Source organism: Granulicatella sp. 20925_1_28, from assembly GCF_041433575.1.
GTDB lineage: Bacteria > Bacillota > Bacilli > Lactobacillales > Aerococcaceae > Granulicatella.
Genome location: NZ_JAPWBS010000016.1, coordinates 1 through 42851, shown reverse-complemented (window position 1 = coordinate 42851; position 42851 = coordinate 1). Strand labels below are relative to the sequence as shown.

General features: G+C 39.3%; 51 protein-coding genes and 1 pseudogene. 40 read left to right on the top strand and 12 right to left on the bottom strand.

Going from position 1 to position 42851, the window contains the following annotated elements; translation table 11 throughout:
- The first annotated feature begins 70 nt into the window (after positions 1–70).
- The 16 genes and pseudogenes from rlmD (at position 71) to O3793_RS07675 (ending at position 10585) form a co-directional block, all read left to right on the top strand.
- Entirely contained in the window at positions 71–1429 is a 1359-nt protein-coding gene (gene rlmD, locus O3793_RS07750) for a 23S rRNA (uracil(1939)-C(5))-methyltransferase RlmD (RefSeq protein WP_371446604.1), read from the top strand.
- A gap of 335 nt (positions 1430–1764) precedes the next feature.
- Positions 1765–2076 (top strand): annotated as a pseudogene (locus O3793_RS07745) (DNA polymerase III subunit epsilon); the annotation flags it as partial.
- A gap of 117 nt (positions 2077–2193) precedes the next feature.
- Complete coding sequence (locus O3793_RS07740) at positions 2194–3216, top strand: hypothetical protein (protein ID WP_371446602.1); 1023 nt, start codon at positions 2194–2196, stop codon at positions 3214–3216.
- Positions 3217–3254: 38 nt separating this feature from the next.
- Entirely contained in the window at positions 3255–3569 is a 315-nt protein-coding gene (locus O3793_RS07735; RefSeq protein ID WP_371446600.1) for a TfoX/Sxy family protein, read from the top strand.
- A 21-nt stretch (positions 3570–3590) separates the two neighbouring features.
- The gene (locus O3793_RS07730; RefSeq protein WP_371446598.1) at positions 3591–4079 is read left to right on the top strand and encodes a GNAT family N-acetyltransferase; all 489 of its coding nucleotides are present in this window, start codon (positions 3591–3593) and stop codon (positions 4077–4079) included.
- Positions 4080–4271: 192 nt separating this feature from the next.
- Positions 4272–4652, top strand: a complete 381-nt coding sequence (locus O3793_RS07725; protein WP_371446597.1) for a VOC family protein — start codon at positions 4272–4274, stop codon at positions 4650–4652.
- A gap of 154 nt (positions 4653–4806) precedes the next feature.
- Positions 4807–5331, top strand: a complete 525-nt coding sequence (locus tag O3793_RS07720; protein ID WP_371446595.1) for an RDD family protein — start codon at positions 4807–4809, stop codon at positions 5329–5331.
- A complete protein-coding gene (locus O3793_RS07715; RefSeq protein ID WP_371446593.1) occupies positions 5328–6110 on the top strand; it encodes a hypothetical protein in 783 nt (260 codons plus the stop codon). The genes O3793_RS07720 and O3793_RS07715 overlap by 4 nt, the downstream gene beginning before the upstream one ends.
- Before the next feature lie 25 nt (positions 6111–6135).
- The gene (locus O3793_RS07710; RefSeq protein WP_371446591.1) at positions 6136–6711 is read left to right on the top strand and encodes a hypothetical protein; all 576 of its coding nucleotides are present in this window, start codon (positions 6136–6138) and stop codon (positions 6709–6711) included.
- Positions 6712–6729: 18 nt separating this feature from the next.
- A complete protein-coding gene (locus O3793_RS07705; protein WP_371446590.1) occupies positions 6730–7170 on the top strand; it encodes a GNAT family N-acetyltransferase in 441 nt (146 codons plus the stop codon).
- 108 nt (positions 7171–7278) lie between these two features.
- Positions 7279–7803, top strand: coding sequence for a cysteine hydrolase family protein (locus O3793_RS07700; RefSeq protein ID WP_371446588.1), 525 nt, complete (start codon positions 7279–7281; stop codon positions 7801–7803).
- A gap of 263 nt (positions 7804–8066) precedes the next feature.
- Positions 8067–8513, top strand: a complete 447-nt coding sequence (locus tag O3793_RS07695; protein WP_371446586.1) for an NUDIX hydrolase — start codon at positions 8067–8069, stop codon at positions 8511–8513.
- Positions 8514–8656: 143 nt separating this feature from the next.
- On the top strand, positions 8657–8869 hold the full coding sequence (locus O3793_RS07690; protein WP_371446584.1) for a helix-turn-helix transcriptional regulator: 213 nt from the start codon (positions 8657–8659) through the stop codon (positions 8867–8869).
- The gene (locus O3793_RS07685; protein WP_371446583.1) at positions 8856–9248 is read left to right on the top strand and encodes a DUF2178 domain-containing protein; all 393 of its coding nucleotides are present in this window, start codon (positions 8856–8858) and stop codon (positions 9246–9248) included. Before O3793_RS07690 ends, O3793_RS07685 begins: the two co-directional genes overlap by 14 nt.
- 216 nt (positions 9249–9464) lie before the next feature.
- Positions 9465–10157, top strand: coding sequence for a hypothetical protein (locus tag O3793_RS07680; protein WP_371446610.1), 693 nt, complete (start codon positions 9465–9467; stop codon positions 10155–10157).
- Between the two features lie 29 nt (positions 10158–10186).
- The gene (locus O3793_RS07675) at positions 10187–10585 is read left to right on the top strand and encodes a hypothetical protein (RefSeq protein WP_371446582.1); all 399 of its coding nucleotides are present in this window, start codon (positions 10187–10189) and stop codon (positions 10583–10585) included.
- A 66-nt stretch (positions 10586–10651) separates the two neighbouring features.
- Here O3793_RS07675 and O3793_RS07670 read toward each other — a convergent pair whose 3' ends face one another.
- The 4 genes from O3793_RS07670 to O3793_RS07655 form a co-directional block, all read right to left on the bottom strand.
- Positions 10652–11044, bottom strand: coding sequence for a hypothetical protein (locus tag O3793_RS07670; protein ID WP_371446580.1), 393 nt, complete (start codon positions 11042–11044; stop codon positions 10652–10654).
- Positions 11025–11909, bottom strand: a complete 885-nt coding sequence (locus O3793_RS07665; RefSeq protein WP_371446608.1) for a phosphodiester glycosidase family protein — start codon at positions 11907–11909, stop codon at positions 11025–11027. The genes O3793_RS07670 and O3793_RS07665 overlap by 20 nt, the downstream gene beginning before the upstream one ends.
- A gap of 70 nt (positions 11910–11979) precedes the next feature.
- Positions 11980–12273: a GtrA family protein gene (locus O3793_RS07660; RefSeq protein ID WP_371446578.1), complete on the bottom strand. Its 294-nt coding sequence runs from the start codon at positions 12271–12273 to the stop codon at positions 11980–11982.
- A complete protein-coding gene (locus tag O3793_RS07655; protein ID WP_371446576.1) occupies positions 12270–13019 on the bottom strand; it encodes a glycosyltransferase family 2 protein in 750 nt (249 codons plus the stop codon). The genes O3793_RS07660 and O3793_RS07655 overlap by 4 nt, the downstream gene beginning before the upstream one ends.
- A 217-nt stretch (positions 13020–13236) precedes the next feature.
- Between O3793_RS07655 and O3793_RS07650 the strand changes: the two genes are divergently transcribed.
- The 10 genes from O3793_RS07650 (at position 13237) to O3793_RS07605 (ending at position 20575) form a co-directional block, all read left to right on the top strand.
- The gene (locus O3793_RS07650; protein ID WP_371446574.1) at positions 13237–13962 is read left to right on the top strand and encodes a MerR family transcriptional regulator; all 726 of its coding nucleotides are present in this window, start codon (positions 13237–13239) and stop codon (positions 13960–13962) included.
- Positions 13959–14777, top strand: coding sequence for a YhfC family intramembrane metalloprotease (locus O3793_RS07645; RefSeq protein WP_371446572.1), 819 nt, complete (start codon positions 13959–13961; stop codon positions 14775–14777). The genes O3793_RS07650 and O3793_RS07645 overlap by 4 nt, the downstream gene beginning before the upstream one ends.
- Before the next feature lie 29 nt (positions 14778–14806).
- The gene (locus O3793_RS07640) at positions 14807–15214 is read left to right on the top strand and encodes a hypothetical protein (RefSeq protein ID WP_371446570.1); all 408 of its coding nucleotides are present in this window, start codon (positions 14807–14809) and stop codon (positions 15212–15214) included.
- 148 nt (positions 15215–15362) lie between these two features.
- A complete protein-coding gene (locus tag O3793_RS07635) occupies positions 15363–16697 on the top strand; it encodes an Nramp family divalent metal transporter (protein ID WP_371446568.1) in 1335 nt (444 codons plus the stop codon).
- A 161-nt stretch (positions 16698–16858) separates the two neighbouring features.
- The gene (locus O3793_RS07630) at positions 16859–17128 is read left to right on the top strand and encodes a hypothetical protein (protein ID WP_371446566.1); all 270 of its coding nucleotides are present in this window, start codon (positions 16859–16861) and stop codon (positions 17126–17128) included.
- Positions 17129–17184: 56 nt separating this feature from the next.
- Positions 17185–18078, top strand: coding sequence for a DUF4300 family protein (locus O3793_RS07625; protein ID WP_371446564.1), 894 nt, complete (start codon positions 17185–17187; stop codon positions 18076–18078).
- A 180-nt stretch (positions 18079–18258) separates the two neighbouring features.
- Positions 18259–19296 (top strand): S66 peptidase family protein, encoded by a 1038-nt coding sequence (locus O3793_RS07620; protein ID WP_371446562.1) that lies wholly within the window; start codon positions 18259–18261, stop codon positions 19294–19296.
- A 33-nt stretch (positions 19297–19329) separates the two neighbouring features.
- Complete coding sequence (locus O3793_RS07615) at positions 19330–19641, top strand: hypothetical protein (RefSeq protein ID WP_371446560.1); 312 nt, start codon at positions 19330–19332, stop codon at positions 19639–19641.
- Between the two features lie 104 nt (positions 19642–19745).
- Positions 19746–20030: a rhodanese-like domain-containing protein gene (locus O3793_RS07610; RefSeq protein WP_371446559.1), complete on the top strand. Its 285-nt coding sequence runs from the start codon at positions 19746–19748 to the stop codon at positions 20028–20030.
- Positions 20018–20575 (top strand): GNAT family N-acetyltransferase, encoded by a 558-nt coding sequence (locus O3793_RS07605; protein WP_371446557.1) that lies wholly within the window; start codon positions 20018–20020, stop codon positions 20573–20575. The genes O3793_RS07610 and O3793_RS07605 overlap by 13 nt, the downstream gene beginning before the upstream one ends.
- A 55-nt stretch (positions 20576–20630) precedes the next feature.
- On the opposite strand, the gene O3793_RS07600 is transcribed toward O3793_RS07605, so the two are convergent.
- The 5 genes from O3793_RS07600 to O3793_RS07580 form a co-directional block, all read right to left on the bottom strand.
- The gene (locus tag O3793_RS07600) at positions 20631–21278 is read right to left on the bottom strand and encodes a hypothetical protein (RefSeq protein WP_371446556.1); all 648 of its coding nucleotides are present in this window, start codon (positions 21276–21278) and stop codon (positions 20631–20633) included.
- A gap of 41 nt (positions 21279–21319) precedes the next feature.
- Positions 21320–21994, bottom strand: coding sequence for a hypothetical protein (locus tag O3793_RS07595; protein ID WP_371446554.1), 675 nt, complete (start codon positions 21992–21994; stop codon positions 21320–21322).
- Positions 21995–22144: 150 nt separating this feature from the next.
- On the bottom strand, positions 22145–22798 hold the full coding sequence (locus O3793_RS07590) for a hypothetical protein (RefSeq protein ID WP_371446552.1): 654 nt from the start codon (positions 22796–22798) through the stop codon (positions 22145–22147).
- Positions 22799–22920: 122 nt separating this feature from the next.
- Positions 22921–23574: a hypothetical protein gene (locus O3793_RS07585; RefSeq protein ID WP_371446550.1), complete on the bottom strand. Its 654-nt coding sequence runs from the start codon at positions 23572–23574 to the stop codon at positions 22921–22923.
- Positions 23575–23689: 115 nt separating this feature from the next.
- On the bottom strand, positions 23690–24340 hold the full coding sequence (locus tag O3793_RS07580; protein ID WP_371446548.1) for a hypothetical protein: 651 nt from the start codon (positions 24338–24340) through the stop codon (positions 23690–23692).
- Positions 24341–24546: 206 nt separating this feature from the next.
- On the opposite strand from O3793_RS07580, the gene O3793_RS07575 reads away from it, so the two are divergent.
- From O3793_RS07575 to O3793_RS07555, 5 genes are all read left to right on the top strand, one after another.
- Positions 24547–26775: an McrB family protein gene (locus tag O3793_RS07575; protein ID WP_371446547.1), complete on the top strand. Its 2229-nt coding sequence runs from the start codon at positions 24547–24549 to the stop codon at positions 26773–26775.
- Positions 26776–26787: 12 nt separating this feature from the next.
- Positions 26788–28089 carry an McrC family protein gene (locus O3793_RS07570; protein WP_371446545.1) on the top strand — a complete coding sequence of 434 codons (1302 nt, stop codon included), beginning with the start codon at positions 26788–26790 and terminating at the stop codon, positions 28087–28089.
- Positions 28090–28115: 26 nt separating this feature from the next.
- A complete protein-coding gene (locus tag O3793_RS07565; protein WP_371446543.1) occupies positions 28116–28337 on the top strand; it encodes a DUF3784 domain-containing protein in 222 nt (73 codons plus the stop codon).
- A 28-nt stretch (positions 28338–28365) separates the two neighbouring features.
- A complete protein-coding gene (locus tag O3793_RS07560; RefSeq protein WP_371446541.1) occupies positions 28366–28890 on the top strand; it encodes an NUDIX domain-containing protein in 525 nt (174 codons plus the stop codon).
- A 233-nt stretch (positions 28891–29123) separates the two neighbouring features.
- Positions 29124–30134, top strand: coding sequence for a DNA/RNA non-specific endonuclease (locus O3793_RS07555; RefSeq protein ID WP_371446539.1), 1011 nt, complete (start codon positions 29124–29126; stop codon positions 30132–30134).
- A 38-nt stretch (positions 30135–30172) separates the two neighbouring features.
- On the opposite strand, the gene O3793_RS07550 is transcribed toward O3793_RS07555, so the two are convergent.
- Together O3793_RS07550 and O3793_RS07545 are read right to left on the bottom strand one after the other, a co-directional pair.
- Positions 30173–30691: a transcription repressor NadR gene (locus tag O3793_RS07550; protein WP_371446537.1), complete on the bottom strand. Its 519-nt coding sequence runs from the start codon at positions 30689–30691 to the stop codon at positions 30173–30175.
- Positions 30692–30703: 12 nt separating this feature from the next.
- Positions 30704–31225, bottom strand: a complete 522-nt coding sequence (locus O3793_RS07545) for a hypothetical protein (RefSeq protein ID WP_371446535.1) — start codon at positions 31223–31225, stop codon at positions 30704–30706.
- A gap of 163 nt (positions 31226–31388) precedes the next feature.
- On the opposite strand from O3793_RS07545, the gene O3793_RS07540 reads away from it, so the two are divergent.
- Entirely contained in the window at positions 31389–32384 is a 996-nt protein-coding gene (locus O3793_RS07540) for a Fic family protein (RefSeq protein WP_371446533.1), read from the top strand.
- A gap of 145 nt (positions 32385–32529) precedes the next feature.
- Here O3793_RS07540 and O3793_RS07535 read toward each other — a convergent pair whose 3' ends face one another.
- Positions 32530–33420 (bottom strand): LysR family transcriptional regulator, encoded by an 891-nt coding sequence (locus O3793_RS07535; protein ID WP_371446531.1) that lies wholly within the window; start codon positions 33418–33420, stop codon positions 32530–32532.
- Positions 33421–33635: 215 nt separating this feature from the next.
- Between O3793_RS07535 and O3793_RS07530 the strand changes: the two genes are divergently transcribed.
- The 8 genes from O3793_RS07530 to lysS all read left to right on the top strand — a co-directional run bounded on the left by O3793_RS07530 (position 33636) and on the right by lysS (position 42780).
- Positions 33636–35258 (top strand): malolactic enzyme, encoded by a 1623-nt coding sequence (locus O3793_RS07530; RefSeq protein ID WP_371446529.1) that lies wholly within the window; start codon positions 33636–33638, stop codon positions 35256–35258.
- A 9-nt stretch (positions 35259–35267) separates the two neighbouring features.
- Entirely contained in the window at positions 35268–36215 is a 948-nt protein-coding gene (locus O3793_RS07525; RefSeq protein WP_371446527.1) for an AEC family transporter, read from the top strand.
- Between the two features lie 134 nt (positions 36216–36349).
- Positions 36350–37729 carry a bifunctional UDP-N-acetylglucosamine diphosphorylase/glucosamine-1-phosphate N-acetyltransferase GlmU gene (gene glmU / locus O3793_RS07520; RefSeq protein ID WP_371446525.1) on the top strand — a complete coding sequence of 460 codons (1380 nt, stop codon included), beginning with the start codon at positions 36350–36352 and terminating at the stop codon, positions 37727–37729.
- Positions 37730–37817: 88 nt separating this feature from the next.
- Complete coding sequence (locus O3793_RS07515) at positions 37818–38798, top strand: ribose-phosphate diphosphokinase (protein ID WP_371446606.1); 981 nt, start codon at positions 37818–37820, stop codon at positions 38796–38798.
- An 82-nt stretch (positions 38799–38880) separates the two neighbouring features.
- Positions 38881–39351 carry a hypothetical protein gene (locus O3793_RS07510; protein ID WP_371446523.1) on the top strand — a complete coding sequence of 157 codons (471 nt, stop codon included), beginning with the start codon at positions 38881–38883 and terminating at the stop codon, positions 39349–39351.
- Between the two features lie 16 nt (positions 39352–39367).
- On the top strand, positions 39368–39646 hold the full coding sequence (locus O3793_RS07505) for a hypothetical protein (RefSeq protein WP_371446521.1): 279 nt from the start codon (positions 39368–39370) through the stop codon (positions 39644–39646).
- 517 nt (positions 39647–40163) lie between these two features.
- Entirely contained in the window at positions 40164–41180 is a 1017-nt protein-coding gene (dusB, locus tag O3793_RS07500) for a tRNA dihydrouridine synthase DusB (RefSeq protein ID WP_371446519.1), read from the top strand.
- A gap of 94 nt (positions 41181–41274) precedes the next feature.
- On the top strand, positions 41275–42780 hold the full coding sequence (lysS, locus tag O3793_RS07495) for a lysine--tRNA ligase (RefSeq protein ID WP_371446518.1): 1506 nt from the start codon (positions 41275–41277) through the stop codon (positions 42778–42780).
- Positions 42781–42851: the final 71 nt, after the last annotated feature.

The window sequence follows — 42851 nt, the reverse complement described above, 5'->3', positions numbered from 1 at the left end:
TGTTGGAGTAGCCTTTTTATTTCCGCTAAAAGACGGTATAATAAACGTGATAAACTCTGGAGGAACAGAAATGAAGAAAAACGAATTTTATACAGTAACAATTGAAGATTTAACGCATGAAGGACTTGGAGTCGGGAAGGTCGATGGCTTCCCGCTATTTATCGAAAATAGTATTCCTGGAGAAGTCGTTCGTGTGAAGACGATGAAAATTGGAAAAAGCTATGGCTACGCGCGTGTGGAGGAGTGGTTGGAAGTGAGCCCGAATCGCGTGGAGGTCAAAGACTCCCTTGGAACACGTGTGGGAACAATGCCGCTGCAACATATGACGTATGAGAGTCAGCTGGCCTTCAAGCAGCAACAAGTGAAAAATGTGATGACGAAAATCGCGAAGATGCCAGCATTAGAAGTGCGTAGGGCGCTTGGAATGGAGTGTGCGCTGGGCTACCGAAACAAGGCGCAAATCCCAGTACGTACGGTAGACGGGCAGTTGACGACAGGCTTCTTCAAGAAGAACTCGCATGACTTAATTCCTATTGAAGACTTCCATATTCAAGACCCTGAAATTGACCGCTTGATTGTGGCCGTACGTGATATTTTGAGAAAGTATCCAGTGGTGGCGTATGATGAAGCGAACCATACTGGCGACTTGAAGCATATTATCGTGCGACGCGGCTTGCGTACGAAGCAAGTGATGATTATTTTTGTGACGAGAACAAAGGTGTTGCCGCAAGCAGAAGCGATTGTCAGAGACATTACGGCAGCGCATCCGGAAGTGGTGTCTATCGTGCAAAACATCCAACCGAAGCCAACGAACGTCATCATGGGACGTGAGACGAAAGTGCTATTCGGGGAAGATGTGTACGAAGAGAAGTTGTTCGAATTCACGTTCAAGATTAGCGCGCGTTCGTTCTTCCAAGTCAATACCGTGCAAACCGAAGTGCTCTATCAACAAGCCATTGACGCTGCGGATTTGAAGGGCGGCGAGACCGTCGTGGATGCGTATTGCGGCATTGGGACGATGAGCTTAGCCTTTGCCCGCGATGCGAAGAAAGTCTACGCCATGGAAATCGTGGATGATGCGATTGTGATGGCCAAGGAAAATGCGAAACTGAACGGCGTGACGAATGTGCACTTTGAAACGGGGGCGGCTGAGAAAATTATGCCACGCTGGAAGGAAGAAGGCATCCAGCCAGATGTGATTGTGGTGGATCCACCACGTAAAGGGCTCGACCTTGCGTTTATCGAAGCGGCATGTGAAACTAGCCCAGAACGTATCGTGTATGTGAGCTGTAATCCAGCAACACTCGCGCGAGACCTTGTCCACTTCAAGGAACGCAGATACGAGGCGCAATACGTGCAACCAGTGGATATGTTCCCGATGACCGCGCATGTTGAGACGGTAGTATTAATGTCAAGGGTTGATAAATAAGAGTGTAATAAGATAAGTAAATAAAGGCTTTCCGTGATTTGAGGTCTGGTTTTAAGCCGGAAGGATAATCACGGTTTTTTGTTTTGAGGGAAGATATCCGAAATTGGAGAATTTGAAAAGTAATCAGCCAATACGGTTATTGATTTGGTGAGTTGATAAGATGGTTGACTAAATAATGGTGAGTTGATAAGATGATTGGCAAAGTTTCTTCGTAACATTGAACTGCTTACTATTCTAAATATTTATCAAATCGGGATTTTTAATACTTGAAAAAACAATGCCTTTATTGTATAACATAAACACCTGATGGAGGTGTAATTATGCACGTAGGATATAGAGAGGGATCTCGCAGGAAAAATGGCAAAGTAGATGAAGCTATTGCACTTTTTGATAAAGCTCGATATAACGGCTATGATGCTCCTGCGCTATATGATTCTTATGCTAAAGCTTATCGAAAAATTAAGGATTACGATAATGAAATTCTCATTCTTGATGAAGGAATTATGCGTAAAACACGGCACGATGTTGGTACTTTAGCGGCTCGTAGGGATAAGGCAATTAAGCTATTATTTGCTAAACAAGAGGCAGAGCGGATAGCTAAGGAAAAATCTGAATTTCTAAAAGCGAACAAAAAAGAGGATATTTAGAGGTTCAAAACGAAGTTAATAAGTTAATATAAAAATATACTAAGACTACGGAGTAAAATCTGTAGTCTTATTTTTTATGGTATAATAAATATAAATTAGAATTTATAGGATAAAAACATGGTAAAAGTAAAAAATAACAAGATAAAAACATACATTCTATCAGCAATAACATTAATATGGCTAGCAGTTTCCATGATACTTTTATATATAAAAAGTAGGACTGGTTATAGAATATTAATTGATTTCTTTGGGTTACAATTAAGGCAAGAAGATGTCCTATTTATTCTTTTACTGATGATTGTAGCTTGGCTTATCTTTTTTCTAAAGCTATTTTGGAAGAAATATTCTAGTACCATTGCTAGAGTTATTCTGGTAACAGGCTGGATTTTATTAATTGCAGGATTCTTATTTGGGTCTTTAATTTTTTTAGGTGGTCATCTTGTAAGTACCTACTATACTTTTATTTCCCCTGATAAAAAACATACGCTAGTAGTTGATGAGGCTTCGTTCTTGCTTTTGTCAAATGTAAGTTTATTTGAAAGGATAAATCCTTTATTTATTGAAGATTTAGGCGCAAAAACCTCCCTCGATGATGGATTTTCACCAATTTCAGCAGGTAAGTACTGGATAAAGTGGGATGGAAATAGGGTTAGCCTTGCGATGTTGGATGAACTTGGGACTAGGACATGGCATGTAGTAAAAGTTTCCTTAGGAGATAGTGATAGGAATGTTCAACATGATAATTTAGACTCTGAGGGCAAGCCTATTGTCTATGAGGAAAATTATTCTCCTACGCTTCCTGCGAAAGATACCATTCATAAACCACTAACTAAACAAGAAATATTAGATAGTTTATCTCTTGAAAATGCTATCATAATACCAAATTCTAACTATGGACTTATAGAGGTTGATAGGGCTATGGCTAGAAGTCTATGGTATTTTGTAAGAATTGAGGAAAATAGGATGATTTATATTTCTGATGCTCCGGATACATCTCTTAAAGTTGAGGGAGAAATTGATTCTGAAGGAAAAATACATTTAAGATTTACGGATATTAATAATAATCAAACCAATTATGAATCTTTAAACCAGGGAAAGACTTGGAAAAATGCTCATAAGTTTTCGGGTAACATGGATTAAATCGGTGTAGACAAATGCAAATTTTGGAGGTATATATTATGGCTTCAAGTAAAGAGTATTTAGATTTCATTTTAGAACAACTATCCGAGTTGGAAGAAATAACATATAGGTCAATGATGGGCGAATATATTATTTATTATCGAGGAAAAATTGTTGGTGGAATTTATGATGATAGGTTTTTAGTGAAGCCTGTTAAATCCGCAATAGCATATATGCCAAATGCAAAATATGAGTTACCGTATGATGGAGCAAAGGAAATGCTATTGGTAGATAATGTTGACAACAAAGAATTTTTAACTGGCTTATTCAATTCAATGTATGATGAGTTGCCTGCACCAAAACCGAAGAAATAATCGAATTTGAGGAGACTTAAAATGCTTGAGATAAAAGAAACAATGATTGAGAATATCAAATGTGTTCAGCAGCTCTGGGCTGATGGGGATGTCATGAAGTTCGTCGGTTTTCCAGACGGCTTACATCAAACAGATGAAGGAATGCAAAATTGGTTTCAGTGGATTAAATCGAACAGACCGACTTTAAACCACTATTCAATTTTTGAAGACGGGAAATACTGCGGAGAATCGTTCTATGAAATCAACGCAGAGCATCGAAGCGCCGCTCTGGACATAAAATTGTTTGGATTTGCACGGGGATGTGGAATTGCAACGGCTGGACTCTCCCATGCAATCAAAGAAGCGTTCCTAAACGGTGCAGAGATTGTATGGGTCGATCCGAATCCGGAAAACGTGAAAGCAATCGCGTTGTATGAGAGGCTTGGCTTTCAGCAGAAAGACTTTCCGGAGTACCTGATTTCTGAGGGTGAGGAGAAAACCTCAATCTATATGGAGCTTCGCAAAAACTGATTCCATACGCAAATTCCAGTTTGTAGAGGTAAACCTTTTTAACGATAACCTTATGTTATTGTTAAAAAGTATGTGGATATGTTTTTCATGACCGCGCATGTTGAGGCGGTATCACTGCTTGTGCGAGCTGAGGCATCAGCAAAGTAAAAATTGAATATATTGATATTTCCGGCACCAGATGGAGGGAAAACAATGCATCATATTGAGATTTATGTAAGTAATTTAGATAAAACCAAGGAATTCTATTCGTGGATACTTAGCTTTTTAGGTTTTGAGTTATTTCAAGAATGGAAAGACGGATTTTCCTATAAAAAGGACGAATTTTATATTGTTTTTGTACAGACAAAAGAAAAGTATCTTAATAACGGATACAATAGATGTAATATCGGCTTGAATCATCTTGCTTTTCGTTGTCAAACTAAGGATAAAATCGATCAAATTAGGAAGAATCTTATTCAGAGGAATATAGTTTTGCTTTATGATGATCAATATCCATATGCCGGAGGTACTGAACATTATGCAGTCTATTTCGAAGATCCGGATAGGATTAAAATAGAAATTTGCTTGGAGTAACTTAAAAATTTTCAGTAATGATGAGAAATGGTAAATTTCAGTTTGTAGCTATGTGTCCAGATACAGAAAGATTCACTTGGCATACTTAAAGTGCACTTATTTCATGTTGAGAGGATATCACTACTTGTACGTTCTTAGACAGGAGGATAAAATAATGGAGATTTTGGAAATTAATCCTATTTCGGTAAAAAAAAGAATGACCGAACTACTATTTGATTATCTTATAATCATAACTTACTTGGGTATTCTGTTTCTTTGCGCTATGACTTATTACTACATTGTTTTTAATGGTGTGCCAATGCAAACAGAATTTCAGGCGCAGACTCTTACATTTTTTACCAGTGTTCTGCCAATCATGCTTTATTTCACATTTTTGGATTATGCAAAAAATGGAAGTTTTGGGAAATCAAAAGCAGGGCTTCGTCTGGTCTATCAGAAAAAAACAATTCAAGCCAGCTTTATTAGAAATCTCATCAAATTTTTACCTTGGCAATTAGGACATATGGGAACTATTCATGGAGTCTATAGTGATTTTGATTTAATATCTATTATCCTCTCGTCTTTAGCAACTTTACTTGCACTGTTGTTACTGGCAATGGCAATTTTTAGGAAAGATAAAAGGCATCTAGGAGATTTGCTAGCTCATACACAGGTTCAGATAGAGGGTGACAATAAGTGATTTATCTTAATCGTTTAAAAAAAGTGAATGAAAGTACTGTAATAGACTACCCTAACCAATTCAAAAATTTTTTTGAAAATCTAGATACCAAAGAAGGTACTTTGATCTGTTGCCATCAATCTCAGGGAAATAACTTAACTTGGTTTGTTTATCGAAAAAATGACCATAAAATTCGGATTGAAGTGAGAGACGAAAAGAATGTTCAATATTCTTATTTAGATTTGGAAGATTGCTTTGTTGGTTCTGAAGTAACTTTTAAGGGCTTCTCTGATAATAGAATCATCGTTTCATTGACAGCAGGACAGGATGGCTCACAGGATTTTTGCCTTGAATTTTTGAATCATGAGCTAAGTGTGAGACATCAATTTCCACGGGATTTGGCGTATGTTTTTACGATTGACGAGGAAAGTTCGCTGCTGGTAAATTTTTACACGACAGAATTTTATAAAATATCGAATCATGATTTCCAAATAAAATCTAGTCAACGATTTCCTGTATTTGCACAGGACGGGCTATCAAACGTATGGAAGATTAACAATTCTTATGGTGTACTCTCTACAACGGAAGAAAGATGGTTTGTGTTTCATTTGAAAACATTGGAACTCGTTGATGAAATGATGCTAGATAAGTGCCGAGGAGAATACTCTGGGGTAGACACACTGTTTCAGACAAGCAATCAATTGATTTTTAGATGCTATCAATACAATGAAGGAACAAAAGAAGTTGAATACATGAGTGTGGAAAAGAATGATTTAGCGAACATAATTGAACAATCATGATAAGGACAGTTTAGGAGGGTTATCGATGGTTATATTGGAATTGTATCAAGGTGATTATCAAAAGGATTTAGTCGCGTTTGATTCTTTAGAAGAAGGGAAAGCCTTTGTCGCTCAAATTCCAGGGTATACTCTAGAAAACGAAGATGGGTTTGAAGTGGAGTATGTGAATCCTAAACACTTGCCGGATTATATGGAAATTGTCTTCAATGGAAATATTGTCCCTTTATCTAGATTTTCGTTTGAACCTGAAGAAAATGTCGAGATTATTTGGAAAGAAATTTCGAATCTATCCGTTAAAAACGATAAAGTGGTCGAAGGAGCTACAAAGGTCGATGCTTATGTCGTGAATAACGATGAAGTTAAAGCCTATATCGAAGCCAGAGAGATAAACTTCCGCAAGGCAAAAGCTTTCTTAGAAAGTAAAGGGTATGAAGTCGATAGAAGCTATTTTGGAAGTGAAGACGGCGAAGCGATTCTCTACAGAAAACGCGGCACCGAAGATTGGCACTTCTTATGTCACTTAGACCCGCTGTTTGTAGAGATTGAAGATGTTGAAGGGTTTGTGGAGAATATTGAAGAATCGGAAGAAGCGTCTAAATAGAAAGAAGGAAAAATAAAGTTGAATAGAATAGTAGACGATCAGATAACGCTTATTCCTTATTATAGAAATGATGACATCTCCCTTCTTTGGTATCAAGATAGTGAGGTATGCAAACAAGTAGATAATACTGATCAGATTTACGATCTAACAAAACTTCATAAAATGTATGATTACCTAACTTCACATGGTTCTTGCTATTATATCCAATATGAAGGAGTGTTAGTTGGAGATGTGACACTCCAAGATAGTTCGGAACTTTCTATAGTTATCAGCAAAGAGTATCAGAATTTACAGATTGGAAGACGATGTATTTCTGAAATGATACAGCTGGCGAAAGAACAAAAAATGGTAAAGGTCTCTGCACAAATATATCCTTTTAATACTCAAAGTCAAAGAATGTTTTTGGCTTTGGGATTTCAGAAGGTAGATGAAGAGTGGTATGAATATAAGTTGATTTAGGGTAGTTGTAGATCATTTTATATATTTAAATACTGGTCCGTATTTTGTATATCAAAGAACATCAAATTGAAAATTAACTCATTAAAAACATATAAAGGAGTACGATTAGTGAAAGCATTAATTGTTTTAGATTGTCAAAAAGGAATGTTAGCTAGAGGGGATTTTGACCTGCTTAGAGAGAATATTTTGAAGTTACAAGAGATGTTTAAAGCGAGCGGGGACCTCATTATTCATACGCGTCATATTGATGAGAATGAGGAGAGTATTATTTACAATGGCGACGAGCGAGGAGCGCTTGATGAAGAGCTTTCTGCGGATGCGGATTTTATCGTGGAGAAAGACTCGCCAAATATTTTCCAGAGTGAAGAGTTAAAGGCGATTCTTGCGAACCATCCAGTAGATGAAGTGGTGATTACGGGATTGAACGCGGAATATTGCTGCTTATTTTCTGCTATTATCGCTTCAGACAGAGGCTATAAGGTGACTTATATTGAAGATGCAACGGGGAGCGTCAATGACGGCGACACTTATGAAATGCCAGGGCTAGACCTTGTGGACTTCGTTGGCTGTGTCTTGGATTGGTCTGGACAAGTCGAGGTTCTATACTTCGATGAGTTCAAAGAGAGAGCGTAACAGTTGAATTTGATGGAAGCAGGCAAAGTAAAATTTGCCTGTTTTTTTGTGTAATTAAGCAAATTATCCCTTACATTTTGATTTATCCCTTAAAAATGGATGTGATTTAAGGGAAAACAACCAGAAAAAGTGTGCTGTTTCGAATAGTATATGGAACAATTTTAAGAACTGTTGAGAGACTTCATTTTTTAACAAGGAAGACAAAAGCAAAAAGAACTGTGATATAATGGTTGTATTCATTTTTTCAGAAAGAAGTGATTACCGTGGATTTTCGAGTAAAAGGAGATACGTATAGATATGGCGTTAGAGTAACGGCGATTGTAGTGAGGGATGGCAAGTTGCTTACTTATAAAGTAGAAGACCAAAATCACTTAGTTGGCGGGGCGATATTGGTAGGCGAAGCAAGCCGTAAAGCTGTAGCCAGAGAAGTGAAAGAGGAACTAGGTGTAGACTGTGAAGTTGAAGAGTTGATGTTCGTTGTTGAAAATCGATTTGATTATAAAGGCGAACTCCATCATATGATTGAATTTCATTATAAAGTGACTCTTCTAGGGGAGGTTCCGTCTCATACGTTGGATGAAGGAAAATATGAATGTGAATGGGTAGACCTTCAAAAATTAAGTGAGTATGATATACGACCTCAATATTTAATAAAAGAATTACCCCTTTGGAAATCTGGAATAAAACAGATTGAAATAGGGTTAGAATAGATTATTTTCCAAACTAACTAAGCCGGAGCCCGTCGAAGGGCTCCGGTATTTTTGGGTCTAGATGGAAAGTAAGCTTGACATTTTATTGAAAAATAATTATATTGTATGTAAAGTAAACTTTCCATCTTGAGAGGTGATACGATGTGAAAAATAGGCTTGAGGAAATTCGGAAGGCAAAAGGAATCACACAAGAAGAACTTGCGAATGCGCTGGAAGTATCTAGGCAGACGGTGGGATCTTTAGAGAACGGAAGATACAATCCGTCCATTATATTGGCATTTAAAATAGCAAGGTTCTTTGAGGTATCCATTGAAGAAGTATTTATTTATGAGGAGGGTCAACATGAAGACGAATAAATTGTGGTGTCTAGGATATTTAGTAGGGATTTGCAGTTTGCTGGCAGTATTTACACTTAACTTGAATGAAGTGGTTAGAGTATTATTGATTTTTGTTTTTTCCATCAGTGTATCTGTTTCATATGTAGAGATGACGCACCACAAACTGCTGAAAACGGATCGCGATTACAAAATTAGTATGAATGATGAACGAAATGAAAAAATCAGAGATAAAGTCAATGCAACGATGTCTCCAATTCTAATGCTTCTGATGGGAATTATTGCAGTTATCTGTATTTCAGTAGGGGCATATTTGCCGGCAACTCTTTTAACAGTTTCACTTGCATGTTCTCCCGTTATCATGCTTTTTATCAGCAAGTATTACGAGCGAAAATATTAAATCTTTGTCGAAAAAGACCCGAAGAATATGCAGTTTGCCATTGAAGCTGAATAGAGAACATGAGATAATGGGCTAAGACAGTCATTTTTGATTAAAGATATAAACAATTTTGTAACCGCAATCATACACAGATTGCGATTTTGGAGGAACGATATGGATTATCAAGCAGTACGAAAAAAATATACGCTTTATACAAGAGTTGCGGGAATTTTGACAATGTTCCTCATTCTTTGCGTCACGTTCGCAGTCAGTGACATTACGATGAGAACAGGGGGCGTTCTTGTGATTGTCGCCGGGTTAGCCATTGCCATCTATTTGATTAATAAATGGTATTTAACCACTGTGGCGAAATTGCTGCATGTGGATTTGGATTTTGCATCGTGGGAACAATATATCGAGACGAATAAAGAGGCCAAAAGAGCGGTCCTTCGATTAGACGCGGCAACGTCGGAAGTGTCCTTGGCGTACATGACAGGGGACTTCGAGACGGCGATTCGAAAGGCCAAAGAAATCTTGAGTCGGGACGGACTTCAAGTGCAATATCGAAACGTCTTGCAAAGCTATCTAATCCGTTCAGTCGTGTTGAGTCAGCCGGAGTTGAGCCGAGAAGAGCTGGATGCGATGATTAGCGGACTGACGATAACAGACCCTACGCTGGCCGAAAAGACGCAAAAGATGAGTGTGGCTCTCTATGACCTAACGATCGCACACGAGAGCAACGACTACTTCGAAACGTTAACGAACGAATACAAGTACCCACAGCTAGAAATCATCTACTACAAGGCGTTGAACGCTGCTATTAAAGGAGAAACAGAGCGAGCAACTGAGCTACTTAGCCAGCTTGTCGGTGAAGATGAGAGGTTGTATGTTGTTAGGATGGGGAAAGAACTTATAGAAAGAACTGTATAAATGATTACCAATAGTTAAAGGAGAAACATATGAATGAGTTTAAAATAGTCTTAGATGATAATTTCGGGACATATGTAACTATTCCAGAAGCAAGCAGAAAAGTATGGTTAGAGGTATCAGATGGTTTAGAAATATCTGAATTCGCAACGAATCTTCCAAACAGTTATCAAACAAAAATACATCAACTGTTAGAGAAATCAGGAGTGTGGTTTTATAAAGCAGAAGAGAAAGTTTTTAACGAATTTGGCGAAAAAATACCTTTAGAATTATTTGGAATACATTTGTTATCAGAAGATGACGAACCAGATTTTATTTTTGGGCTAGTATTTGGTTCTCCTAGAGAATCGGAGCATGGAATTGGCTTGAAAATGTCATTAAATACAATGGATATTATTGATTATGGAGATGCAGAAATTGCTTATTTTTAGTTTTGCGTAGTCACTATCTATTAACAACAACAAACCGGAGCCCCATAAAGGGCTCCGGCCTTCTTTTTATTTAGCAACTGCCTTCTTGTAGTACATCTCTAACCCCAGTGCTGCAACTAGCAGCAATACACCGACTGGTAAGTAGAGGGTTGGGTAGACGGAACTGGTTCCGTAGATGTCGAAGACTCCTTTGAGGAAGCTGCCGAAGATGAAGGTGAGGACACCCATCTTATAGGCTGCTTGTGCGTCTTCTGATTCCAAGAAAGTTTTCCCGGTCATTTTTGCGATGAGATTTGGCACCACTCCAAGCACGAGTGGAATCATAAACAGCAAGTACATGAATGGGGAGTAGACTTGGTGGCTGAAGAATTCATACACCGTTCCAACGACCAGTGTCACCACCGTTGCGACTGTGTAGAATGTCAGTCCTGATTTCTTTTTATAAGTAGACAATGTCACTCACCTCTCTTTCTTCGATATTTCGACCGTTTGTTGTCGGTTTGTTAATGATTTGTCCGTTAAAGTACATCGATGATGATCCGCCACCGTCTAAGTTATAGGCGGTAGTGACGTTCAATTCTTTCATAAATTCAGCTAATTGTTTCAACGATAGTCCTTGGCTTTCGCTGGTTCGTCCGTCTGATACCACGAATACATAAGTGCTGTCGTCGACGATTCCGATGGCTGTACGCGGATTGCTCGCCATGGCTTTCCCAACATCGTCAGAGCTGTCTACAGAAATTTCGCCGTTTTCAATCAACGCTGGGCCAAATGACAAGACTTGCATCGCGCCGTTATCGACTAACTGTTGCGCTGTGATGTCACCTTCTTTGATGATGCCGAAGCTTCCGTCTTTGTAGATGACTAAATCCTCTTGGCTAGCATTCTGACTCTCACTTCGTAACAGTTGTCCATTACGAACCACATATCCAGCATCTCTAGCGCCGTAGTAGTCACCGTTAATCGCAAGAACAGCATTCACGCTTTTAGCGGTTGTCGAAGTCTTCGCGACTACGTTTCTGCCGTAGGTTTCATTGGCCAAGGCTGTCTTAATCGAGGCGTTCCCTTTAATTTTCACCGTTGCGACGTGGATTTGCGTTTTATTTCGCTCGTACGTGTCAATCGTGATGGACTTTGTATCGTCCTCGTAGGCAGTCGCCGTGCTCACGGTTGGCGTTGTAGAAGTGCCAGTGCTACTAGAGCTACTTGAGTTCCCTGATGTTCCCGTGCCGCTTGCGCTAGTTCCTGTGTTCGTTGCCGCGGCCGTGTCATTACTGAACTTTGCGAGGCTCTTTGAGATGAAGAGCGTATCGGCCACGACCATTCCCGAAGCCCCGATGAGGACTGCCGTATAAGCGGTCGTTAAGATTTTTCTGAGTGATTTTCCTTTTTTGTTATTTGACATAATGCACACCTTTCTCTTGTCCGAAAATGACTTTCTTCTGTACAAACCAGTTAAAGAAGAACACCCCGATTTCGGTGATGATTTTACCAATGAGTGGTCCGATGCCGAATCCGTAGCTGAGGCCCATCAAAATCAATGTATTCAGCGTTAATGAGAAGCTGGCGAGTAAAATATAGCCGCCGAGTTCTTTTAGAAACGGTTTGTCGCTGGCAAAGACGAACTTCTTATTCACGAAGAAGTTGAATCCTGCGCTGATCACCCTTGCGACGACGTTAGCGGTCACGAGTGGTACTCCGATAAAAATCTGGAAGGGTAGACGGTGTAGTCTAGAAAAAACGAGAGAATTGATGATAGGGCGAATTGGAAAATCTCTTTGTAGATTCTGAATGAATCGCGAAGAGGATTAAAGTGTGAGCCCTCATTTTTGTTCTCGTAAATCGTTTGAATTTCTAGTTCGCAGAATGGGCGTTTTTCTTTTGCCCAAACCATCAACACATTCATTTCGTATTCAAAACGTGATCCTGAAATCTCAAGCATTTTTTCTAAATGGGCGCTTGAGAATCCACGCAGACCAGTTTGTGTATCGCTAATTTTCGTGCCACTTGTGAGTTCGAAAATTTTCAAGGTGATTTTGTTTCCGACACGACTCCTGAGTGGGACGTGGGTTCCGTCGAAGTTTCGAACGCCGAGTACGAGGCTGTCTTTATCAAGGGATGCCCTGGTGGCGATGCACACGATGTCTTCTGGACTGTGTTGTCCGTCAGAGTCCGCTGTGACGATAGCCACTTCCTCGTTTGCGTATGTTTCTTTAATGTATCGATAAGCTGTTTTTAGGCCTTCGCCTTTCCCTTTATTTTCAGGATGCGTTAAAACGGTCGACCCTGTGAGTTGGTTGAAGATAGGAAGATATTTCTCCCCACTGCCGTCATCGACAACGACTACTTCTAAGTCTTTGGCGATTAGTTGTTGCGTTAAAGGAATTAATTTTTCCTCTGGTTCATATGAAGGGATAATTACGATTGTTTTCATTGTTTGTCACCGCTCGCCTGGTTGGGGAGCTTCTCCTTTCCGTTTGGTTAACTATAATTTGCAACATGAACCTAAAACGTACTTAAAAGAGGTGGAAAAAAATAAAATGAACATTTAATATAGTATTTAATAGAAAAATAAAAAATCCCCTAGCGTCAGGTATTGCTTGTAACGCTACGTCATGTAGTAATATGCAGGCAATAAGGAGGTGAAAGCTATGTCAAAATACACGACAGGTGAGCTTGCGAAACTTTGCAATGTGACTGTTCGAACCGTTCAGTATTATGACAAAAGAGGTATCTTGATTCCGACAGAACTTTCTGAAGGAGGTAGAAGATTATATACTGAAAGTGATCTTCAACGTCTAAAAGTGATTTGTTTTCTTCGAGAGGTGGATGTACCCATCGATGCCATTTCTCAATTGTTAGAAGAAGAACATCCTGAAAAAGTCATTTCGATTTTAATAGAACAACAGGAAAGTTTATTGATGGAAGAAATTCAAGAGAAACAAGAGCAATTGGAAAAATTGCGTGAATTACAGTCGACAGTCCAAAACAAAGAATCCTTCTCAATTGAATCTATCGCGGACATAGCAGTAGTGATGAAAGGTAAGAAACAACTCAAAAAACTTTACAGGATTATCCTTTCAACAGGATTGGTGGTCGGAGTACTTCAGTGGGTGTCGATTGCATTCTGGATTTTCAAAGGAATGTGGTGGGGATTTGCGCTATGGGCTCTTTTGGCAACGGTATGGCTTATTTGGGTATGTAACTATTACTATAAACACGTTAAATATATTTGCCCTGAGTGCCATCAAGAATTTAAACCAGGAAAGAAAGAAGCTTTCTTTGCAAAGCATACGCCAACAACTCGGAATTTAACTTGCTCAGAGTGTGGCCATAAAGGATTCTGTATTGAAATTTGGGACGGTGATCAAGCATGAGTGGATTTAATCAAATCGTTCTTGGACCAACGGCGATACCTTCATTAATCGTGACGATTGTTTTGCTTCTTTTAATAGGAATTTTACCGACCGTTTATTGGATGAAAAGTCATAAAGGTCAAGTGAAAATCAGTTATTTCATTGCTGGGGCATTAGGCTTTATTGTTTCTGCCCGTATTCTTGAATCGGTCTTCCATTATTTCTTTTTACTGGCAGATAATCCTATTTCTCAGTTTTTAAATGGAAATACTGTAGCATTCGTGTTATATGGAATGTTGATGGCAGGGATTTTTGAGGAATGTGGTCGCTATATTGTATTAAAATACATTATGAAAAAACACCGCACCCGTGAAAATGCAGTTTTGTATGGAATTGGGCATGGAGCTATCGAAGTTCTAACAGTTGTTCTTCCATCAATTCTGCTTTACTTAGTGATTGCGACATCGATTCAGAATGGAAGTGTCGATTCTACGCTAACTGCATTACATGTTACTGAGAAGAATGCAGCCTTCGCCATGCAAAGTTTTCAAGCGGCGGCACAATTTAATGTTGAAACAGCTGTGATGACCGTTCTCGAAAGAATCAGTTCAATGGGGATTCATATTGGCTGTACCATCATCGTGTATTACAGTGTCATCGCAGAAAATAAGAAGTATTTATGCGGGGCCGTTTTACTACATATGATGGCGGATTGCTTTGCAGCGCTCTATCAACGAAATGTCGTGGGAGCTGGAATCGCTGAAACTGGAATTTTAGTTATGGCAATCGTCATTGTATGGATTGCGACAAAAATATATAAAAACAAATTGGCATAATGAATCGTTGATGCAAAGGAGGAACGACAATGGCAACAATAGAAAGTGGAGCGAGATTTGGGATTCCGCTGGTATTCCTAGTGAGTTATGTGTTTATTGCGACATGTGTGCTTGTCATTTTCGTTCGCCGATGGACAGCCGCAAAACAAAGCGGAGGTCCGTTCATGGCAGCTTTTCATATCGCGAATGGAACATTTTACATTCATGTGGCATTCTGTTTCAAAAAGCGTCGTATTCCTCTATCATCTATTCGCCGGATTTCGATTGATTTCATGCGCGGTCGAAAAGGTGGAGGCGCCCGTTATGTCGTCATCATTGAACAAAAGGATGGAACCACGACCATGTTCTTCATGGGAAAAAGCAAAACCAATGATGCGTTGCTAGAGCAGTTGCCTCAAGCTGTGAAGCGGTATCCGATTAAGGTTTCCCTAAAATAATTTGAAAAAGCAGTACCTATAGTAACATCTCACATTGCACGATGAGTGCGTGAGTGCTATAATAGGTACTGCTTTTTATTGGACACGACTTGTTTTCAGATTATTTACACAAATTGAAAATTATTTACAACAGAAAGGAGAGAAAATGATGTCTACTCATAAAAAAGTATCACTTTCAGAAGTAAACCAATCGATTGAGACGCCAAAGAATAATAATTTCTGGCAAAACCTAAAAGCCTTCTTAGGACCAGGAGCGCTTGTAGCAGTAGGGTACATGGACCCAGGTAACTGGATTACTAGCGTGGTCGGAGGGGCTTCGTACAAATATACATTGCTCTTCGTAATCCTTATTTCGTCATTAATCGCAATGCAGTTGCAACAAATGGCAGGAAAACTTGGGATTGTAACGCGTATGGACTTAGCGCAAGCCACAGCGCATCACGCACCAAAATGGCTTCGTCACATTTTATGGGTGATCGTCGAATTAGCACTGATGGCGACAGACTTAGCGGAAGTACTTGGATCAGCCATTGCCTTGAACCTCTTGTTTGGAATTCCAATTATGGTGGCCATCTTTATTACGGTTCTGGACGTATTCTTGCTTCTTGGAATTATGAAGCTTGGATTTAAGAAAATCGAAGCAATTGTATCAACGTTGATTTTAACAATCCTTTTAATTTTCGTGTATTTAGTAGCGTTAGCAGAACCAAGTATTTCAGGAATTTTCACAGGATTCCTACCAACGGCGCAGTTATTCGAACCAACAACTCCTGGACACGATAGCATTTTAACATTGTCACTAGGGATTATCGGGGCAACCGTAATGCCGCATAACTTATACTTGCATTCATCACTATCACAAACGAGAAAAGTGGACTACACGGATCCAGACAACGTGCGTAAAGCGGTTCGTTTCATGACATGGGACTCAAACATTCAGTTGAGCTTAGCATTCGTCGTGAACTCACTCTTATTAATCTTAGGGGCAGCGTTATTCTTCGGACACGCATCTGAAATCTCTGCCTTCTCGCAAATGTACAATGCGTTGCAAGATTCGAAGATTGCCGGTGCGGTCGCAAGTTCGACATTATCGACACTCTTTGCCGTGGCGCTTTTAGCAAGTGGTCAAAACTCAACCATCACAGGAACATTGACAGGACAAATCGTGATGGAAGGTTTCTTACATATGAAACTTCCACAATGGATTATCCGTCTTGTGACTCGTTTATTCGCCTTACTACCGGTAATCGTCGTAGCGATGTTGTTCGGTTCGCAAGAAAAAACATTGGACCAACTCTTGGTGTACTCACAAGTATTCTTATCAGTGGCGTTACCATTCTCAATTTTCCCATTGATTTACTTCACTTCGAAGAAATCACTCATGGGCGAGTTTACCAACGCCAAATGGAATACCTTCCTCGGATACACGGTAGCCGTTATCCTAACCATCTTAAACTTCAAGTTAATTTTTGATTTATTCTAAAACGAAACGGGCATCTTCGGGTGCTCGTTTTTTTTATATGGTTTTCCTAAATTTCACAGAGGTTTTATTGTATTTTTCTAGAGAATAGGATAGATTATAAGTGAGAGAGTTGAAACCGCATTCAATGGTTGCTCAATACAAGTAGGATTAGGAGGATGGTTATGAGTTTTCCATTTCGTGAAGATTCAAATACGGCAACGATACTGTGCAAGCATATTGCAAGAGGAGAACAACCGATTCTATATGTAAGTCACGACGAGGACGATGGCATGTGGCAGTTTCTATGCAACGAGGAGCATACCATTGAGGACTTGATGTTAGTGACCTTGAAACAAGCCTACGAGCTCGATCCGTCTATCGGGGAAATCAAAGACTTACCTCTAGGAAAAGAAGTATGGAGGGAATATCCACAAATGCCGTGGAGAACTTAAAGTTGAGGATGAATCGCTTGGTAATCGTAGAAAACGACAGTGAGAGGGAGAAAAGAATGAAGAGTATTTCGAAAACAGTAAAATTAGGACTTTGTGCAGCCGTTCTGATTGGCTTAGCAGGATGCGCTAAGACGCAAAAAGAAACGACGACACAGGTAGCTCCAGAGACGACAACCGTAGCGGCACAATCGCAGGAAGCACCGCAATGGGTTGCGACCTATACCAATATCAGCAATCCTTCAAGCGTTGAAGAAGTGAAGGCGTTGTTGTCCGCATATTTAGATAAAGAAAGTGTGGAGAAGTTCTTCGAGTTCGTGAATGACTATAATGAGATTGTCGGCGAGACAGGTTTGCAAGGGGACTTTGCGTCGTTTACAAAAACGGAATATGACGTCGAAAAAATCAGCGCGCTCTGGACTGCAAAACACGGCGAATTTGTTGGAACGAACTGCCGTATCAATACGTATGCGTTGTTGAAGAATAAGATTACGATTCCGAAGATTGCTGCGGATAGCGAGCTCTTATTTATCGATAATGATGCGATTGACAAGGGACATCTCTTTAGTGCGGATGAAAAAGAAGACTTGAATCGTTTGTTCTCGCGTGTGGAAACGGAAGCGACAACAGACGTGAAGACGCATGCTAAGAAGATGGAACAGTTCTTGTCGCAATTTACTTTTGACGAGAATGCGCGTATGCTCTCAGTCGTGATTCACGATAATTTGGACGGAGAATCGCTCTTTATCGGCCACGTGGGAGTCTTAGTACCAACGGGAGACGGGTTCCTCTTTGTTGAAAAACTCACCTTCGAGGAACCATACCAAACGATTAAATTTAAGACGAAAGAAGATGTCTACAAGTATCTTGAAACGAAATATCAAGACTATACCGGAGAAGGCCTAGCGAAGCCGTTTATTATGGATAATGCAAAATATGTGGAGAGGTCGTAGGAATCCTTTAGGGAACGTAAAAATAGGATAAGATGTGGGATTGAATCCTAACAGCACCTATGGTAGTATTAATAGCAAACTTAAAGAGACAGGGTTTGGAATCACTGCGGTACCATTAACGTAGTGAGCCGAATCCTGTTTCTATAGAGAGTACTAATCCGCACTTAAGGAGGATTACACATGAAAGTAAAGAAGATTGGTATCGTTAGTTTGTCTAGCGGAATAATGGGAGAGAACTTCATTCAGCATGAACTCAATCTTGGAAAGAAACGTTTAGAAGAGTACGGTGTAGCAGTTGAATTTTTACCCCATGCTTTAAAAGGGCTTGAATTTATTAAGCAGCATCCAGAATGTAGAGCGCAAGACTTGCTAGCTGCATTTCAAGATGACTCGATTGATATGATTTTAACTGCGATTGGCGGGGATGATACGTATCGCCTACTCCCTTACTTATTTGAACAGGACGCGCTTAAAAAGGTTGCTAAACAGAAGATTTTTTTAGGCTTTTCAGATACAACAATGAATCATTTAATGTTACATAAAGTTGGCATTCAAAGCTTTTATGGACAGGCTTTCTTACCAGATGTATGTGAACTTTCAACGGAAATGCTCCCATATACGAAATCGTATTTTGAGGAATTACTGACAACGGGAAGAATTAAAGAAATTCGTCCAAGTGACATTTGGTATCAAGAAAGAGAAGATTTTAGTGAAAAGGGATTAGGCGTTTCGACGCCAAGTTTTCCAAATCAAGGGTTCGAATTATTAAAAGGAAATGCTGAGTTTAGCGGGCCAATTCTAGGAGGATGCTTGGAATCAATGTATGATTGTTTCGATTCTTCATTATATGCAGATTCTGTACAGCTTACTCAGAAATATAAGCTATTTCCAACGCTTGAAGACTGGAGTGGGAAAATTCTGTTGCTGGAAACAAGCGGGGAACTACCAAGTGTTGAGTTGTATCGAAAGATGATCCAAGCTTTAAAACAGTATGGAATCTTTGATGTAGTTTCTGGTGTGTTGGTGGGTAAACCTCAAAATGAAATTCATTATGAAGAATACAAAGCAATCCTGCTAGAGGAGCTAGAGGACAAAGAGGTCTCTATTGTTTACAATATGAATGTTGGACATGCTACACCACGCTGTATTGTTCCTTTTGGAGTACATGCTCAAGTTGATGTGGATGCACAAGTAATCCGATTTGATTATAATAAATAGAGTAGAGATTAGAGTTAGAAAAGGGGATAAAAGATGGATTTAAAAGATTTTACAGAAAAAGAGCAAGAACAAATTAAAAAAGGGTTGAGCACAGCGGTGTTGACGGATAAAGAAGCGGCTAAGAAAATTCTAGCGTTAGTGCCAGAAGAATGGATTAAGAAAATTCCGTTCTTAGTCAGAGGTCATGCGACAACCAAAACTGTTCAACGCATCGCGAAAGAAAATCCTGAACTTTACGCAGTCGCAAAACAAGAAGGAGAACTTCCTGAAAAAGAACGCGAAGAATTGCGTGAAATCATCACTGGAATTTTCCAACAAAAGATGAACAAACATAACATTAAATAATGACAGTGCCGTGCATGGATTCGTGCATGGCGCTTTGTATTTTCGCTGGAATACGATACAGTAGGAAGTGAGAGAAAATGAAGCAGGAGAAAGGGAGTAAGAAAATGGAAAGAATTGAACCAGTAGCATTTCAAGCGTTGCATCAAAAAGAGGATATCACGATTTTAGATGTTCGTGAAGTGGATGAATTCCAAGCAGGGCATATCGAGGGTGCATTGAATGCGCCGCTAAGCACGTTGGATAAAGAATATGAGCAACTGGATTCATCGAAACGCTATTATGTGATTTGCCAAGGTGGCATGCGTTCTGAACGGGCCTGCCAGTTCTTGGAGACAAAAGGGTTTGATGTGGTAAACGTTGAAGGAGGAATGAATCAGTGGAAAGCTTAAAGCAAACGACCGAGGTGCAACTAGTTCCTTTTAACAAAAGCTTCCTTGAAACGATTTGGAAGAGTGGTTTTTCAACAGACCATCCAGCGTGGACGAAGTTTAACGCGCCGTATTTTAATGACTATCGCAAGTTTGATGATGCGGAAAGTTTTGAAGCAAGCCCGATTGCGGACTTTTTAATGAGCGAAGATTGCAGATGTATTGTAGTTGACGGTCAGCCTGTTGGGATGGTTTCAAAATCATGGGTGGACGAAGCAACACGATGGCTAGAAATCGGGATTGTGATTTATGACGACCAGTTATGGAGCCGAGGGGTTGCGACTACTGCGCTAACGAAGTGGGTGGATGCCATTTTCCACGAAACTGATGCGCTTGAACATATTGGCATGACGACTTGGAGTGGAAATGGTGCGATGATGGCCGTTGCTGAGAAATTAGGATTCCTAAAAGAAGGGCAAATTCGTAAAGTCCGTTACTATCAAGGGCAGTATTATGATAGTGTGAAGTATGGAGTTTTACGAGAAGAGTGGGCTACAAGAGCATAAGGATAAAGAAAGAGACTAATCAATGTGTGATTAGTCTCTTTTAGTATGTTAGTCATTATTTTCCTGGAGTGTTTGGATCTAAGCCAAATGATTGTTCAAAGAAAGGTCTTAAAGTATTGATTGTATCTGCTGTGCCTTCAAGGGCAACTGCATATACTTTTTCACCTTTTTGGAAAACCCATTCGTACATGTATTTTCCGTCCGTAAATACTACTTTTACTAAGAAAGCTTGCTCTCCAGCAAATTTAGCTTTTACTCCCTGTAGTTGTTTCACTTGTTTGTTATTTTCCCAGTTATTATACAAACGGTTGGCAAGTAATTCTGCACCGAATTTCTCATCATCTTTTAGTTTAACGGAATCTTTAGTGTACGCGTTCATTGATAAAATATTGTATTTATCTGGTGAAGAAAACTGGAATTGAGAACCAGTGTGTTTATCTTGGTATGTGGCCCAGTCCTTAGGAACGTTAATATAACCAGATTCTTCACGTCCAACACGTTGAGTATCTTCAAATGATACTTTTTTTTCTGTAGAAGAAGCGCTGGCAGTTGTAGTTGGAGCGGTTGTCGTTGGTGCAACTGTCGTTACTTCAGTAGTTGGTGCAGCAGCAGTTTCCGCTGTTTTCTTTTCTCCGTTTCCGCAAGCCGCTACCATTAATGCAGATAGAAGCGTTACAGAGGTTAATAAAATTTTGTTTTTCAAATTGTTTTTCTCCTTGATTAGGTTAATACCTGGTTTTTATATTATTGTCCAGGAGTTTTTGCATTTAAGCCCCAAGATTGTTCAAAAACTGGTCTTAACGATTTAACCATGTCTTCTGTACCTTCGATTGAGACTACATAAACGATATCCCCTTTTTGGAGAATCCATTCGAACATAGTTTTACCATCGGAGAATGTTGCTTTTATTAAGTAAGCTTTTTCTCCCGCAAAATCAGCTTTCACGCCTTGAACACTAGTTTGTTCTTTATCATTTTTAACGCCATTGAGCAAACGATTGGCAATTAACTCTGCGCCAAACGTTTCACCATCATTAAGTTTAACTTTATCTTTAGAATAAGACTCTAGATACATAATATTATATTGATCTGGTGACGAATAATAGAAGTTATCAGGGTTGTTTGAGGCTTTGAATACTACCCAGTCTTTAGGGACGTTGACATAGCCAATATTATCTTTCCCAACACGTTGAGTGTCTTCAAGTGATACTTTTTTTGTCTCTGAAGAAGTCCCAGGAGTTGTTGTTTTAGCAGTAGTCGTTGGAGCAGTAGTTGTTGGTGCAGCTGTAGTTTCTTTAGCGACTTCAGTCGTTGGTGCAGCAGCAGGTTCCGCTGTTTTCTTTTCTCCGTTTCCGCAAGCCGCTACCATTAATGCAGATAGAAGCGTTACAGAACCTAATAAAATTTTATTTTTCATCATGATTGTTCTCCTTAACGAATTTATTATACTTGTATTATATCACGTGCGAATAAAAAATCAACTAGGAAAATTTTTGGCTAAAAAGAGGGACAATAGAGCATAAGAAAAGAGACTAATCGCATGGATTAGTCTCAGGTATTTAACGATTGATTATTTACCAGGAGTGTTTGGATCTAAGCCCCATGATTGTTCAATCAAGTCAATCATTTTTTGAAGAGTGCTTTTGTCTCCGTCAAAGGCTACTGTATATACTTTATCACCTTTTGGGAAGATCCAGGTAAAGAAATATTTTCCATCTTTTGTGAGAGATTGGATGACAAAAGCATCAATTCCAATCACTTTGGATTTCGTACCTTGAATTTTAGCGATTTCAGAATTGTTTTCGTATGTAGTATATAAACGGTTCGCAACCAATTCTGCACCCCAGGTATCATTTTTCCCAAGTTTTACTTGGTCCTTAGAGTAGCCAGTTAATGTCACAACATTGTATCCATCTGCTGTGTATTGATACTGTTGTGGGTTGTTTCCTTCGATTTCTTTGAACTCTATCCAGCCTTTAGGAACATTGACATAACCAGTATCTTCACGTCCGATACGTTTAGTATCTGCAAGTGAAACTTCTTTTGTTTCAGAAGAAGCGCCCGCAGTAGTTGTCGGTGCTGTTGTAGTTGGTGTAGCAGTAGTTTCTTCTGTTGTTGGAGCTGCAGTTGTTTCCGTTGCTTTCTTTTCTCCGTTTCCGCATGCCGCTATCATTAACGCAGATAGAAGCGTCACAGAACCTAATAAAATTTTGTTTTTCATCATGATTGTTCTCCTTAACAGTTGTTATAGGTCTATTTTACCATTAATGTGATGGAATTTAAATAATAGCAAAAAGAGTATAAAATAAGAGACTAATCACTATGATTAGTCTCAGTAACGATTGATTATTTTCCAGGAGTTTTTGGATCTAATCCCCATGTTTGTTCAATTAAGTCAAACATTTTTAAAAGTGTTTCTTTATTTCCTTCAAAGCTTGTTGAATACACTTTGTCGTCTTTTTGGAAGACCCAGGTGAAGAAATATTTACCATCTTTTGTAAGAATTTGAACTAGAAAAGCATCCATTCCGACCACTTTTCTTTTGGCACCTTGGATTTTTTCGATGCTAGGATTTTTTTGGTATGTACCATATAATCGGTTTGCAATCATTTCTGCGCCCCACGTTTCACCTTCGACAGGTTGGTATTTGTCCTTAGTGAAGACGTTTAATGTCACAATATTATATCCATCTAATGCAGCATATTGATACTGATCGCCACCATTGGCAGCTTTGAATTCTACCCAGTCTTTAGGAACATTGACATAACCAGTATCTTCACGTCCGATACGTTTAGTATCTTCAAGTGAAACTTCAGCCGTCTCAGAAGAAGCGCCAGCAGTAGTTGTCGGTGCTGTTGTAGTTGGTGCAGCTGTAGTTGTAGTTGCTTCTGTTGTTGGAGCTGCCGTTGTTTCCGTTGCTTTCTTTTCTCCGTTTCCGCAAGCCGCTACCATTAAAGCAGACAGGAGCGTCACAGAGCCTAATAAAATTTTATTTTTCATTATGATTGTTCTCCTTAAAAGTTGTTGTCACAAGGTTATTTTACCATTCTTTAGATTGAATTTAAATAGAGAGCCAATTTTTCTCGAACTGTGAAAATGTGCGAATCAGTCTCTTTTAGTATTGTCTAGGAAATTTTGGGTCTAAGCTCCAAGATTGTTCAAGAATAGGTTTTAATGTTGCGACTGTATTCTCTGTTCCTTCCAGTAAAACGTCGTATACTTTTTCGCCTCTTTGGAAAACCCATTGGAACATGTATTTGTCCTCTTTCAATTGAATTTTAATAAGGAAAGCATCCTCGCCAGCAAATTTTGTCTTTTCCTTTTGCGTTTTTTCGACTTTAGGATTGTGTTGCCAGCCTTCATACAAACGATTAGCTAGTAACTCAGCCCCGAAAGTTTCCCCAGCATTGACGGTTAATTGGTCTTTGCCATATCCATTGATTGTAATCATATTGTATGGATCTTTTGTAGCGTATTGGAATTGAGGGCCACCGTTTGGGTCTTTGTATTCTACCCAGTCTTTAGGAACGTTGAAATAACCGACATCCCCGCGGCCTACACGTTGAGTGTCTGCAAGTGAAACTTCTTTTGTTTCAGAAGTTCCAGCCGTTGTTGTAGGAGTGGTTGTAGTTGTTACAGTTGTAGTTACTTCTGTTGTTGGAGCCGCAGTTGTTTCGGGCGCATTCTTTTTGTCGTTCCCGCAAGCCGCTACTAATAAAGCAGATAGAAGCGTTACAGAACCTAATAAAATTTTGTTTTTCATCATGTTCGTTCTCCTTAAAGTGGTTCGTACATCTGTATTTTACCAATTTAATTTCTTGTTTTAAAGACACTTTCAATTTAATAAATGAAAAGCGCAGAAAAATATACACGGAACTCATATTTTTTCCTATTCACATAAGTGATAAGATGGATTATAATTGAAAAGAAACCGTTATCATCAACTTTTAGATATTCGTGGGGGGATTAAGAATGAAAAAGGCATATTTATTAACTTGGAATCCAGATAATTGGAACTGGCCTGATTATAAGGAAAAGGTGCAAGCTGCAAAAGAAGGTAAGGCAGTCATTGAATCGTGGACGAGTAGTAGTAAACAACCCAATGTAGGAGACCAAGTATTCTTATTAAAAAGCCAAGTGGGAATCATTGGTCACGGACATGTTGAAAGAGCTTCATATGAAGCACCTCATTATGATTCTAAGAAGGCCCAAGAAGGACTGACAACGAATCATATTGATGTTAAATTTGATTGGCTGAAGGATGAAACTGAAAATAATTATATTTCGCTTGATTTACTAGAAATTGTGTTTCCGAAGCAAACATGGAGACCACAAGCTTCAGGTATCGAAATCAAAGGAGAATATATAAATAATTTAGAGAAAGTTTATCAACAAGTAAAATCAATTCCAAACTCTCGCATTGATTTTGGAACTGTATATACTTTTTTGAAAAATTATTGTAGAAGAATTTACAGTGATCCTGAAAAAGCTGGTGACCAAAAAGCTGAAATGGAAGAAATAAAAAAAGTTGGGCAAACAGCTTATCGAGAATTTAACAAATATGGGAAATATATCGAGAAGTTACTTCCTGGTTATACAGCAGGGAAATCAACAGGTTGGCAAAATTCGGGAAATCTTATGAAGTACTTTTGGATAGAATTTAAGAAAGCCGGATACGATGATTTAGCGCATAGTATTTCTATTTCAATGAATGCATATCCAGAATATAACAAGCAAAAGGGAGTAACTCTATCTGTCAGAGTGGAAGCAAAAGATTCTCAGTGTAAAAAGGATTCCATTTTTTCTGACAAAGAAGTTTATAAAATTCATAATAGTATTCTAGATATACCTATCGAAAAAACTGACAACTTGTATTATCAAGCAAGTGTGAAAGCTAGACAAACGGATACATTCAAAAAATTTGGTATTGATACTCAGGAAGTACGTAAGGAACTTGACCAATTAGAAAAAGTTCAGATTGTTAAGGAAATAACTGGACCGTTTATAGACCGAAATACCTCAGACATTTTAATGCAAACTGTTCAAGCAATTGCTGAACTAATGCCTTACTATGAACATATTTTAGAAGTTAGAGAAAACAGAATTAAAGAAAAAGAGGGTAGTTTAATGATTAATGAAGAACCAGTAACGACATATGATTTGAATCAATCAGGAAATGCTTTCGCGAAAAACTCTATATTATATGGCCCTCCAGGAACAGGGAAAACGTACTATACTGCCTATTATTCAGTTGCAATCTGTGATGGGCTTTCAATTGAAAAATTGAAAGAAAAATCTTATGCAGAAGTGCTCGATAGATTCAATACATTAAAAACTGAAGGGAGAATTGCTTTTACAACCTTTCATCAATCGTATGGTTATGAGGAGTTCATTGAAGGGATTAGACCTGTAATGGCAGGAGAGGAAGAAAAGAAATCAATAGAATATGAAATTGTCCCTGGAGTATTTAAGAAATTCTGTGACGAGGCCTCTCTCGTTGATGATAAACCTTATGTTTTTATTATTGATGAAATTAATCGAGGGAACATTTCTAAAATTTTTGGGGAGTTAATTACTTTAATTGAGGGAACAAAGAGAAAAGGTGAAACAGAGGGGTTGAGTGCTTTCTTACCATATTCTCAGGAAGAGTTTGGAGTTCCGAATAATGTTTATATTCTAGGAACAATGAATACTGCTGATAGATCAATTGCGTTGATGGATACAGCATTACGTAGAAGATTCAACTTCATAGAAATGATGCCAGATTGCAGAACCGTTGAAGATGTTGTAATCCGTCAAAACGGGAAAGAAGTTAATGTCGGAGATGTCTTAGATATTATTAACCGAAGAATTGAGTTTCTTTTTGATAGAGAGCATACTATTGGACATGCCTTTTTCACTTCTCTGAAAAATGGAGATTCAAACTCAATTGAACGACTAGCAGATATCTTTAAAAACTCAATCATTCCTCTCTTACAAGAGTATTTCTACGATGATTACGAAAAAATTCGCCTTGTGCTGGGTGATAATCATAAAAAAGATGACCAATTCCAATTTATTAAGAAAATAAATATTACGCCAAAAGAATTGTTTGGGGAGTCTATTAGATTAGAAAGTACAGCTGTGTACTCATTGAACGAGGATGCTTTAGGTAAGATTGAAAGTTATCAAGGGATTCTTTTGCCTCAACAAGAGGACTAGTCGGGTGATTGTATGAATGATAAATTATTATCCATTAAAGAGTTTGATGTTATCACATCGAACGAAAGTTATGCCGAAACAGAAGATAATGTTCGTTACTTAAAAGAAAGATATTTTAATGAACTAGACGATTTTATTAGAAATCAAGAGAGTACAGATGATGAAGGGAACCCTCTAGATTTCCTAAGAGCTAGAACTATCAAAGGAATAGGGAATGTCATTCAAGCAAAGAACTTTGTAGGTCTCATACAGCTAGAAAGCGGGTATCAGATTCAGATTCTTCCAAAAGTAGATTTTGGTACGAACGATACAGGGAAAAATACCGAAGAAGTATTTATAGATATGTTAAGGTCTATGAAAGATTTCCCAGGAAAAGTGTTTAGTTCTGCAAATTTAAGAACAGAGAGTATTAATCTATATGAGATTTTTATTAACATGTATCTGTATCAATTATCGTTACTTACCCGCAAAGGATTGAAATCTGCATATATTTCTCGAGAAGATACGTTGAATGTTTTTAAAGGGAAATTATTGATTAATCGACACCTTAAAGAAAATATTGGGCATGCAGAAAGATTTAGTCTTGCTTACGATGAGTTTAATTTAAATCGACCTGAGAATCGATTGATAAAATCGACTCTATTAAAATTACAGAAAATCAGTACAAGTTCTAACAACTTAAAATCCATTCGACAACAATTAATCTATTTTGAGTTGGTTGATCCCTCTTGGAATTATGCAAGTGATTTTGACAAAGTTCAGATTGACCGAACTACAAAGGATTATGAAGAAATTCTGGCTTGGAGCAAAGTGTTCTTGATGAATAAGAGTTTCTCGACCTTTTCTGGAGATACTAAGGCACGTGCTTTATTATTCCCGATGGAAAAAGTATACGAATCATTTGTATCGATTCATATAGTGGATGTTTTCGAAGGAGATGGATATTCAGTATCTACTCAAGATACTGGTAGATATTTATTGAAAGAAGATAATCGCAATATATTTTCGCTAAGACCGGATATAGTTATTGAGGATAACAATGGAAATACCATTATTATGGATACCAAGTGGAAAAGGTTATATGATTCTTCGCAAGAAAACTATGGTATATCTCAGCAGGATATGTATCAAATGTATGCATATTCGAAAAAATATAATGCGAACGAGGTTTGGGTGTTATATCCAAGAGTGAATGAGTTAGAGAATAGAATCATTGAATTTAGAGATGAGGATACAAAAATCCATATCTTCTTTGTCGATGTTTCAGAGATTGAAAAGAGTATCAAAGAACTGTTGAGGAAAATCAAAGCTTAAATCATACTAGTTTTGAGGTGATAAACATGCTAATTCTAAAATTAATCCTATTCGCATTAGGGATTACATTTTCAGCTTTTGGATATCTTATAGTATTCAAAAAGAAGTTTGGGCTTATCAATGATTTTGAAGCTCGTAAGAAGGTAGGGAGTCAAACGGATGCAGATGCGATTCGTGTTGGCAAGATTGCGTTAACCTTAGGTGTTGGATTACTTGTACTATTTGTGTTATTAATGATATTTACGTAGAGAAATACTGTAGAAAGAGAGTTTGGCAGTGAAGGAATTAGCATTAACATTAGAAGATACGCAGTGGGAGAAGACAGAGATTACGCATGATCGGCATGTTGCTCGGGCCATCGTTGTGGACGAGGAAGGATTTTTCTACTTTGTCCGTGTCGTTAGAGACGATATATTCGGTAACGGAGCTTTTATCGAAACAGCTGGCGGTGGCGTCGAAGTTGGCGAGACCCCCGAAGAGGCGATTCATCGGGAGATGAAGGAAGAGCTTGGCGCTAGCGTGGAGGTGCTGTGCAAGATTGGCACGGTGAGCGATTACTACAATCAGATTCACCGTCATAATGTGAACCACTATTTCCTCTGCCTCGTGACAAGTTTTGGGAAAACCGAGATGACGTCCAAAGAATTAGAGGAATTCGAGCTGTCGACCTTAAAACTCACTTATGAAGAAGCTTTCGAAGAGTACAAACGATGCGCGGCGAAACCGTGGGGCGTACTCTTAGCAAACCGGGAATTGCCGGTGCTAGAATGGGCAAATCAGTGGTATTCAATCAAGGAATAAACTGTACAGAGAGGCGTGTTTTTACTCAATAAATCTGTGCGATTAAAATATAACGCAGTTTTATAGACCTGGCAGAAATGTCAGGTCTTTTTCTGTTCGTAAAATATCATATACGGTTTTTTCACCCGAAAGGACGAAAATTAAATAAAAACTCTATTGTATTCAGGGTGTAGGAGTACTATACTAAATCTAGTTAGTGCGTTTTTTAACAAAGTGTATTAGGGGGAATTAGGGTGAAGATTCAATCGAAATGGAAATTGGGTTTGTTAGTAGTCGCTTGCGTTTCTTTGGCTGCATGTGGGGGACATAAGAAAGAGTCGAAAGCGACAACAGAGACAGTAGCGAAGGTTACAACGGTTGAAACGACGACAGTGGCACCTGCGAAGTTGCCAGATTCGTTACTTCCGTTTAAGAAGGAAAAGCAATTGGTTTTGGGAGACCTTGATAAATTAGAGCGTTCGACATCGGCTCATATTCAACTGAATATCAAAGATAAACCGAAAGCGAAAAGAGAGCCGAAAATCAGTGTAGATCCAGTTGGTTGGCATAACTATAAGATGCCGATTGATGACTCCGGAAGTGGTAAAGAAGCGTGGTTGATGAATCGCGGGCATTTAGTAGGATATCAATTCAGTGGACTCGATAACGAGTTACGGAATTTAACACCAATGACAGCCCTGTTAAATACAGGTAGTTTGTCCGATAAGGATTCGGCAAACCAAACCGCGATGCTTTTCTACGAGAATAATCTTGCAGATTGGATTAATGCTCATCCAAATGATTGGTTGGATTATAAAGTAACGCCAATTTACGAAGGGGATGAACTCATTCCTCGAAAAATTGAGTTGCAGTATGCTGGAATTAAAAGTGATGGAACTCTGATGAAGATTTCATTTGGAACAAAACAAGAGAACATTGATAAAGATGGCGTGACTCACGTAATGCTTGATAACACTTCGCCAAATGCGAAAATAGACTATGCGACTGGAAATGCGGAACCGTTATTTGCGAAGAAAAAAGTAGAAACTACTGTTGCCCAGACTGAGGCTGTAACTGAAGCTGTAACCGAAACAACCGTAAATCAAGAAGAGTATAGAACGGTATATGTAGCTAAAAAAGGAAAGTCAGATGTGTATTGGTACAATAAAGGGAACATGCCGCACAATACAAATTGGGGGAATGTTGTAGAAATGACAGAAGCGCAGGCGAAAAGGTTAGGAAAACGGCATAGTTCTAAAGAATGAAATAGGAGCACCACACCATCGTGTGGTGCTCCTTTCATTTACTCTTCTTTCACTAAATACCCTAATTTGTCGAGGGCGTCTTCGATATAGTCGAGGTCTTGTTGGTTTTCGGCCTCAACCAGATGATAATGCACACCTTCTGTTAAAGACGACAGTGGGCGGAAGTCCACTTGATGGATTTGCTCCAAGAAGTGCTGAACGTCACGGCGACAGGTCAGCTTCACGAGCGTTTGGATTTCACCGTAGACTGGATGGTCGATTTGAATATTTTGGACACGACCTCCATTATCGACAATGGCTAGAAGTTCACTTTCGATAGCCTTGGTATCATGTTTGACCTTGAAGAGGCGATGAACGTATGGCGAACTCTCTTGCTCTTTGTAGACATATCCGCGGTTGGTCGATAGAATCGTGGCTCCGTCAGCGCGAAGAAGCGCGATATCTTGCACGATAATTTGTCGTGTTACGTGGAAATGTTCCGCCAGGCTTTGACCGTTGAGTGGCTTTGGCGCGTTTTTCAGTAGTTTTAGTAGTTCAGCTTTTCGTTCTTTTGGCATAGTGTCCCTCTTTTAACGTCTTTTTTGTAAAACTTTATACACCGCTAGTGCTATTTCATAGTCTACCATACTGTGAATCACTGTACCAAATCCGACTAGGACGAAGAGGACGTAAAACATGCTTTGTAGATCCGTGCCTGAAACGGAGTAGAAGAGCACGCAGGCTAATACTTCGCCGACTGCGTGAATAAGTGCCAATACGAAGTTGAAAATCCATGACGCTTTGCGGTTTTCAAGAGTCTTTGGATATTTTTGTAGGAAAAAGGCTCCGAGTGTCGCAAAGAGAATATGCGAAAGTGCGCGGAAAACAATGACAAGCGGGTATGCCCCGGAAATAAAGAACCCGTATGAGGATCCAAGAACGACGAAGATGGCCATCCACGGATTGATAAACATCGCGATAAAGATTGCAACGTGGCTTCCAAGTGTGTACGAAGCTGGTGGAATCACCAATTTTAATGGCATCGCGATAGGAATGAAGATGGCAATCGCGGTTAATAGAGCGGTTAGTGTCATAAAACGAACATTTTTCATCAGAATAAAACTCTCCCTTTTGTTTACTGTATATACAGTAGTATAGTTCTGTGTATACAATAAATCAATAGGGAAACTCAACTTTTCCGCTCACTTTCCGCTCATAATTCGCTTGATTTAATAAAAAAGTACCAGTACAATAAAGAAAAGAGAGGTGAGACGGATGCAAGTGAATTTTCAAATTACAGAAAAGATGTTAGGGCTGGTGCACAATATTGCGGGACTCCTAACGAAATATTCCATTGAGAAACGTCCGCTATTACTGCGCAAGGAAAATCGAATTCGCTCGATTCAATCCTCCCTTGCGATTGAAAATAATAGCCTGACGCTGGAACAGGTGACAGATATTATCGAGGGAAGACGTGTGCTTGGACCACCAAAGGATATTCATGAGGTGCAAAATGCATATGAGGCGTATGAACGTGTCTTTTCGATGGACCCGTATAGCGTGGAGGATTTCTTGGAGGCACACCACTTGTTAACGCACGACCTTGTGAAGCATCCTGGTCAGTTTCGTTTGAGTGACGTCGGAGTTTATGATGCGAGTGGGCGATTGGTTCATGTGGGCGCACGTCCGCAGTTTGTTCCGGGTCTTGTGGAAGAGTTATTCTCCTGGGCTAAGAACAGTGATTTGCTCGATTTAGTGAAATCGTGTCTTGTCCATTTTGAGTTGGAAATCATTCATCCGTTTGAAGACGGGAATGGTCGTATGGGCCGCTTATGGCAAAGTCTCATCCTTAGCCGGTGGAATCCGCTATTCGAATGGCTTCCGATTGAGTCTGTGATTCATGCGCATCAGCAAGGGTACTACGATGCACTCGCCACTAGCAACAAGGAAAATGACGCAACGGTCTTTGTCGAGTTTATGCTTGAAGTGATTTTAGAAACGCTGGAAGAGGTGAAAGTGCAAGACCGTATTGAAGAAGAAAATACGGAGTATATCGTTTTGCCATCCTTAAAACCAAAAGAGAGAGAAGTCTTTGAACAAGTAAAGGCCTATCTTGAACAGTATGGGAATATCGGTAATCAGCAAGCACAAGAACTCACAGGGCTCAGTGCCGCAACTGTCCGACGCTACTTATCGTTGTTTGTCAAAGTTGGGTTGCTGACTTCTAGCGGAAGTACGAAAGGAAAGTTATATTCATTAGGTTCTATTTAGATTCAAACGGTCTCCTCATAAGTTCATTTCATAATAAAAACACCCCAAAAGTTAGATTTTCTGTCTAACTTTTGGGGTGCGCTTCATAAAAGAGGTTCCTTTTCGCATCTATTGTCTTTTAAAGTGAATAAGTAGCATATTAGAATTAATTTTTTAAAGCGTACATTTGATTTTTAATATACAACTCCATCTCATTAAATGCCTCATCTGTAACTTTTCCATTTTTTTGTTTGGCTAAATATAAATAAAATTGGACAGGTTCTGGCTCGTCCAGGTCAATCAGTTGAATACCGTCCAGTTTTAAAAAATCGACGAGAAGGCCGATAGTGTTTTTCTGTTGGATAAAGTTTTCGAAGCCTTGAATATCGCTAACTTCGGCCAATATATTTGGGATGATTCCGTATGAATTCATAAATTTCCAAAACACTTCATTATGAATGAAGTGTTCATTAAAGAGGATAAATTTTTCATGCTCTAATTGCGAGAGATGAACATGAGACTCTTTTGATAGTGGATGTTTTTTCGGAACGGCTAATTTAAACGGGAAAGTTGCGATTTTTTTCAAATCAAGTTGGCTACTAACAACTTCTTTACTCGTTCCGAATAAAGCAATATCTAATTTGTTTGAAATAATTTTCTTTGTGATTTCTTTAGAGCCATCTTCTAATAAGCCGATTTCAGTTCCGAAAATCTCTTCTAGCGATGAAATATGTTTTGTTAAATCGAAGAAACGCGAAAGGGCGGCGGTAAGACCGATTTTAATACGTCCATCATGAGCGTTCTTTACTGCCGTTATTCCCATGTCCAGTTGTTGAAGAGCATTGAGCGAATATTTTTTAAAAAGTTCGCCTTCTTTAGTAAGAGACACATCTGTATGAGATTGGCTCCGTAGGAAAAGCTGCACACCGAGATCTTCTTCTAATGATTTAATGGCGTAGCTGACAGTAGGTTGACTGACTTTGAAAGTTGAAGCTACTTTTGAAAAAGATTTTAAACGGCATAGAGCATTAAAGTATTTTAGTTGTTGAAGTTTCATAAGTAAGGCTCCTCATATTTAAAAAAATTATAACACGTCCTCTATTTGACTATGCTAAAAGGGAATCGTTAAAATGTCAATAGGGAGCACAGGATGGGGAGGTAGAGTTTATTGGTGATAAGCTTTTCTGTCTCCGTTTTTTTATGCTCTTAAACAAAGCATCAATGGCATTGAAACACCATTTTGCAGATGACTATTTTATAGGAGGAATCACCATGCGTGGACACCAAATTTTAAATGATCCTTTTAAAAATAAAGGGACAGCATTTACACAAGAAGAACGTCAAGAATTAGGATTGGTAGGATTATTACCACCTTACGTTCAAACGTTAGAAGAACAAGCAGCGCAAACATATGCGCATATGCACCAAAAAGGTAGTGACCTTGAAAAACGTCTTTTCTTGATGGAAATCTTCAATACAAATCGTACGTTATTTTATTACTTATTCTCACAACATTTAGAAGAATTCAACCCAATCGTGTATGATCCAACGATTGCGGATACGATCGAAAACTACAGCGAACTTTTTGTGGATCCTCAATATGCGGCTTACTTAGATATCAATCACCCAGAAAACATTGAAACAACATTAAAAAACGCTGCAGGAGACCGTGAGATTCGTTTAATCGTCGTAACCGATGCGGAAGGAATTCTTGGAATTGGTGACTGGGGTACAAACGGTGTAGATATTTCTGTAGGGAAATTAATGGTGTACACAGGAGCGGCTGGAATCGATCCAGCAAGTGTTCTGCCTTTAGTGATTGATGCTGGTACAAACCGTCAAAGTCTATTAGATGATCCTAACTATTTAGGAAACCGTCATGAACGTGTTCGTGGGGACCGTTACTATGCATTTATCGACCAATTTGTTGAAACGGCAGAACGTCTTTTCCCTAAATTATACTTACACTGGGAAGACTTCGGACGTGGCAACGCGGCCAATATTTTAAACAAATACAAAACTCAAATTCCAACCTTCAATGATGATATCCAAGGAACAGGAATTGTAACTCTTGGTGGGGTGTTTGCCTCAATGGATATCGCTGGTGAAAAATTAACAGATCAAGTGTACTTATGCTACGGTGGGGGAACTGCAGGGGCAGGGATTGCTTCTCGTGTCCTTCGTGAAATGGTTGTCGACGGTCTAAGTGAAGAAGAAGCCTATAAACGTTTCTTCATGGTAGATAAACAAGGATTGTTATTCGATGATATGGATGATTTAACACCTGAACAACGACCATTTGCGAAAAAACGTAGCGATTTTGCTAATGCAGATAAATTAACAGATTTATTAGAAGTAGTGAAAACTGTAAAACCAACCATCTTAGTGGGAACTTCAACTCAACCGAATACATTTACAAAAGAAGTTGTAGAAGCGATGTGTGAAAATGCAGAACGTCCTGTCATCTTCCCATTGTCTAACCCAACAAAATTAGCAGAAGCAACAGCAAAAGACATCATCGAATGGTCTAACGGAAAAGCGTTTGTTGCAACAGGAATCCCTTCAGATGATGTTGAGTTCAACGGAGTAAACTACGTCATTGGACAAGCGAACAATGCGTTGATTTATCCTGGTCTTGGATTAGGAATGTTGGCTTCTGAAGCGAGTCTATTAACCGATGAAATGATTGGTGCAGCAGCTCATGCTGTAAATGGCATTGTTGATATTACAAAACCAGGGGCACCTGTATTACCACCGTTCAAATATGTCAATGAAGTATCATTGAAAGTGGCAACAGCTGTAGCTAAAAAAGCACAGGAACAAGGCTTAGCACGCGCTGCTGAACAAGATATGGAAAAAGCAGTTCGTGAATTTAGATGGACACCAAAATATTAGGAGGCGATGTTGATGTTATTTTTAACATCTCTTGAGTCCATTGTTCCAATTATTGCACTAATTGTGCTTGGATACTTCTTACAAGTAAAAGGCTTATTTCATAATGATTTTGGCAATGATTTATCTAAACTCATTATGAATGTAGCAATGCCCGTATCGATTTTTGTTTCTGTGTTAAAATATTTAACACTAGAAAAATTGATTAGCTTGTCTGGAGGACTCATCTATACGTTTATAGCTTTTGCACTTGGATATATAGTTGCCTTCTTAAGTGTCAAAGCCTTTAAAGTGGCTCCAGGGCGAAGAGGGACTGTCATTAATACATTCGTGAATGCAAACACGATTTTTATTGGGTTACCTCTAAATATCGCACTTTTTGGGGATGATGCCTTGGCATATTTCTTGATTTACTATATTACGAATACAATTTCCACTTGGACATTAGGTGTCTTTTTAATGACAAGTGATAGTAAAGATGGAAAGAAAAAACAAGAATCGCATTTTGATTGGAAGAGATTACTTCCAGCTCCCTTACTTGGGTTTATTGTTTCTGTAGTATTTTTAGTAATCAATATTCCACTCCCAAGTTTTGTGTCTAGTACATTGGGATATATCGGAGGGTTAACAACCCCGCTTTCACTCGTATATATTGGAATCGTGTTAGCTAAAGCAGGAATTAAAACGATTCGATTTGATAAGGATAGTATTGTAGCGCTAATAGGTCGATTTATTGTTGCGCCCGTATTAATGTTTCTAGTCTTGAAATTAATGGCGCCGGGTATGGTAACAGCAGAATATCAAACCTTTATGATTCAGTCTGCTACACCGGCCTTAGCGGTATTGCCAATCTTAGCAAACCAAGGGGATGGAGATGTCGAATTCGCAACGAATATCGTGACTTTAAGTACAGTGCTATTCGTTATTGTCATCCCAATTCTTCAAACCATTATTGGATAACTGGGTTTCCCGGCTAACATGCTGGGACCCTTTTTTTATGGGCAAAGGATTCTTTGTATTCAGAGTTTTCTTGAAAAAAACAACATTCTACTATACTATTAGAGGGTAGAAATTCAAAGAGCAAGGAGCTTATTATGAAACAAAAATTCGGAATTATTTTAGCAGCCGGTAAAGGGACTCGTATGAAATCTGCCCTTTACAAAGTGATGCATCCAGTTTGCGGGAAACCAATGGTAGAGCATGTTGTCGACCAAGTTGAAAAAACAGGAGCTACTGAAATCGTAGCTATCGTCGGACATGGTGCTGAAATGGTACAAAACCATCTTGGAGATCGTGTTTCTTATGCCGTACAAGAAGAACAATTAGGAACAGGACATGCTGTGTTACAAGCAGAATCTCTCTTACAAGGAAAAGAAGGAACAACAATTGTGATTTGTGGAGATACTCCATTGTTAACAAGCGAAACACTTTCTGCATTAATGGAAGAGCATGAACGTACAGGCGCAAAAGCAACGATTCTGACTGCGATTGCAACAGACCCAACAGGATACGGCCGTGTGATTCGCGATGCTGACGGTTCTGTTCTAAAAAACGTGGAACAAAAAGACGCAACTCCTGAAGAACAACAAGTAAAAGAAATCAACACGGGTACTTACTGCTTCGATAACGTAGCTCTTTTCAGCGCGTTACACGAAGTTGGTAACGACAACGCTCAAGGCGAGTACTACTTACCAGACATATTAGAAATCTTGAAGAAACGTGGAGAAGTGGTTTCTGCTTACCCAATGAAAGATTTCGATGAAGGAATGGGCGTGAACGACCGTGTAGCTCTTTCAAAAGCTGAGAAATACATGCGTAACCGTATCAATGAAGAACATATGCGTAACGGGGTTACTTTAATCGACCCAGAAGCAACTTATATTGAATCGACTGTTCAAATCGGTGCGGACACTGTGATTGAACCAGGTGTTATGTTAAAAGGTAAAACAGTCATCGGTTCAAACTGCTTCATTGGAGCACATAGCGTGGTTCGTGATAGCGTGTTAGAAGACGGCGTTCGTCTTGTAGCAGCGAACATTGAAGAATCTCATATGAAACTAGACAGTAATGCAGGTCCATTTGCACACTTACGTCCAAATGCTGTATTAGGCGAACGTGTTCACGTAGGAAACTTTGTAGAAGTGAAGAACTCAACACTTGGGGCTGATACTAAAGTAGGTCACCTAACATACATTGGCGACGCGGACCTTGGCGAAGATATTAACGTTGGTTGTGGAACTGTGTTTGTAAACTACGATGGTAAAAATAAACACCGTGCGACAATCGGTAGCCATGTATTTATCGGATGTAATGCGAACATCGTTGCTCCAGTTACAGTGGGTGATGATGTATTTATCGCTGCTGGGTCAACCATTACCGAAGATGTTCCAGCTGGAGCACTTGCGATTGCGCGCAGTCGTCAAGTAAATAAAGAAGATTACGCTTCAAAATTACCATCTGCTCAAAAAGACTAAAATTTTTCCAAAAATTTTTAGCAAAAATATTCAAAATTTAAACAAAACACGGTATGATAGTACTATAAAATAAACTTCGGGGGTTATCATTGTGGAACATTATTCCGATCCTAATTTAAAAATATTCGCTTTAAGCTCAAATCGTCCTTTGGCTGCAAAAATTGCAGAGGAAATTGGTTTAGAACTTGGTCAAGTATCTGTCACTCAGTTCAGCGATGGTGAGATTAAAATCAATATCGATGAAAGTGTACGTGGTTGCCATGTGTATATCGTTCAATCAACTTCTTATCCAGTAAATGATAACTTAATGGAGTTATTAATCATGGTGGACGCATTACGCCGTGCGAGTGCAAAAACAATTAACATTGTTATTCCTTACTATGGATACGCTCGTCAAGACCGTAAAGCACAATCTCGTGAACCAATCACAGCAAAATTAGTTGCAAACATGATTACTCAAGCAGGTGCAGACCGTGTGTTAACACTCGATTTACACGCTGCCCAAATTCAAGGGTTCTTCGACATTCCAGTGGATCACTTATTAGGAGCTCCACTTCTTGCGAACCACTTCTTAGAAAACAACTTCAAAGATAAAGATATCGTTGTTGTATCTCCTGACCACGGTGGGGTAACTCGTGCTCGTAAAATGGCTGAGTTCTTACACGCGCCTATCGCGATTGTTGATAAACGTCGTCCAAAAGCAAACGTGGCAGAAGTCATGAACATCATCGGTGAAGTAAAAGGAAAAGTTGCCGTATTAATCGACGATATGATTGATACAGCTGGAACAATCACTCTTGCTGCACAAGCGATTAAAGATGCAGGTGCGCTAGAAGTGTACGCTTGCTGTACGCACGCTGTATTATCTGGGCCAGCATTAGAACGTATTAATGACTCAGTGATTAAAGAAGTAGTCGTAACAGACTCAATCGAAGTTCCTGAAGAAAAAACAGGTGGTAAGATTGTTCAAATCAGCGTTGACCAATTAATGGCGGAAGCGATTCGTCGTATTCACGAAAACCGTTCAGTGAGTCCGTTGTTTATCGAGAAATTTACTATTTTAGATTAATAAAGAATTAGTAAAATAAATGAGCCGAGGCTATTGCCTGGGCTCATTTTTGTTTATACTAAATCTAACATAGGAGGTTCGTATGGAACAAAAAGTGTCAAACAAAGCAGGGTGGTTTACTCTTATCTCATTTATTTGTGGGGTGATTACACTGCTGACGTTTGAAGAGATGGATTCATCTGTAAAAACTATTGAAAATATGGACGAAATCGGTGCAGCTATTTTATTGCTATTTTCAGCAATGACCATTGGCGGAATCTTCTGGATGGGGATGAATTATTGGAGAAAAACGCGTCTAGCAATTGAGGAGTTGCAACATACATCGGCCACTCCTGAAACGATTGAAGACTATTACCAAGCAACCGCAAAGGCTGTTCGCAAGGTTGGTTTTTCTGCCATCATATTGGCGCTCATGATTGGAGTGTTCTCGCAGTTCAACAGTATTGTTGAAGTGATTGGATTAGTGGTGTTCCTATTTGGAATTTGCATTTGCTTATTATCGCTAGCTCCAAGGTCAATTGCCAAACAAATTCAGAAACAAAATATTCGATAATGGTTGGAGGTCTTTCATGAAATTAGAGAAAGCAAAAAGTATCGCAGAAGTCTTGATGTGGCTAGGATTAGTACCGCAATGGATTTTCATGACCAGTCGTGGTGTTCCAGGAGGACTGTTGATTGCCATCTTCATCATGCCGATTCTCATGATTATGACTTTTGTCAGTTTCATGATGTATGTTTTCATTGCACTCGAAGAAAAATCGTTCAAAAACAATTGGTGGCAACTACTACTTACAGGTGCTTGGCTCACCTTTTTGTTATTGCTCTTCACTGGAGTCATTAGATATTGATAAAAAAGGTTTAGGAGGATGATGTTACTGGAAACGAGTCGTTTTGAAAAACAACCAGGATTAGTAAAAATGCATAAAGTCGCTACTGTCTTGATGTGAATTTCATGGGTCCTTTTCTTTGTGGCGATGTTAGGAACGTACAACTTTTTCTTAGTAGGGGAACAACTACTCCTTGTGATACTGTCTATTATAGCAGTGGCGGCAGTGGGGTTCCTTCTCAGTTTCTCATTGTTTAGCTGAGTTTCGTTTCAACTAAAAACAGTGAACGAAACGGGATGGCAGTTATTCTTAACGGGCGGATTCCTCATTACGTACTTGCTGCTTTCGATGAGACTCTTTTATTAAGGGGAAACAAATGCAAGATAGCGCGGGTTATGGTACAATAATCCGGCAAGAAATAAGTGAACTTAGCGCACGAGTCGCACTCACTATTGGTGATGCAGCTCGTGCTTTTCGATTGAGTTAGAAAAAGTTGTTCACTTGATAGACGATTTAAAGATTGAAAAAGGAGATTAAGATGAGTTTCAAAATTGGAGATATTCAAATTGATAATAGCGTAGTTGTGGCCCCAATGGCTGGGATTTCAAACTCTGCTTTCCGTGTCACTGTAAAAGAATTCGGTGCTGGCCTAGTGGTTTGCGAAATGATCAGCGACAAAGGGATTCAATTTCGTAATGAGAAAACATTAAGCATGCTTCATATCGAACCAAACGAGTATCCACTCAGCGTTCAAATCATGGGCGGAAATAAAGATACTCTAGTCGAAGCGGCGAAATACGTAGCTGAAAATACAGAGGCTGCCATCATCGATATCAATATGGGATGCCCTGTAAACAAAGTGATTAAGGCAGAAGCCGGAGCAAAATGGTTACTAGACCCAAATAAAGTATACGAGATGGTTGCAGCGGTTGTAGATGCTGTCAATAAGCCTGTGACCGTTAAGATGCGTACAGGATGGGACCACGAGCATTTATATGCGGTTGAAAATGCCCTTGCTGCAGAACGTGCCGGAGCGAGCGCTGTTGCGATGCATGGCCGTACTCGTGTTCAAATGTATGACGGGAAAGCCGACTGGGAAATCCTTGGTGAAGTGAAGAAGAACTTAACGCGCATTCCTTTAATCGGAAATGGAGATGTTCGCTCTCCTGAAGATGCCAAACGCATGATTGACATCGCAGGCGTTGATGGCGTTATGATTGGACGTGCAGCCTTAGCGAACCCTTGGATGATTCGTCAAACGGTTCATTATTTAGAAACAGGCGAATTGCTTCCTGAAAATACCGTTCCAGAGAAAATCGAAATTGCGAAATTACACTTACAACGACTTGCGAACCTTAAAGGCGAAGCAGTCGCAACAAAAGAATTCCGTAAGCTTGCAGGCTATTACTTAAAAGGAGTGCCACGTGCCTCTAAAACAAAAGTAGCCATCAACGAAGCTGAGAATTTACAAACCGTAGAAGCGTTATTAGACCAATTCGTGGTAGAACATTTAGAGCGTGAAGAACGTCAAAAACAACGCTTGGCAGAAATTTAAGCAAAAAGCCTTGAAATACTTTCAATAAAGCCTCTTCTTTTGGTACAATAAGGAGAGTTATGAAGAACAAGCATCGTTCAAAGGAGGAACAAACGTGTCTTTCGAAGTAGAAACACAAGAAACATTAAATGACCAATTACAAGTTCGTCGTGAAAAAATGAATCAATTACGTGAAAAAGGAATCGATCCTTTCGGTACTGGATTCAAACAAAAAAATACAACTGAAGAAATCCACAAACAATTTGAAGGAGCTACTAAGGAATCTCTTGCGGAACAAGAGCCTGTAACGGTTCAAATTGCTGGACGGTTGATGACAAAACGTGGAAAAGGGAAAGCTGGTTTTGCCCACATTCAAGATGGCAAAGGCCAAATCCAAATTTACGTACGTAAAGATGCTGTTGGAGATGATGCGTACGAAGTGTTCACTAAAGCTGACTTAGGGGATATCGTTGGTGTTGTTGGGACTGTCATGGTCACAAACACTGGTGAGTTATCTGTTAAAGCGGAGCAATTCGTTCATTTAACAAAAGCGCTTCGTCCACTTCCTGATAAATATCACGGGTTAACAAACGTAGAACAACAATACCGTCAACGTTACTTAGACTTAATCAGTAACCGCGAAAGCTTCGACCGTTTCGTTACACGTAGTAAAATCATCCGTGAAATCCGTCGTTACTTAGACGAACGTGATTACTTAGAAGTTGAAACTCCAGTACTACACACATTAGCGGGTGGAGCAAATGCTCGTCCATTTATCACACACCACAATGCGTTAGACATGGAATTATACATGCGTATCGCTACTGAATTACACTTAAAACGTTTAGTAGTCGGTGGGATGGAACGCGTATACGAAATCGGACGTGTGTTCCGTAACGAAGGTATTGATACAACTCACAACCCTGAATTTACTTCAATCGAAATCTATACAGCTTACACAGACTACAAAGATGTAATGGATTTAACAGAAGGAATCATCTCAGACGTTGCCAAGAGAGTATTAGGAACAACATTAGTTCCTTACGGCGAACATGAAGTGGAATTAAAAGCTCCATGGAAGAGAATTCATATGGTAGATGCGATTAAAGAAGTAACAGGCGTTGACTTCTGGCCACATATGACTGACGAAGAAGCACGCGCCATCGCGAAAGAAAAAGGCGTGAAAGTCGAAGATTCAATGACATTCGGACATGTCGTGAACGAATTCTTCGAAACATTCGTTGAAGAAACATTAATTCAACCAACATTCATTTACGGACATCCAGTGGAAGTATCTCCATTAGCCCGTAAAAACGATGAAGACCCACGCTTCACAGATCGTTTCGAATGCTTCATCTGTACTAAAGAGTACGGAAATGGCTTCACTGAGTTGACTGACCCAATCGATCAACGTGAACGTTTCATGAAACAAGTAGAAGAAAAATCTGCTGGGAACGACGAAGCGCATCCGCACGATGAAGACTTCATCCAAGCGTTGGAATATGGTCTATCTCCAACAGGTGGGGTAGGTATCGGAATTGACCGTTTAGTAATGTTACTAACAAACAGCCAATCAATCCGTAACGTCCTATTATTCCCAACGATGAAAAACTTAGACTAATATTGAATTTAGTGCTCCGTTTATGGTTCGCCTTAGACGGGGTGTTTTTTATTTAACCGCAATTATCATAT

Bases quoted from the DNA above. Each gene is read 5' to 3' on its own strand.
- rlmD (WP_371446604.1), top strand. From the start codon at position 71: ATGAAGAAAAACGAATTTTATACAGTAACAATTGAAGATTTAACGCAT.
- O3793_RS07740 (WP_371446602.1), top strand. From the start codon at position 2,194: ATGGTAAAAGTAAAAAATAACAAGATAAAAACATACATTCTATCAGCA.
- O3793_RS07735 (WP_371446600.1), top strand. From the start codon at position 3,255: ATGGCTTCAAGTAAAGAGTATTTAGATTTCATTTTAGAACAACTATCC.
- O3793_RS07730 (WP_371446598.1), top strand. From the start codon at position 3,591: ATGCTTGAGATAAAAGAAACAATGATTGAGAATATCAAATGTGTTCAG.
- O3793_RS07725 (WP_371446597.1), top strand. From the start codon at position 4,272: ATGCATCATATTGAGATTTATGTAAGTAATTTAGATAAAACCAAGGAA.
- O3793_RS07720 (WP_371446595.1), top strand. From the start codon at position 4,807: ATGGAGATTTTGGAAATTAATCCTATTTCGGTAAAAAAAAGAATGACC.
- O3793_RS07710 (WP_371446591.1), top strand. From the start codon at position 6,136: ATGGTTATATTGGAATTGTATCAAGGTGATTATCAAAAGGATTTAGTC.
- O3793_RS07685 (WP_371446583.1), top strand. From the start codon at position 8,856: ATGAAGACGAATAAATTGTGGTGTCTAGGATATTTAGTAGGGATTTGC.
- O3793_RS07680 (WP_371446610.1), top strand. From the start codon at position 9,465: ATGTTCCTCATTCTTTGCGTCACGTTCGCAGTCAGTGACATTACGATG.
- O3793_RS07675 (WP_371446582.1), top strand. From the start codon at position 10,187: ATGAATGAGTTTAAAATAGTCTTAGATGATAATTTCGGGACATATGTA.
- O3793_RS07665 (WP_371446608.1), bottom strand. From the start codon at position 11,909: ATGGTCGTGGCCGATACGCTCTTCATCTCAAAGAGCCTCGCAAAGTTC.
- O3793_RS07655 (WP_371446576.1), bottom strand. From the start codon at position 13,019: ATGAAAACAATCGTAATTATCCCTTCATATGAACCAGAGGAAAAATTA.
- O3793_RS07650 (WP_371446574.1), top strand. From the start codon at position 13,237: ATGTCAAAATACACGACAGGTGAGCTTGCGAAACTTTGCAATGTGACT.
- O3793_RS07645 (WP_371446572.1), top strand. From the start codon at position 13,959: ATGAGTGGATTTAATCAAATCGTTCTTGGACCAACGGCGATACCTTCA.
- O3793_RS07640 (WP_371446570.1), top strand. From the start codon at position 14,807: ATGGCAACAATAGAAAGTGGAGCGAGATTTGGGATTCCGCTGGTATTC.
- O3793_RS07635 (WP_371446568.1), top strand. From the start codon at position 15,363: ATGTCTACTCATAAAAAAGTATCACTTTCAGAAGTAAACCAATCGATT.
- O3793_RS07630 (WP_371446566.1), top strand. From the start codon at position 16,859: ATGAGTTTTCCATTTCGTGAAGATTCAAATACGGCAACGATACTGTGC.
- O3793_RS07625 (WP_371446564.1), top strand. From the start codon at position 17,185: ATGAAGAGTATTTCGAAAACAGTAAAATTAGGACTTTGTGCAGCCGTT.
- O3793_RS07620 (WP_371446562.1), top strand. From the start codon at position 18,259: ATGAAAGTAAAGAAGATTGGTATCGTTAGTTTGTCTAGCGGAATAATG.
- O3793_RS07615 (WP_371446560.1), top strand. From the start codon at position 19,330: ATGGATTTAAAAGATTTTACAGAAAAAGAGCAAGAACAAATTAAAAAA.
- O3793_RS07610 (WP_371446559.1), top strand. From the start codon at position 19,746: ATGGAAAGAATTGAACCAGTAGCATTTCAAGCGTTGCATCAAAAAGAG.
- O3793_RS07595 (WP_371446554.1), bottom strand. From the start codon at position 21,994: ATGATGAAAAATAAAATTTTATTAGGTTCTGTAACGCTTCTATCTGCA.
- O3793_RS07590 (WP_371446552.1), bottom strand. From the start codon at position 22,798: ATGATGAAAAACAAAATTTTATTAGGTTCTGTGACGCTTCTATCTGCG.
- O3793_RS07585 (WP_371446550.1), bottom strand. From the start codon at position 23,574: ATGAAAAATAAAATTTTATTAGGCTCTGTGACGCTCCTGTCTGCTTTA.
- O3793_RS07580 (WP_371446548.1), bottom strand. From the start codon at position 24,340: ATGATGAAAAACAAAATTTTATTAGGTTCTGTAACGCTTCTATCTGCT.
- O3793_RS07575 (WP_371446547.1), top strand. From the start codon at position 24,547: ATGAAAAAGGCATATTTATTAACTTGGAATCCAGATAATTGGAACTGG.
- O3793_RS07570 (WP_371446545.1), top strand. From the start codon at position 26,788: ATGAATGATAAATTATTATCCATTAAAGAGTTTGATGTTATCACATCG.
- O3793_RS07565 (WP_371446543.1), top strand. From the start codon at position 28,116: ATGCTAATTCTAAAATTAATCCTATTCGCATTAGGGATTACATTTTCA.
- O3793_RS07550 (WP_371446537.1), bottom strand. From the start codon at position 30,691: ATGCCAAAAGAACGAAAAGCTGAACTACTAAAACTACTGAAAAACGCG.
- O3793_RS07545 (WP_371446535.1), bottom strand. From the start codon at position 31,225: ATGAAAAATGTTCGTTTTATGACACTAACCGCTCTATTAACCGCGATT.
- O3793_RS07540 (WP_371446533.1), top strand. From the start codon at position 31,389: ATGCAAGTGAATTTTCAAATTACAGAAAAGATGTTAGGGCTGGTGCAC.
- O3793_RS07535 (WP_371446531.1), bottom strand. From the start codon at position 33,420: ATGAAACTTCAACAACTAAAATACTTTAATGCTCTATGCCGTTTAAAA.
- O3793_RS07530 (WP_371446529.1), top strand. From the start codon at position 33,636: ATGCGTGGACACCAAATTTTAAATGATCCTTTTAAAAATAAAGGGACA.
- glmU (WP_371446525.1), top strand. From the start codon at position 36,350: ATGAAACAAAAATTCGGAATTATTTTAGCAGCCGGTAAAGGGACTCGT.
- O3793_RS07510 (WP_371446523.1), top strand. From the start codon at position 38,881: ATGGAACAAAAAGTGTCAAACAAAGCAGGGTGGTTTACTCTTATCTCA.
- O3793_RS07505 (WP_371446521.1), top strand. From the start codon at position 39,368: ATGAAATTAGAGAAAGCAAAAAGTATCGCAGAAGTCTTGATGTGGCTA.
- dusB (WP_371446519.1), top strand. From the start codon at position 40,164: ATGAGTTTCAAAATTGGAGATATTCAAATTGATAATAGCGTAGTTGTG.